The following is a 52,259-nucleotide window of genomic DNA, read 5'->3' as shown; positions in this document are numbered from 1 at the left end:
AACGCGTGCACGGAGTCCGGGGTTCCGTGCGAAGCCCGTCAGGAACGCGGGGCCCCCTCCGCCCGGACCGGGCCCCGGTCGGCGTCGCGGCCGTCGCCGACCCGCTCCACGGCCTTGCGGCCGAGGCGTTCGAGCGGGTCGACGGCGGAGGCGCAGCCGGTCAGGACGAGGAGGAGGGCGGCGACCACGAGCGGGCGGAGCCGGCTCATACGTAGTCCTCCAGCCGGGCGACCGCGTACCCCTTGGACGTGATCACGTTCATCGCCCGGCGGATCATGTCGGGCATGCTGCCCTTCCAGTCCTCCTCGCCGCGGAAGTGGGTGAGGACGATGTCGCCGGGGTGCAGGTCGCGGTCCCACTCGCGCCACTCCATGTGGTCGGGGAACGCCTCGGAGGCCCAGAGCGGGACGGCCTTGACGCCGCAGGACTTGGCGGCGCGCAGGGTGTCCTCGTTGTAGTTGCCGTAGGGCGGGCGGAAGAGCTCGGGGCGCTTGCCGTACTTCTTCTCGATGACGTCCTGCATGCCGCAGATCTCGCGCTTCTGGCGGGCGTAGGAGAGCCCGGGCAGGTACTTGTGGTTGAGCGTGTGGTTGTGGAGGGAGACCCCGCGCGGCTGGGACTTCTGCATCTTCGCGAAGTAGGCGTAGTCGTCGCTGACGACGTAGTCGCTGAGGAAGGCGCTGTAGGGGATGTCCAGCTCGGCCATCATCCGGATGAGCTCGGGGTCCTTCTCGGCGCCGTCGTCGATCGTCAGGAAGACGATCTTCTCCTTGGTGGGGACAGTGGTGAAGACGGGCGGCAGGCCCTCGCCGTCGGTCTCGAAGCCCTTCCGGGTGGTGATCCGCGGCTTGGTCCTCGGCGGGGCGGGCGCTTCGAGCGGGGTCAGCCTGAGGCCCCACTTCTTCGCGGCGGCGGCCCGGGCGGCCCGCCGCTTCGCCAGCGCGGCCTTCTTCTCCCGGGCCAGCTGGGCGGCGGTCTTCGCCGGGGCCTGCTGGCCTGCGGCGGGCGCGGGGGCGCCGCCGGTGCCCGCGCCGGGGGCGTCGGAGCCGCCGGAGCAGGCGGCGGTGGAGGTGAGCGCGGCGACGAGGAGCGCGGCACCCAGGGCACGACGGGAGTGACCCTTTGCCATCATTTCTTCCTTTTGTCGTACGACCGGTATGGCGCCGCATCCTGTCAGCGCCACCCGCCCCTCCGGCCGCGACACCGCCGTACCGGCCCCACCGTCCCCCGCCCGGCCCACAGGGAGAATGGGACGGTGACCGACCTCGCCGCCTTCACCGCCCTGCTCGCCCCCGAGGGCCAGACCCTCCTCGCCGCCCTGCGCGACTACGACCCCGCCCAGGAGCTGGCGGTCGCCTCCCGGCTGCGCCGCGACCACCCCGCCGAGCTGGTCTCGGCGGCCCTCGGGCAGGCCCGGCTGCGGCAGCGCGCGGTGGCGAAGTTCGGCGCCGAGGACGCGTACCGCATGTACTTCACGCCGAACGGCGTCGAGCAGTCCACCCGCGCCACCGTCGGCACCTACCGCGCGAACCGGCTCAAGGCCCTCGGCGTCGGCAGCGTCGCCGACCTCTGCTCCGGCGTCGGCGGCGACGCGCTCGCGCTCGCCCGCGCCGGCATCTCCGTCCTCGCCGTCGACCGCGACCCGCTCACCGCCGAGGTAGCCCGCGCCAACGCCGCCGCGCTCGGCCTCGACGGGCTGATCGAGGTCCGCTGCGCCGACGTCACCGAGATCGACACCAGCCCGTACGACGCCGTCTTCGTCGACCCGGCCCGGCGCGGCGGGCGGGGCCGCATCTTCGACCCCGAGGCGTACTCCCCGCCGCTCTCCTGGGCCATGGACGCCGCCCGCAAGGCCCCGCGCGCGGCCCTGAAGATCGCCCCCGGCATCCCGCACGAGACCGTCCCGGACGAGGCCGAGGCCGAGTGGATCTCGGACGGCGGCGACGTGAAGGAGGCCGTGCTCTGGTTCGGCACCGAACCGGGCGCGCGCCGCGCCACCCTGCTGCCCTCCGGCGCGAGCCTCACCGGCCGCGGCCTCCCCGACCCGGCGGTCCGCCCGGTCGGCCGCTACCTCTACGAGCCCGACGGCGCCGTCATCCGCGCCCATCTGGTCGCCGAGGTCGCCGAGGAGCTGGGCGGCGGCCTGATCGACGCGACGATCGCCTACGTCACCGCCGACACGCTGACCCCCACCCCGTACGCCTCCGCCTACGAGATCACCGACGAGCTCCCCTTCAACCTCAAGAAGCTGAAGGCCCTCCTCCGCGAGCGCGAGGTGGGCAACCTGACGGTGAAGAAGCGCGGCTCGGCCGTCGAGCCCGAGGAGATCCGCCGGAAGGTGCGGCCCAAGGGCCCGAACGCGGCGACGGTGCTGCTCACACGTGTCGCGGGCGCCCCGACGATGCTGATCGGCCGGCCGGCACGACCCTGAGCGCCATCCGGAAGTGGCCGACGGCCTTGAAGAGCCCGATCAGGCCGTTGATCCAGAGGATCAGAGCGACGCCCATGCCGTACGCGACGAGGCCGTAGCCGTTCGCCGGGTCCGTCCCGGCGGGCACGGCGAAGCCCAGCCACAGCCCGAGGCCGCACAGGACGGCGGAGACCGCCATCCAGCAGGCGCTCGCGACGGGCGCCCGCAGCCGCGCGTCCGTCGGCCCGTGCCGGTCCAGGACCGCCCACAGCAGCAGCCGTTCGCGCACCACGCGGTCCCGGCGCACCCCGCGCACCGCGAGCCAGACGCCGGGCACCATCACCCCGAGGCCGAGGAGGGCGATGAACAGGCCGATGAGGAACGTGATCGGGTCGAGGATCGCGCCGTGGCCGAGGTCGACGAGCAGCACGCCGACCATGCCCCAGCCCAGCTGGAGCACCAGCACCGCGCCGGCGAACAGCGCGAACCGCCCGCCGCCGAGCGAACGCCTCGTCAACTCCCCCAGCGCCAGCGCCCGGTCCGCGAGCAGGGCGTCCCGGTCGGGCCAGCGCGGCCCCGCGGCGTCAGGTGCGTGCTCTCGGCGTGCCGGGTGGAAGTCCTCGTACTGGACGTACTCGGGCTTTCACCCGGTGCGGCGAGAGCGCGTGCGCGTCGCGGGGCAGGCGGGAGTTTGACGACAGGGCCTAGGCGGTGCCGGCCTCCGGCTCCCCCGCGCGGGCCCGCAGCAGCGCCCGCTCCCGCTCGTTCCTGGTCAGCTCCGCCGCCCGCGCGAACTCCGCCCGGGCCTCCGCGTCCCGGCCGAGCCGGGCCAGCAGGTCGCCGCGGACGCTGGGCAGCAGGTGGTAGCGCTCCAGGGCCGGTTCGGCGGCGAGCGCGTCGACGATCGGGAGCGCGGCGGCCGGGCCGTCGGCCATCGAGACGGCCACCGCCCGGTTCAGCTCGACCACCGGCGACGGTGCCAGCTCCATGAGCCGCCCGTAGAGCCCGGCGATCACCGCCCAGTCGGTCTCCTCGTACGAGGCCGCCCGCGCGTGGCAGGCGGCGATCGCGGCCTGGAGGGCGTACGGGCCGTAGGAGCGCCCGCCCCCGGACTCCGTCCGGGGGGACCCCCAGGCGCGGGCGAGGGCGGCGTAGCCGCGCCGGACGAGCAGCCGGTTCCAGCGCCGCCGGTCCTGCTCCGCGAGGAGCACCGGCCGCCCGTCGGGGCCGGTGCGGGCGGGGGTGCGGGACGCCTGGAGTTCGAGCAGGGCGGCGAGTCCGTGCACCTCGCCCTCGCCGGGCATCAGGGCGGCGAGCCCGCGGGCCAGCCGGAGCGCGTCCTCGCAGAGCCCGGGGCGCAGCAGGTCGTCGCCGGCGGTGGCCGCGTACCCCTCGTTGAAGATCAGGTAGACGACTTCGAGGACGGAGCCGAGCCGGGCCGCCCGGTCCTCCCCGTACGGCACCTCGAACTCCACGCCCGCCTTCGCGAGCGTCCGCTTGGCCCGGGTGATCCGGGCCGCGACGGTCGCCTCCGGGGCGAGGAAGGCGCGGGCGATCTCCTCCGTCCGCAGCCCGCCGACGAGCCGCAGGGTGAGCGCCGCGCGGGCCTCGGCGGAGAGCACCGGGTGGCAGGTGGTGAAGACCAGCCGGAGCACGTCGTCGTCGATGTCGCCGGGGCCGGCGGGCTCGGGGTCGTACGACTCCTCGGGCAGGCTCCGGCCGACCTCGGCGAGCTTGCGCGCGTACGTCTCGCGGCGCCGCACGAGGTCGACGGCGCGGTGCTTGGCGGTGGCCGTCAGCCAGGCGCCCGGCCGGTCCGGGACGCCCGCTTCGGGCCACTGCTCGAGGGCGGCGACGAAGGCGTCCTGGGCGACCTCCTCGGCGATGCCGACGTCCCGGACGATCCGCGCCACCGTGGCGATGATCCGCGCCGACTCCATCCGGAAGACCGTCTCCAGCGTGCTCTCCACCGTCACGCCTCACATGACAGCACAGCGGGGATCAGCCCTCCGGCATCTCCTCGACCTCGCGGACCTCCAGGCCGACCTTCCAGTGCGGCGGGTGGACGGCGAGGAACCGCTTCCCCCACTCGACGGCCTCGGCCATGTCCTTGCACTGGAGCATCGCGTAGCCGCCCACGACCTCCTTGGTCTCGGTGAAGGGCCCGTCGGTGAAGGACAGCTTCCCGCCCTCCCAGGTGATCCGGGTGGCCTCGGCGGTCGGCTTGAGCCCGGCGGTGTCCACCATGGCGCCGGCCTTGGTGATCTCCTCGAAGAGGGCGCCCATCCGCTCCTCGAAGCCGGGGTCGGCGCTCTCCATGTCGATGGTGTTCTCCTCGATGCGGACGAGGGAGAGGAAGCGGGGCATGGTGACTCCTGGGGGTGCGGTGGCGGGGCCGTTCCCCGCCTTCCACACATACGTCGAACGAGCCGCACCCGCATCGACACCACGCCCGGACTTCTCTCAGACGTAGTCCTCCAGGCGGGCCACCGTGAAGCCCTGTTCCTGGATCTTGCGGAGCATGGTGGCCGTCATCTCGGTCATCGTGCGGCCCTTGAGTTCGGCGGGGCCGCGGAAGTGGGCGAGGACGATGTCGCCGGGGTGGAGCTTCCGGTCGCCGCGCTGGTACTGCATGTTCTTGATCTGCATGGACTCGCGCCACAGGACGATGGCGTCCACCCCGCAGCTGCCGGCGGCGGTGCGGGTGGCCTCGTTCCAGTTGCCGTAGGGCGGGCGGAAGAGGCGCGGGGTGGTGCCGTACCGCTTCCGCAGCTTCTCCTGCTGGCCGCAGATCTCGCGGCGCTGGGCCTCCGGGGAGAGGGTGCGCAGGTTCGGGTGGGTGAGGGTGTGGTTGGCGACGCCGTGGCCCTGCGCGACGAGCGGAGCGAAGTACCCGTAGTCCCCGCTGATCACGGAGTCGGTGAGGAACATCGTGAAGGGGACGCCGAGCTCGTCCATCATCCGGGTGAACTCGGGGTCCTTCTCGGCGCCGTCGTCGATGGTGAGGAAGACGACCTTGTCGGTGGTCGGGATGTCGCTGATCACCGGGACGGGTCCGCCCGGCGCCCGCTTCACCGGCTTGACGGCGGGCGGGGCGGGCGGCGTCGGGAGCGGCTCGATCCCCCACTTGCGGTACGCGGCCGCCCGGGCCGCCTCCGGGGCGGCGGCCGGTTCCGGGGCGGCGGCCGCCGCGGAGGGCGTCGCCGGGGCCGGGGGGACCGCCGGGGGCGGGGTCTCGGCCGTGCAGCCCGTCATCAGGAGGGTCACCGCGGTCAGCGCCGCCCACACCGCGATCTGCTTCTTCACGGGCTGTGGGATGCCCGATCCGATCGAAAGGTTGCCCGATCGTCGAATTATTCGCCTATTCGACCGCTTCGAAGCGCCAGCGGTGGACCGGACGGGTGATCAGCTCGGCGTCCGGCTCCGGCAGTTCGGGCAGCTCCGCGTCGAGGGTCTCGGCCTCCCACCAGGTGAGGACGAGGACCCGGTCCTGGGGGGCGCGGAAGACCTCCCGGCGGAGCGGCTCGCGGGCCAGGACCCGGGCCCGGGCCCACTCCAGGAGTTCGGCGCCGCGGCCCTGGACGGCCCGGGCCTCCCACATCAGCGTGACCCTCACGAGTACAGGTTCTCCTTGCTGATCTCGTGCACGTGGTCGTGGTCGTGGGTGTGGCCGTGGGCGTGCCCGGGGACGTGCGGGTCGGTCACCGGAAGCGACGAGTCCGCCGACAGCTCCAGGTCGGAGGCGGCCCGGTTGCGGGCGACCATCTCGGCGCCGAGCGCGGCGACCATGGCGCCGTTGTCGGTGCACAGGCCGGGCCGGGGCACCCGGAGCCGGATCCCGGCCCGCTCGCAGCGCTCCTCGGCGAGGGCCCGGAGCCGCGAGTTGGCGGCGACGCCGCCGCCGATCATCAGGTGGTCGACGCCCTCGTCCTTGCAGGCCCGGACGGCCTTGCGGGTGAGGACGTCGACGACGGCCTCCTGGAAGGAGGCGGCCACGTCGCGGACCGGCACCTCCTCGCCCGCCGCCCGCTTGGCCTCGATCCAGCGGGCCACCGCGGTCTTGAGCCCGGAGAAGGAGAAGTCGTACGCGGGGTCCTTGGCGCCGCTCAGACCGCGCGGGAACGCGATGGCGGCCGGGTCGCCCTCCCGGGCGAGCCGGTCGATCACCGGGCCGCCGGGGAAGCCGAGGTCGAGGACCCGGGCGATCTTGTCGAACGCCTCGCCGGCGGCGTCGTCGATGGTGGCGCCCAGCGGCCGCACGTCGGCGGTGATGTCGGCGGAGAGCAGCAGGGAGGAGTGGCCGCCGGAGACCAGCAGGGCCATCGTCGGCTCGGGCAGCCTGCCGTGCTCCAGCTGGTCGACGCAGATGTGCGAGGCCAGGTGGTTGACGCCGTACAGCGGCTTGCCGAGGGCGTAGGCGTACGCCTTGGCGGCGGAGACTCCGACGAGCAGGGCGCCCGCGAGGCCGGGGCCCGCGGTGACGGCGATGCCGTCGAGGTCCTTCGGCGAGACGCCGGCGGTCTTCAGGGCCCGCTCGATCGTCGGGACCATCGCCTCCAGGTGGGCCCGGGAGGCGATCTCGGGCACGACGCCGCCGAAGCGGGCGTGGGTGTCGACGCTGGAGGCGACGGCGTCGGCGAGCAGGGTGGTGCCGTGCACGATGCCGACGCCGGTCTCGTCGCAGGAGGTCTCGATGCCGAGCACGAGGGGTTCGTCAGCAGCCATCAGATATCGGTCCCAGTTCCTTGAACAGTCAGTCGCATCACGAGCGCGTCGACGTTGCCCGGCTGGTAGTAGCCGCGCCGGAAGCCGATGGGCTCGAAGCCGAAGCGCTCGTACAGCCTCTGCGCCCGGGTGTTGTCCACGCGCACTTCGAGCAGGACCTCGTCGCACTCGAAGGCGGTGGCGTGCTGGAGGAGGTCGGTGAGGAGCCGGGCGCCGAGCCCGGTGCCCCACTGCTCGCGGGCGACGGCGATGGTCTGGACGTCCCCGAGGCCGCCGGCCGCCGCCAGGCCCGCGTAGCCGGCCAGCTTCCCGGCGGGCGTCTCGGCGACGACGTACCGCCGGGTGGCCGCGGGCCCGCGCGCGTGCGCGAGCTCGGACCAGAACATCCCCTCCGACCAGGCGTCCTCGGGGAAGAGGTCGGCCTCGAGGGCGAGCACCTCCGGCAGGTCCCACCAGCGCATCTCGCGCAGGACGGCGCCGGTCACGAGTGCCTCGCTCACTGCGGGGTGACCACCTTGTAGTTCTTCGGCACCTGCGCGTCGGGCCGCCGCAGGTACATCGGGACGGGGTCGAGGAAGCCGTCCCCGCCGGCCGCGATCCGCTCGGCCGCGAGGGCGGCGAGCGCGGCGGCGGACTGGTGTTCCGGGCCGCGGGCGTCCGGGAAGGCGTCCGGGTAGAGCAGGGCGCCGGCGCCGACGACGGGGAGTCCGGCGAGCCGCTCGGCGATGTCGGCGGGCCGGTCGACGGAGGCGTCGGTGACCCGGGTGCGGGCGTCGTCGTACCGCGCCCAGTAGACCTCCTTGCGGCGGGCGTCCGTCGCCACCGCGAAGGGCCCCTCGATGCCGGAGGCGTACGCGAGGCCGTCCAGGGTGCACAGGCCGTGCACGGGGACGCCGCCGAGCGCGGACGCGAAGGTGGCGGCGGTGACGAGCCCGACCCGGAGGCCGGTGTAGGGGCCGGGGCCGACCCCGACGACGATCCCGGTCACCGCGTCGAGCGCGGTCCCGGCCTCCTTGAGGACCCGGTCGACGGCGGGGAGCAGGAGCTCCCCGTGGCGGCGGGCGTCGACGCCGGTCGACTCGGCGACGACGGCGGTGCCGTCGTGGAGGGCGACGGTGACGGCGGGGGTGGCGGTATCCATGGCGAGCAACAGCACGCGAACAGCCTACGGCGCCACGAGCGGGCGATGCGGCGCGCGGCCGTCCGGGGGCCCGGCTGCTACCGTCAGGCGCGACAGCGGGTCAGGCTCGGCACGTACGTACGAAGAGGTGGAGACGGTGGCAAGGAGCAGCTCGGGATTCGTGGCCGGGCTCACCGCGGCGGCCGTCGCCGTGGTCGCCTTCCTCGCCTACCAGGCGTCGGCGAGCGTGCCGGCGGACCTCGCGGAGCAGCCGCGGACGCCGGGCACGGTGGCGCCGTCGGCCTCGGCGTCGGCCGGGGCGAAGAAGCCGGCGAAGAACCCGCTGGCGGTGCCGGCGGCCTCGGGCACGGGCCAGCGCGTGGTGTACGCGCTGAAGGACCGCCGGGTGTGGCTGGTCGACGAGAAGAACAAGGCGGTCCGCACCTTCGTCGTGGCGCCGAGCTCGGTCTCCCCGGAGCCGGGGGCGTACGCGGTGACCTCCCGGTCGGGTTCGGTGACCGGCTCCGACGGGGTGCAGATCGAGCACGTGGTGCGCTTCGCGAGCGTGGACGGCGTGACGGTCGGCTTCAGCGCGGCGGTGGACGGCTCGATGCCGTCGCCGGACCCGTCGAAGAAGACCGGCGGCATCCGGATGAAGCGGGCGGACGGCGACGCGATGTGGACCTTCGCGTCGATCGGCGCGAAGGTCGTCGTCGTCTCCTGACGCCGTTACCCGTACGGGGTTACGCGGCCTCGTCCCGCAGCTCCGGCCCGTCGTCCTCCGCGGCGGGCGCGAGGGCGGGCCGCGGCGGGGTCGAGACGGCGCTGGCCGCGGCGCAGGAGGCCAGCAGCTCGCTCATCGAGACGCGCTCCTCGGCGGTGCGGTCCTCGCGCTCCGGCATCTGCGTCGCCATGCATGCCTCCCGTAGGTTAGGTTCACCTAACCAGCTCGTGCATCCATAGCACCACGGCGCGGAGCGCGGGCGCAACATTTTCCCGACATGCTGTCGGAACCTACGTACGTTCAGAGCAGCCGAACGGTCGGACCAGCCGTACGGTCAGAGCAGCGCGAGGTCCTCGTCGGCCCAGCGTCCGCCGATGCCGCGCAGCACCACCGTGCGCCGGTCGTCGTCGGTGTCGCCGGTGACGCGGTGGATGAGCACGTGCAGCCGGTCGTCGGTCAGCTCCTCGACCTTGCCGTCGCCCCACTCCACGACCACCACGGACTCGGGCAGCGAGACGTCGAGGTCCAGGTCCTCCATCTCGTCGAGCCCGCCGCCGAGCCGGTAGGCGTCCACGTGCACCAGGGCCGGGCCGCCGGTCAGCGACGGGTGGACGCGGGCGATGACGAAGGTCGGCGAGGTGACCGCGCCGCGCACGCCCAGGCCCTCGCCGAGGCCGCGGGTCAGCGTGGTCTTCCCGGCGCCCAGCTCGCCGGTGAGCATGACGAGGTCGCCGGCCCGCAGGATTTTCGCGAGCCGTCGGCCGACCTCCTGCATCTGCTCGGGGGAGTCGACGGAGAGGGTGGCGCCGGAGACGGGCGGGTGCGCTGCTTCCATACCCGCCAACCTATCCGTTCCCGGGCCCCTCCCCGGCCCTGGCCAGCAGGGCGGCGAGCGCCGCGGTGACGGCGTCGGGGCGCTCCAGCATCACCAGGTGCCCGGCCTCGGGGACGACGACCAGCTCGCTGCCGGGCAGCTCGGCGGCGATGGCCTCGGTGTGCGAGGCGGGGGTGACGAGGTCCTGGTCGCCGGCGAGGGCCAGCGCGGGCAGGCCGCGGAAGGCGGCGAGGGCGGCGAGCTCGTCGTGCGCGCCGAAGGCGGGGTAGAACTCCGCGACCACGTCGACCGGGACGGACTCGATCATCCGCTCGGCGAAGCGGACGACGGCCGGGTCCACGTCCTGCGAGGCGAAGGAGTACTTCCTCACCAGCCCGGCGAAGAGGTCGGCGGTGGCCCGGCGTCCCTTCTCGACCAGCTCGGCCTGGGAGCCGAGGGCCCGCAGCATCCCGGGCAGGACCCGGCGGACCGCGTTGACGCCGGCGAGCGGCAGCCCGTACGAGACCTCCTCCAGCCGGCCCGGGGAGGTGCCGACGAAGGCGACGCCGGCGACCCGGTCCCGGATCAGCTCCGGGTGGCGGTCGGCCAGCGCCATCACGGTCATGCCGCCCATCGAGTGCCCGACGAGGACGAGCGGCCCCTCGGGCGCGGCGGCGTCGATGACGGCCTTCAGATCGCGGCCGAGCCGGTCGATGGTGACCGGCTTCTCCGCACCGCGGGCCGAGCGGCCGTGCCCCCGCTGGTCCCAGTAGACGGCGCGGACCCGGCCGCGCAGGGCGGCGCGCTGGTAGTGCCAGGAGTCCTGGCTCAGGCAGAAGCCGTGCGAGAAGACGACGGTGACGGGGCCCGCGGCGGCCGCGCCGCTCCCGTCGCCCTCACGTGCCTCGTCGGTCTCGTCGACCTCGTCGACCTCGTACGCGAGGACGGCGCCGTCGTCGGCGAGCGCCCGGCCGGGGGTGCCGCGGAGGGTTCCGTACGGGCCGGTGGAGTCCAGGGCGAGCCGGGCCTTCTGGCGTACCGAGCGGCCCACCGTGAGCCGTTCGATCGCGACTCCGGCCGCCGCGCCGGCGGCGAGCACGCCTATCGCGGCGCCGGCGATCCCCGCCCGCCGCCAGCCCCCGCCGCCGCTCGTCTCCCCCACGCCGGGCTACTCCCCCACGTACACGCGCGGCACCCGCGCGCCGATCCGGGTGACGATCTCGTACGCGATGGTGTCGGCGGCCTCCGCCCAGTCCTGGGCCGTCGGCTCGCCGTGCTCGCCGGAGCCGAAGAGGACGGCCTCGGTGCCGGGGGCGGGCCGGTCGCCGCCGAGGTCCACCACGAACTGGTCCATGGCGACCCGCCCGGCGACCGTGCGGACCCTGCCGTCGACCAGGACCGGGCCGCGCCCGGAGGCGTGCCGGGGGACGCCGTCGGCGTAGCCCACCGGGATCAGGCCGAGGGTGGTCTCGCCGCCGGTGACGTAGTGGTGTCCGTAGGAGACGCCGTGGCCGGGCGGGACCTCCTTGACCAGGGCGACGCTCGCCTTCAGCGACATCACCGGGCGCAGGCCGAGCTCGGCGGAGGTGCCGAGTTCGGGCGCGGGCGAGACGCCGTACATCGCGATCCCGGGGCGGACCAGGTCGAAGTGGGCCTCGGGCAGGGTGAGCGTGGCGGGCGAGTTGGCGATGTGCCGGACCTCGGGCTCGACGCCGGCCTTCTCGGCGTAGTCGAGCATGGAGCGGAAGACCTCCAGCTGCGCGGCGATCGACGGGTGGCCGGGCTCGTCCGCGCAGGCGAAGTGGGACCAGAGGCCGGTGACCTTGACGAGTCCCGCCTTCTCCGCCTTCAGGGCCTCGGCGACCAGCTCGGGCCAGTCGGCCGGCTGGCAGCCGTTGCGGCCGAGGCCGGTGTCGGCCTTGAGCTGGATGCGGGCGGTGCCGCCGGTGCGGCGGGCGGCGGCGGTGACCTCGTCGAGGGCCCACCGGCCGCTGACCGCCATGTCGAGCCCGGCCTCGATGCCCTCGTCCCAGGGGTCGCCGGGCGTCCACAGCCAGCAGAGGACCGGGACGCCGGTGATCCCGGCGGCGCGCAGGGCCAGCGCCTCCTGCGGGGTGGCGGTGCCGAGCCACTCCGCGCCCGCGTCGAGGGCGGCGCGGGCGCAGCGCTCGGCGCCGTGTCCGTACGCGTCGGCCTTGACCACGGCCATGACCCGGACGTGGGGGGCGACGCGGGCGCGCAGCGCGCGGACGTTGGCGCGCAGCGCCCCGAGGTCGATCTCGGCGCGGGCTCGGCGGGGCGGGAGTGCTGTCTCAGTCATCGCGCCCAGTCTCTCAGGTGGTCACAGTCCCGGCCGCTTGCCCCAGATGTAGACCCGGTCACCCTTGCGGAGGACGGACCAGAGCTTCTCCGCGTTCCGGTAGCTCAGGTTCACGCAGCCGCGGCTTCCGGTGGGGGTGGCGATCGGCCCGTAGACGCCGTGGAACGCCTGGCCGCCGTCGAAGAACTGGGAGAACGGCATCGGCGTGTCGTAGATGGTCGACCAGTGGTCCTTGTGGCGCCAGTAGACGGAGTGCCAGCCGGTGCGGGTGCGGTAGCCGGCCCGGCCGCTGCGGATGTTGACCACGGGGTACGTGATCTTCTTGCCCTTCTGCACCCACATCAGCTCGCGGTTCAGGTCGACGCAGGCGACCGGGTAGCTGCGGACGGGGCACTTCTTGGCGGCGTTCGGGTTCTTGCGGGCGGCGAGGAGTTCGGCGCGGCCCCAGGTGACGGGGCCCGCGTAGCCGTTGGCGGGCTTGATCTTCTGCTTGGTCTGGAAGGCGCGGATGGCCCGGCAGTCGGCGGCGGACTGCTTCCCGTCGGCCTTGAGCTTCAGCAGGCGTTCGACCTGCCGCTGGTAGAGCCCGGTCCGGGCGGTGCAGGCGGCCTTGACGGCCCCGCGCGGCAGGTACTCGACGAGTTCGTCGACCTCCTCCTCCGGCTCGGGGACGGGGATCTCGCCGTCGGGGGTGGTCGGCGGCAGCACCTGGTCGGGGGTGTCCATGGGGTACTCGGGGCGCCCGGCGCCGGCGATCCCGGGCACGAGCACGTCGGACGCGGGATCGGCGGCGGCTTCGGACGCGGGGTCGGCGGTGGCTTCGGGCGCGGTCTCGGAGGCGGGACCGGGCGGTGTGGGGTCGGGCTCCTCCCCGTGGGCGGGGGCGGTGCCGGCCAGGAGGGCGGCGGCGAGCAACGGCGGCAGGATGCGGCTTCTCCATCTGGTCACCGGTCCATCCGAACCCGCCCCGCACCGCCCCGGCACGCGCTGACCCCCGGGCGGAGCAGCGGAGTTGGTCCGACCGTGGGCGTGGCGGGGGTCAGGGCTCCCGGACGTCGCGCCAGGCGGTGCGGAGGGAGTCGGCGACCTCGGTGGCGGTGATCGGGCCGGGGCCGGCGGCGGCCCGGCGGGCGGCGAGGCCGTGCAGGTAGGCGGCGCAGGAGGCGGCGTCGACGGGGCCGAGGCCGCCGGCGAGGAGGGAGCCGGCCAGGCCGGAGAGGACGTCGCCGGAGCCGGCGGTGGCGAGCCAGGGGGTGCCGGTGGGGTTGACCCGGACCGGGCCGGTGCCGCCGGGCCCGCAGACCAGGGTGGTGGAGCCCTTGAGGAGGACGGTGGCGCCGTAGCGGGCGGCGAGTTCGCGGACGGCGGCGAGCCGGCCGGCCTCCACGGCCGCCCGGTCGGTGCCGAGCAGCGCGGCCGCCTCGCCGGCGTGCGGGGTGAGCAGGGTGGGCGCGGTCCGCTCGCGTACGGCGTCGGGGTCGAGGACGCGCAGGCCGTCCGCGTCGACCAGGACGGGCACGTCGGAGGCGAGCACCTCGGCGACCGCGACCTCGGTGCCGGGCCCGTCGCCGAGCCCCGGTCCGACGGCCCACGCCTGAACGCGGCCGGCCTTCTCCGGCGGGCCCGAGTGCACCAGGGTCTCCGGATGGGCGGCGATCACCGCCTCGCGCGCCGGGCCGACGTACCGGACGGCTCCGGCGCCGCCGCGCAGCGCCCCGGCGACGGCGAGGACGGCGGCGCCGGGGTAGCGGGCGGAGCCGGCGACGATCCCGAGGACGCCGCGCCGGTACTTGTCGCTCTCGGCGCCGGGCGCGGGCAGCATCCGGGCGACGTCCTGGTGCTGGAGCGCCTCGACGGCGGGGACGGACGGGAGGGTGGCGGCGAGCCCGATGTCGACGAGCCGCAGGGCGCCGGCGTACTCCCGGGCGGGGTCGACGAGCAGCCCGGGCTTGTAGGTGCCGAAGGTGATGGTCGCGTCGGCGCGCAGGGCCTCCCCGGTGACCTCGCCGGTGTCGGCGTCGACGCCGCTGGGCAGGTCGACGGCGACGACGACCGCTCCGGAGCCGCGCGCGGCCCGGGCGACGGGGACGGCCTCGGGGCGCAGTCCGCCGCTCCCGCCGATGCCGGTGATGCCGTCGAGGACGAGGTCGGCGGCGGCCAGCGCCTCGTACGGGTCCTCTGTGACGCGCCCGCCTGCCGCCCGGAGCGCGGCGAGTCCGGCGCCGTGGGCGCGGGGGCCGAGCAGCACGGCGGTGACGCCGGCGCCGCGCCGGGCGAGCCGGGCGCCGGCGTAGAGGGCGTCGCCGCCGTTGTCGCCGGTGCCGACGAGGAGGACGACCCGGGAGCCGTACACCCGGCCCTTGCCGAGCAGCGAGCAGCAGGCGGCGGCGAGTCCGGCGGCGGCCCGCTGCATCAGCGCGCCCTCCGGCAGCCCCGCCATGAGTGCGGCCTCGGCGGCCCGGACGGTCTCCACGTGGTGAGCGGTACGCATGGTGAGCAGTCTGCCCCAGGCGCGGGGGCGGCGCCCGGAGGCTGCCGAACGGCGGCCGGAGAGGACGGGTCGACACCCGGCGTGCCGAGGAGGAACCCCCCGAGGGGTGCGCAGGACGCGCGCGGCCCTCGCGTCCCCCGCCGGCCCGGGCGGCCGCGCGTGGCACGGAACGGGGCCCGGCACCGCGCCTCCCCGCGGCCGGGCCTCGCTCCCGTCCCCGTACGCCTCAGCCCTCGGCGATCACCACCGCCGAGGCCACGCCCGCGTCATGGCTCAGCGAGACGTGCCAGTGCTTCACGCCCAGCTCGGCCGCGCGGGCCGCCACCGTGCCGCGCACCCGGATCCGGGGCTGGCCGGTGGACTCGGCGTACACCTCGGCGTCCGTCCAGTGCAGGTTGCCCGGCGAGCCGAGCGCCTTCGCCAGCGCCTCCTTGGCGGCGAAGCGCACCGCGAGGGAGGCCGGGCCCCGGCGCTCGCCGCTCGGCAGCAGCAGCTCGTCCTCGACGAAGAGGCGCTCGATCAGCGCCGGCGTCCGCTCCAGCGACGCGGCGAAGCGGTCGATCTCCGCCACGTCGATCCCCACCCCGATGATCATGCTTCTTCCCTCACTCCACCGTCACGGACTTGGCCAGGTTGCGCGGCTGGTCCACCTCGTTGCCCCGGGCGGTGGCCAGCTCGCAGGCGAAGACCTGGAGCGGCACCGTCGAGACGAGCGGCTGGAGCAGCGTCGGCGTGGCCGGGACGCGGACCAGGTGGTCGGCGAAGGGGACGACGGCCTCGTCGCCCTCCTCGGCGATCACGATGGTCCGGGCGCCCCGGGCCCGGATCTCCTGGATGTTGGAGACGATCTTGTCGTGGAGGACCGAGCGCCCCTTCGGCGAGGGCACCACGACGACGACCGGCAGGTCCTCCTCGACGAGGGCGATCGGCCCGTGCTTCAGCTCACCGGCCGCGAAGCCCTCGGCGTGCATGTACGCCAGCTCCTTCAGCTTCAGCGCGCCCTCCAGGGCGACCGGGTAGCCGACGTGCCGGCCGAGGAAGAGGATCGTGTCCTTGTGGGCGAGCGAGCGGGCGAGGGCCCGCACGGGCTCCATCGTCTCCAGGACCCGCTCGACCTCCTCGCCGATCCGGGCGAGCTCGCGGACGACGGCGCGGATCTCGTCGCCCCACTTGGTGCCGCGGACCTGGCCCAGGTAGAGGGCGAGGAGGTAGCAGGCGACGAGCTGCGTCAGGAACGCCTTCGTCGAGGCGACGGCGACCTCGGGCCCCGCGTGGGTGTACAGCACGGCGTCCGACTCGCGCGGGATCGTCGAGCCGTTGGTGTTGCAGACGGCGAGGACCTTGGCGCCCTGCTCGCGGGCGTGCCGGAGCGCCATCAGGGTGTCCATGGTCTCGCCGGACTGCGAGATGGCGATGACGAGCGTCCGCTGCCCGAGGATCGGGTCGCGGTAGCGGAACTCGCTGGCCAGCTCCACCTCGCACGGGATCCGGGTCCAGTGCTCGATGGCGTACTTGGCGATGAGACCGGCGTGGAAGGCGGTGCCGCAGGCGACGATGACGACCTTGTCGGCCTCGCGGAGCACCGCGTCGGGGATGCGGACCTCGTCGAGGGTGAGCCGCCCGGAGGCGTCGATCCGGCCGAGGAGGGTGTCGGCGACCGCCTTGGGCTGCTCGGCGATCTCCTTGAGCATGAAGTGGTCGTAGCCGCCCTTCTCGGCGGCGGAGGCGTCCCAGTCGACGTGGAAGGCGCGGACGTCGGCGGGCACGCCGTCGAAGTCGGTGACGGTGACGCCGTCCCGGCTGAGCTCGACGACCTGGTCCTGGCCGAGCTCGATCGCGGACCGGGTGTGGGCGATGAAGGCGGAGACGTCGGAGGCGAGGAAGTTCTCGCCCTCGCCGACGCCGACGACGAGCGGCGAGTTGCGGCGGGCGCCGACGACGACGTCGGGCTGGTCGGCGTGGACGGCGACCAGGGTGAAGGCCCCGTCGAGCCGCCGGCAGACCAGCCGCATGGCCTCGGCGAGGTCGCCGACGGACGAGAACTCCTCCGCCAGCAGATGGGCGACGACCTCGGTGTCGGTCTCGGAGAGGAGGGTGTGGCCGCGCTCGGCGAGCTCCTCGCGCAGGGCGGCGAAGTTCTCGATGATGCCGTTGTGCACGACGGCGACCCGGCCCGCGTTGTCGAGGTGCGGGTGCGCGTTGGCGTCGGTGGGGCCGCCGTGGGTGGCCCACCGGGTGTGCCCGATGCCGACGGAGCCGCCGGCCAGCGGCCGGTCGACGAGTTCCTTCTCCAGGTTGACGAGCTTGCCCGCCTTCTTCGCGGCGGCGAGCCCGCCGTCCGCCAGCACGGCGACGCCGGCCGAGTCGTACCCCCGGTACTCCAGCCGCTTCAGCCCCGCGACGACCACATCAAGCGCCGACTGCCCGCCGACGTATCCCACGATTCCGCACATGGCGGCAGCCTACGGCCGAACCCCGCGCCGGGCCCGTACCCCGACCGGAACGGGGGCCGCCGCCGTCAACCGTGCGGCACGTGACCCACCCCACGACCCACGCGGTCCGGGAAGCCGGGACAATGGCGGGGTGATCACCTCGCCGCCACGAAGCGCCAACGGCAACGGAGCCGGAAGCGGAGGCCCCCGCCGGGCCCCCGAGCCGACCCCGTACGTCGACCTCACCCGCGCCGAGTGGAGCGCCCTGCGCGACAAGACCCCGCTCCCCCTCACCGCCGACGAGGTCGAGCGGCTGAAGGGACTCGGGGACGTCATCGACCTCGACGAGGTGCGGGACGTCTACCTGCCCCTCTCCCGGCTGCTCAACCTGTACGTGCAGGCCACCAGCGGCCTGCGCGGGGCGCTGAACACCTTCCTCGGGGAGAGCGGCGAGCAGCGCGGCACGCCGTTCGTCATAGGGGTGGCCGGGTCGGTCGCGGTCGGCAAGTCGACGGTGGCGCGTCTCCTCCAGGCGCTGCTCGCCCGCTGGCCCGAGCACCCGCGGGTGGAGCGGATCACCACCGACGGCTTCCTCTACCCGATGGCGGAGCTGAAGGCGCGCGGGCTGATGTCCCGGAAGGGCTTCCCCGAGTCGTACGACCGGCGGGCGCTGACCCGGTTCGTCGCCGACGTGAAGGCGGGCAAGGAGGAGGTCACCGCCCCGGTCTACTCGCACCTCATCTACGACCGGGTGCCGGGCGAGGAGCTGGTGGTGCGCCGGCCCGACATCCTGATCGTCGAGGGGCTGAACGTGCTCCAGCCGGCGCTGCCCGGCAAGGACGGCCGGACCCGGGTGGGCCTGGCGGACTACTTCGACTTCTCGGTGTACGTGGACGCGCGGCCGGAGGACATCGAGGGCTGGTACCTCAACCGCTTCCGCAAGCTGCGGGAGACCGCCTTCCAGGACCCGTCCTCGTACTTCCGGCGGTGGACGCAGGTGTCCGAGGAGGAGGCCCTGGACTACGCCCGCACGATGTGGCGGACCGTCAACAAGGTGAACCTGCTGGAGAACGTGGCGCCGACGCGCGGCCGGGCGACCCTCGTCGTCCGCAAGGGCCCGGACCACAAGGTGCAGCGCCTGAGCCTGCGCAAGCTCTGACCTCCGTAAGCTCGGGGGATGTTGCATCTGCGGATGATCGTGCCCCAGGACCGCACGGAGGCGGTGACCGAGCTGATCGGGTCGACGGTCGGCACCACCCATGTGGTGGTGCTGCCGGGAGCGGCCCGGGACCCGGCCGGGGACCTCGTCATGTGCGACGTCGCCCGCGAGGCGGGGGACGAACTGCTGCACGGGCTGCGGGAGCTGAAGCTCGATCAGGACGGTTCGATCGCCGTCGAGAACATCGACCTGTCGATGTCGGAGCGGGCCGACGCGGCCGAGGAGGACGCCCCCGGCGAGGGCGCGGACGCGGTGCTCTGGGAGCAGTTGGCGGACGCGACCCACGAGGAGTCGACGCTCTCCTTCACGTATCTCGCCTTCATGCTGCTGGCGACGATGATCGCGGCCTGCGGCGTGGTCCTCGACAACGCCATCCTGATCGTGGGCGCGATGGCGGTCGGCCCGGAGTTCGGGCCGCTCGCCGGGGTGTGCACGGCGATCGTGAAGCGGGCCCCGCGGCTCGCGGCCCGCTCGCTGGTGGCGCTGCTCGTCGGCTTCCTGGCGGCGATCGCGGTCACGACGCTGTTCAGCCTGCTGATGGACTGGCTCGGGCTCTTCAGCAAGGCGCAGCTGGACGCGGAGCGGCCGCAGACCGCGTTCATCTGGCAGCCGGACCCGTTCTCCTTCGTGGTGGCGCTGCTCGCGGGCGCGGCCGGCACCCTGTCGCTGACCTCGTCGAAGGCGGGCGCCCTGGTGGGTGTGGCGATCTCGGTGACGACCGTGCCGGCGGCGGCGAACGCGGCGGTGGCGCTGAGCTACGGCGAGGTCGGCCAGACCTGGGGCTCGCTCCAGCAGCTGCTGCTCAACCTGCTGGGCATCATGCTGTCGGGCACCCTGACCCTGCTGCTCCAGAAGTGGCTGTGGGAGACCCAGCGGGGCAAGCTGAAGCGCCGGCTGCGGAAGGGCTGACCCCCACGGCGTCAGGGGAAGGGTCACGGGAAGGGCCCCGCCGCACCGGAGTGCGCGGGGCCCTTCGCCGTACCGCCCGGAAGCCCTAGCCGAGCGCGGACTTCACGACGTCGGCGAGGCGCTGCGCGACCGAGCGGGCCTGCTCGATGTCGGCGGCCTCGACCATGACGCGGACCAGCGGCTCGGTGCCGGAGGAGCGGAGCAGCACCCGGCCGGTGGTGCCCAGCTCGCGCTCGGCGTCGGCGACGGCGGCGGCCAGCTCGCCGGAGGTGGAGACGCGGGACTTGTCGACGTCCTTCACGTTGATGAGGATCTGCGGCAGCCGCTCCATGACGGCGGCCAGCTCCGCGAGGGACTTGCCGGTGGCGGCGACCCGGGCGGCCAGCATGAGGCCGGTGAGGGTGCCGTCGCCGGTGGTGGCGTGGTCGAGCACGATGACGTGCCCGGACTGCTCGCCGCCGAGGGCGAAGCCGTGCTCCTTCATGGACTCCAGGACGTAGCGGTCGCCGACCGCGGTCTGGACGAGGGTGAGGCCCTCGCGCTCCATGGCGAGCTTGAAGCCCAGGTTGGACATGACGGTGGCGACGACGGTGTCGCCGCGCAGCGTGCCGGCCTCGCGCATGGCGAGGGAGAGCACGGCGAGGATCTGGTCGCCGTCCACCTCCTCGCCGGTGTGGTCGACGGCGAGGCAGCGGTCGGCGTCGCCGTCGTGGGCGATGCCGAAGTCGGCGCCGTGCTCGACGACGGCGGCCTTGAGCAGCTCCAGGTGGGTGGAGCCGCAGCCGTCGTTGATGTTGAGGCCGTCGGGGGCGGCGCCGATGGTGACGACCTGGGCGCCGGCGCGGGTGAACGCCTCGGGCGAGACGCGGGCGGCGGCGCCGTGGGCCTCGTCGAGGACGATCTTCAGGCCGTCGAGGCGGTTGGGCAGCACGGAGAGGAGGTGGGAGACGTAGGTCTCGAAGCCCTCGTCGTAGTCGCGGACGCGGCCGACGCCGGCGCCGGTCGGGCGGTCCCAGGGGGCGCCGGTGCGGTGCTCCTCGTAGACGGCCTCGATCTTGTCCTCCAGGTCGTCGGCGAGCTTGTGGCCGCCGCGGGCGAAGAACTTGATGCCGTTGTCGGGCATGGCGTTGTGGCTGGCGGAGAGCATCACGCCGAGGTCGGCGCCGAGGACGCCGGTGAGGTGGGCGACGGCCGGGGTGGGCAGGACGCCGACGCGCAGGACGTCGACACCGGCGCTGGCGAGACCGGCGACGACGGCCGCCTCCAGGAACTCTCCGGACGCGCGCGGGTCACGCCCGACCACGGCGGTCGGCCGATGGCCCTCGAAGGTCCCCGCCTCGGCGAGCACGTGCGCCGCCGCGACCGACAGGCCGAGCGCGAGCTCCGCCGTCAGGTCCGCGTTGGCAACGCCGCGTACGCCGTCGGTGCCGAAGAGTCGTCCCACAGCTGTCCTCCGAAAATGCGTGCCCAAGGGTGAAAAAGATCCCGGTGAAAGGTCCGGGGTGAAAGAGGTGAAGAAAAAACGTACGCCCCGACGGCACGCGCAGTGCGCCGGGGCGTACGTACAAGCAGTGCGGGCAGGCGATTAACGCTTGCTGTACTGCGGAGCCTTGCGGGCCTTCTTGAGACCGGCCTTCTTCCGCTCGACCGCACGGTCGTCACGGGAGAGGAAGCCGGCCTTCTTCAGCGCCGGGCGGTTGTTCTCGACGTCGGCCTCGTTCAGGGCGCGGGCGACACCGAGGCGCAGGGCACCGGCCTGGCCGGAGACACCGCCACCCGCGATGCGGGCGATGACGTCGTAGCGGTTGTCGAGCTCGAGCACCTTGAAGGGCTCGTTGACTTCCTGCTGGTGAACCTTGTTCGGGAAGTAGTCCTCGAGCGTACGCCCGTTGATCTTCCACTTGCCGGTGCCCGGGACGATCCGGACGCGGGCGATGGCGTTCTTGCGACGGCCCAGGCCGGCGGCCGGCTGCGGGTCGCCGAAGCGGGACGCGAGGGACTCGGAGGTGTAGTCACCCTCGACGATCTCGGTCTCGGTGGTGTACTCCTCGACGCCCTCGAACTCGTCGATGGGGGTCTCGGGGGTGGTCTCGGCCACGATGCTCCTCAGATTTCTTTCGTTCTTAGGGGGTGGCCGGAACTACTGCGCGACCTGGGTGATCTCGAACGGGACCGGCTGCTGGGCAGCGTGCGGGTGGTTCTCGCCCGCGTAGACCTTCAGCTTCGAGAGCATCTGACGGCCCAGGGAGTTCTTGGGGATCATGCCCTTGATGGCCTTCTCGACGGCCTTCTCGGGGTTCTTCTCCAGAAGCTCGTCGTAACGGACGGAGCGCAGACCACCCGGGTAGCCGGAGTGGCGGTACGCCATCTTCTGGGTCTTCTTGTTGCCGGACAGGTGGACCTTGTCGGCGTTGATGATGATGACGAAGTCGCCCATGTCCATGTGGGGGGCGTAGACCGGCTTGTGCTTGCCTCGCAGGAGGTTCGCAGCCGTCGTCGCCAGACGGCCCAGGACGATGTCCTGCGCGTCGATGATGTGCCACTGGCGAGTGACATCGCCGGGCTTGGGGCTGTACGTACGCACTTCGTAGCCTTCGCTTCTTCAGTGGATGGAGTCCAGACACACCTGAAGCGATCATGCAGCTGGGGCCCACACTGCCGGGACACCGCCCGTATGCGAGCCACTGGTAACTGCTCCAGGGAACCGCGTAAGGCCCCTCCGCGTGAGAACGACGAAGCCAATACGCATAACAAACCAGAAGCGTACCCGCGCTCCCCCGGCCGGGTCAAAACGCGCCCCGCCCCCCTCACCCGGCGTCGTACGCCGACGGGGCGCGCGGGCCCGCCGCCCGCCCCGCCGACCACCCGACGTCAGCGCACCCGCTCCACCCGGCGCTCGTCCCACACCGGTTCCGTGGACTCGCGGACGACGCCGTCCGAGCCGAAGACCAGGTAGCGGTCGAAGCTCTTGGCGAACCAGCGGTCGTGGGTGACGGCCAGGACCGTGCCCTCGTAGGACTCCAGGCCGTCCTGGAGCGCCTCGGCGGACTCCAGGTCCAGGTTGTCCGTGGGCTCGTCCAGGAGCAGCGCGGTGGTGCCGGCCAGTTCCAGGAGGAGGATCTGGAAGCGGGCCTGCTGGCCGCCGGAGAGCTTGTCGAAGGGCTGGTCGCCCTGCCGCTCCAGCTCGTACCGGCGCAGCATGGACATCGCCGCGCCCCGGTCCTTGGCGTGCTCGGTCCACAGGATGTCGACGAGCGGGCGGCCGGCCAGCTCGGGGTGGGCGTGGGTCTGGGCGAAGTGCCCGGGGACGACCCGCGCGCCCAGCTTCCACGTGCCGGTGTGCGCCACCGACTCGTCCCCGGCGAGCAGCCGCAGGAAGTGGGACTTGCCGGAGCCGTTCGAGCCCAGGACGCCGACCCGCTCCCCGTAGAAGATCTCCAGGGAGAAGGGCTTCATCAGACCGGTGAGCTCCAGGTTCTCGCAGGTCACGGCCCGGACCCCGGTCCGGCCGCCGCGCAGCCGCATCCGGATGTCCTGTTCGCGCGGCGGCTCCGGCGGCGGGCCCGCCTCCTCGAACTTCCGCAGCCGGGTCTGGGCCGCGGCGTACCGGGACGCCATCTCGTGGCTGACCGCGGCCGCCTGTCGCAGATTGACGACCAGCTTCTTCAGCTGCGCGTGCTTCTCCTCCCAGCGCCGCTTCAGCTCCTCGAAGCGGGCGAACCGCTCCCGCCGCGCCTCGTGGAAGGTGTCGAAGCCGCCGCCGTGCACCCACACGTCGGAGCCGGCCGCGCCGGGCTCCACCGCGATGATCTTCTGCGCGGCCCGGGAGAGCAGCTCCCGGTCGTGGGAGATGAAGAGCACGGTCTTACGGGTCTCCCGCAGCCGCTCCTCCAGCCACCGCTTGCCGGGCACGTCCAGGTAGTTGTCCGGCTCGTCGAGGAGCAGCACCTCGTCGGTGCCGCGCAGCAGCGACTCCAGGACGAGCCGCTTCTGCTCACCGCCGGACAGCGTCCGCACCTGACGGAACTGCGCCTTCTCGTAGGGCACGCCCAGCGCGGCCGTGGTGCAGATGTCCCACAGCGTCTCGGCCTCGTACCCCTGCACCTCCGCCCAGTCGGCGAGGGCCTGCGCGTACGTCATCTGCGCGGCCTCGTCGTCGACCGTCATGATCAGGTGCTCGGCCGCGTCGACGGCCTTCGCGGCCTCCCGGATGCGGGGGTGCGCCACGGAGACGAGCAGGTCGCGGACGGTCGACTCGTCCCGTACGGAGCCGATGAACTGCGGCATCACGCCGAGCCCGCCGCTGACGGTGACGGAGCCGCCGTGCGGCTGGAGGTCTCCGGCGATCATCCGCAGGAGGGTGGTCTTGCCGGCGCCGTTGGCCCCGACGAGCGCGACGACGGCGCCCTCTCCCACCCGGAAGGAGGCGTCCCCGAGCAGGACCCTCCCGTCGGGAAGGTAGTACTCCAGATGCGCGGCCTCGACATGTCCCATGAGGTGCATTGTCACCGCCCGCGTCCGCTTCCCCCAAGCGGTTTAGGATGCGCGGCATGAGCTTTGGGGGACCGCAGTGGCCGCAGGAGCCGCAGCAGCAGGGGCAGCAGGGGTACGGCCAGCAGCACGGGTACGGGTACCCGCAGCAGCCGGGACCGTACGGACAGCAGCAGCAGCCGCAGCACGGGTACGGCTACCCGCCGCCGCAGGACCCCTTCGCGGGCGCCCAGGGCGGACCGGGCGGGCCCGGCGACGGCACCCCTGACTGGGGCGCCCTCGCGGCCGCCTCCGAGGCGGGCAGCCGCCGCAAGCGCCGCCTGCTGATCGCGGGCGGCGTCCTCGCCACGGTGGCGGTGGGCGCGCTCGTCGCGGCCGCCGTGGTGGCGACGAACAAGAAGAACGACGAGGCGAAGAACGGCGGCCCGACCCCGACGGGCCCGGTCACCACGACGGCCTCCCCCACCCCCGCGCCGACCTTCTCCTCCGTGGCCCCGCCGCCCCCGCCGGACCCGAAGGACTACATCACCGATCCGAAGAAGGACAAGGCGCCGCTGACCACCGACGGGCTCTACCCCGGCACGAAGCTCACCATGTTCGGCCGCCCCTACAAGAAGGGCGCGACCTCCGCGACGAAGAACTGCGCCTCGGTCACCACGGGCGGCCTCGGCTCGGTCCTGAGCAAGAACGGCTGCGAGCACGTGCTGCGCGCCACCTACGTCAAGGACGGGGTGGCGATCACCGTCGGCGTCGCCGTCTTCCCCTCCGAGAAGGCGGCCCTGGCCGCGAAGAAGCAGGCGACCGGCGGCATCGCGCCGCTCGCCGGCAAGGGCGTCGGCACCTTCTGCCACGCCACCGTCTGCCTGCGCCGCGCCAACTCGGTCGGCCGGTACGCCTACTTCACGCAGGCCGGCTTCGCGAACGGCAAGAAGGTCACCACGAAGGACAAGCCGGTCTTCCAGGCCAGCGACGACCTGGGCACCTTCGTCTTCAACCAGATCTACGCCCGCGGCAAGAGCCAGGCGAACGCGGCGGCGGCCGCCTCGGCCCCGCCGCGCTAGCCGCGGTCCGGCGGGCTCAGCAGCAGCCGGCCGCGCCCGGCAGGGTGCGCTTGTTGCGGGCCTCGCGGCTGCGGGCGGCGAGCTGGTCGTCGGCCGGGTAGCCGACCTCCTCCAGCGTCAGGCCGTGCGGGCGGACGACGTGCACCGCGGAGTCGCGGACGCCGGCGGCCAGCACCTTCCCCGGCCAGTCCACCGGCCGGTGCCCGTCGCCGACGAAGAGCAGCGCGCCGACGAGCGAGCGGACCATGTTGTGGCAGAAGGCGTCGGCCTTGACCGTGGCCTCCAGGATGCCGTCGGGCCGACGCTCCCAGCGCAGCGCCTGGAGCGTGCGGATGGTGGTCGCGCCCTCGCGCTTCTTGCAGTACGCGGCGAAGTCGTGCTCGCCGACCAGCGCGGCGGCGGCCTCGTTCATGGCGTCCATGTCGAGGGTCCAGTCGTGCCACAGGACGTGCCCGCGCAGCAGCGGGTCGACGCCGCCGGGGTGGTCGGTGACCCGGTACGCGTACCGCCGCCAGATCGCCGAGAAGCGGGCGTTGAACCCCGCGGGGGCCTCGGTGAGGCTCCACACCCGCACGTCGTGCGGGAGCCGCCCCGCGAGCCGCCGCAGCAGCTTCTCGCGGTGCTCCTGCCACAGCTCCTCCGGCAGGTCCACGTGCGCGACCTGCCCGCGCGCGTGCACCCCGGCGTCGGTCCGGCCGGCGACGGTCAGCTCGTACGTCTCCGAGGACCGCGTCACGGTCTTCAGCGCGTCCTCGATCTCGCCCTGCACGGTCCGCTGCCCCCGGGCCTGCTTGGCCCACCCGGAGAAGTCCCGGCCGTCGTACGAAAGGTCGAGCCGGACCCGTACGAACCCGGGCTGCACGTCATCACTCACCAGAAGATCCTCTCAGACACACGGGAACGGGCCCGCACCCCAGGGGGTACGGGCCCGTCCGCGAGAAACGTCGGAAGAACGCTTACGCGTCCTTCGCCTCGTCCTCGGTCGCCTCGACCGCGGCGGCCTCGTCGGCCTCCTTGACGGCGCGCTTGGTGGCGGCCTCGGCCTCGGCGACGGTCGCCTTCTTGGCGATCTCGCCCTCGACGAGCTCGATCACGGCCATCGGGGCGTTGTCGCCACGACGGTTGCCGATCTTCGTGATGCGGGTGTAACCACCCGGACGCTCCGAGTAGCGCGGGGCGATCTCGGTGAAGAGGGTGTGGACGATGCCCTTGTCGGTGATCGTCTGCAGCACCAGGCGACGGTTGTGGATGTCGCCCTTCTTCGCCTTGGTGATCAGGCGCTCGGCGACGGGACGCAGACGGCGGGCCTTGGCCTCGGTCGTCGTGATGCGGCCGTGCTCGAACAGCGACTTCGCCAGGTTGGCGAGGAGCAGCTTCTCGTGAGCGGCGGAACCGCCGAGGCGGGCACCCTTCGCGGGACGCGGCATGGTGTTTCTCCTTGTGATCTGCACCGGCCGTATGAGGTACCGGTGTCAGTATCCGAGCAGGCGGTTACCTGTCGGAGACCCCGTGCCCCGTAAGGGGCGCGGGGAACTGCGCGATCAGCCGAAGCGGACCCGCAGCAGAACTACGACCGTCAGTACTGCTCGGTCTCGACGAAGCCCGCGTCCGCGTCGTCGTCGGCGCCGAAGGCGTCGGCGGCGGCGGTCGGGTCGAATCCGGGCGGGCTGTCCTTGAGGGCCAGGCCCATGCCGGCCAGCTTCGCCTTGACCTCGTCGATCGACTTCGCACCGAAGTTGCGGATGTCGAGCAGGTCGGCCTCGGAGCGCGCCACGAGCTCACCCACGGAGTGGATGCCCTCACGCTTGAGGCAGTTGTAGGAGCGGACCGTGAGCTCCAGCTCCTCGATCGGCAGCGCGAGGTCGGCGGCGAGGGCGGCGTCCGTCGGGGACGGGCCCATGTCGATGCCCTCGGCGTCGATGTTCAGCTCGCGGGCGAGACCGAACAGCTCGACCAGGGTCTTGCCGGCGGACGCCATGGCGTCACGCGGGCGCATGGCCTGCTTGGTCTCGACGTCGACGATGAGCTTGTCGAAGTCGGTGCGCTGCTCGACTCGGGTCGCCTCGACCTTGTAGGTGACCTTGAGAACCGGCGAGTAGATGGAGTCGACCGGGATACGGCCGATCTCCTGGCCCACCTGCTTGTTCTGGACGGCGGAGACGTAGCCGCGACCGCGCTCGACGGTCAGCTCCATCTCCAGCTTGCCCTTGGCGTTCAGGGTCGCCAGGACGAGGTCGGGGTTGTGCACCTCGACACCGGCCGGGGGCGCGATGTCGGCGGCGGTGACCAGACCCGGGCCCTGCTTGCGCAGGTACATCACGACCGGCTCGTCGTGCTCCGAGGAGACGACCAGCTGCTTGATGTTGAGGATGAGGTCGGTGACGTCCTCCTTGACGCCCGGCACGGTGGTGAACTCGTGCAGGACACCGTCGATGCGGATGCTGGTGACGGCGGCACCCGGGATCGAGGAGAGGAGGGTACGGCGGAGGCTGTTGCCGAGGGTGTAGCCGAAGCCCGGCTCCAGCGGCTCGATCACGAACCGGGAGCGGAACTCGTCGACGACCTCTTCGGTCAGCGAAGGACGCTGAGCGATAAGCATGTGTGTTCCTTCAGTCGTGGACGCCCACTATTTGACGTCCTCGGTGTACTGCAAGGGTACGGGCGGCGCGCCTCGAAAGAGGCACGCCGCCCGAAAAGCCCAGGTCAAGCAGGCGACGCGTCAGACGCGGCGGCGCTTGGGGGGACGGCAGCCGTTGTGCGGCGTGGGGGTGACGTCCTGGATCGAGCCGACCTCGAGGCCGGTGGCCTGGAGGGAGCGGATCGCGGTCTCACGGCCGGAGCCGGGACCCTTGACGAAGACGTCGACCTTGCGCATGCCGTGCTCCTGCGCGCGGCGGGCGGCCGACTCGGCGGCCATCTGCGCGGCGAAGGGGGTGGACTTGCGCGAGCCCTTGAAGCCGACGTGGCCGGCGGAGGCCCAGGAGATCACGTTGCCGGACGGGTCCGTGATCGAGACGATCGTGTTGTTGAACGTGCTCTTGATGTGCGCGTGGCCGTGAGCGACGTTCTTCTTTTCCTTGCGGCGCACCTTCTTGGCAGCGCCCTGACGACCCTTGGGGGGCATCTCTTACTCCTACGGGAGGTGGTCGGTCCTACAGCGAAGACCGCTTGGTCAAGCGTCCGCTGAGGACTACTTCTTGCCCGGCTTCTTCTTGCCGGCGATGGCGCGACGCGGGCCCTTGCGGGTACGAGCGTTCGTGCTGGTGCGCTGACCGCGGACGGGCAGGCCACGACGGTGGCGCAGGCCCTGGTAGCAGCCGATCTCGACCTTGCGGCGGATGTCGGCGGCGATCTCGCGGCGGAGGTCACCCTCGGTCTGGAGGTTGGCGTCCACGTACTCGCGGATCTTGACGAGGTCTTCCTCGGCAAGGTCGCGGACACGGGTGGACGGGTTCACGCCGGTCGCGGCGAGAATCTCCTCGGACCGGGTACGCCCGATACCGAAGACGTAGGTGAGTGCGACCACCACGCGCTTCTCGCGCGGGATGTCAACACCGGAAACGCGTGCCATTCAATGGCTCCTGTGTTCTCGGGGGTCTGCTGCAGAACCGTTCCCGGCTGCCGTATGAGGTACAGATCGGGTCCCCGGCCCCCGCCGGAGGTGCCGTCAGCCGTGGATCACGGCCGGACGGGCTCTGCTATGTACGTGTTGCTATGCGTCGCGCGAAGAACTGCGAGATGCAGGTTCGGTCGGCGTGCGTCAGCCCTGGCGCTGCTTGTGGCGCAGGTTGTCGCAGATGACCATGACCCGACCGTGACGGCGGATCACCTTGCACTTGTCGCAGATCTTCTTGACGCTCGGCTTGACCTTCATGGGTGTGAGGTTCTCCGGGTCAGTGCCACCACCCGCGCGCGGAGGCGGGGTGCGGGCAAGATCTACTTGTAGCGGTAGACGATCCGGCCACGCGTCAGGTCGTACGGAGACAGCTCCACGACGACCCGGTCGTCCGGGAGGATACGGATGTAGTGCATCCGCATCTTGCCGGAGATGTGCGCGAGGACCTTGTGACCGTTCTGGAGCTCCACCTTGAACATGGCGTTCGGCAGGGACTCGATCACGGTGCCCTCGATCTCGATGGCACCTTGCTTCTTGGCCACGCTTCGCCCTTCGAATCGGCTACCTTGATCGACTCTCACTCTCCGGTGCGGACACACGGGTACACGAGAGCCGACGCATCAGTCTACGCCAGGCCCCTCGAAAAGACGAATCCGAGGAATCTGCCCAGCGCGGAAGATCATTACTCCGCCACGCGCCCACCGGGACGGAGGCGCGCCCACCGGACGCGTGGCGGTCATGCCGGCGGGGCAGCCCCGCCTCACGCACCGCTCGCGGGCTCGGCGCCGGAGCGCCTCACAAGCTTCGCGGCGCTGCGGCGGACTCCGCCCGCCGAGGCGCGGCGCGTCCGGCGCGTGGCGCGTCCGGCGCGTGGCGCTTACGCCAGCGGGTCCGGGGCGGCGGTCACGCCCAGTTCCGCCAGCTTCGCCTTGCCGCCGTCCACCGCCGTGAGGACCAGGGGGCCCTCCTCGGTGAGGGCGACGCTGTGCTCCCAGTGGGAGGACCAGGTGCCGTCGGTGGAGACGACCGTCCAGTCGTCGGCGAGGACCTCGGTGTGCGGCGTGCCGAGGGAGACCATCGGCTCGATCGCCAGGCAGAAGCCGGGGACCAGCTTCGGGCCCTTGCCGCGCTTGCGGGAGACGTAGTTCAGCAGGTGCGGGTCCATGTGCATCTCGGTGCCGATGCCGTGGCCGCCGTAGTCCTCGACGATGCCGTACTTTCCCAGGCTGTGGTCGCCCACGGCCGGCCGCGGCTGCCGCTTGATGTACGACTCGATCGCCTTCGAGATGTCGACCAGGCGCGCGCCCACCCGCATCGCCGCGATGCCGGCCCACATCGACTCCTCGGTCACCCGGGAGAGCTCGATCAGCTCCGGCGCGTGACCGGTGCCGACGAAGGCGGTGTACGCGGCGTCGCCGTGCCAGCCGTCCACGATCGCGCCGGCGTCGATCGAGATGATGTCGCCGTCCTTGAGGACCGTCTTCTCGTCGGGGATGCCGTGGACCACGACCTCGTTGACCGAGGTGCAGATGGTCGCGGGGAACCCGCCGTACCCGAGGAAGTTCGACTTCGCCCCGTGGTCGGCGATCACCTTGCGCGCGACCTCGTCCAGGTCCTTCGTCGTGGCGCCCGGCACGGCCGCCTCGCGGGTCGCCGCGTGGATGGCGGCGACGACCAGCCCCGCCTCGCGCATCTTCGCGATCTGCTCGGGGGTCTTGATCTGCACCATCGTGGGCGGGGCCTTTCCATCGAGTACGGGGAACAGAACAACGATACGGCCGCGGCGCCCGTCAGGGGCACCGCGGCCGTACCGCGTGAGCGTGGGGTTACTTCTTCAGCGCGTCCATGGCACGCGCCGTGACCTCGTCCACCTTGCCGAGCGCGGAGATCGTCACGACCAGGTTCTGCGCCCGGTAGTAGTCGATGATCGGCTCGGTCTGCGTGTGGTAGACCTCCAGGCGGGTGCGGACGGTCTCCTCGGAGTCGTCCGCGCGCTGGTAGAGCTCGCCACCGCAGACGTCGCAGACGCCCTCGGTCTTCGGGGCGTTGTACGTCACGTGGAAGACGTGCGAGGAGTCGTTGCGGCAGATGCGGCGACCCGCGATCCGCTTCACGACCTCGTCCTCGGGGACCTCGAGGTCCAGGACCGCGTCCAGCTGCATGTCGTCCGCCTTGAGGGCGACATCCAGGGCCTCGGCCTGGGCCACGTTGCGCGGGAACCCGTCGAGCAGGAAGCCGTTCGCGGCGTCCGCCTGCTCCATACGGTCCTTGGCCATTCCGATGGTCACCTCGTCCGGGACGAGCTCGCCCCGGTCCATGTAACCCTTCGCCTTCAGGCCCAGCTCCGTGCCCTGCGAGATGTTGGCACGGAAGAGGTCACCCGTGGAGATGTGGGGAATGGCCAGGTTCTTGGCAAGGAACGCGGCCTGCGTTCCCTTGCCGGCCCCGGGCGGTCCGACGAGGACGATTCGCATCAGCGGAGGAACCCTTCGTAATTGCGCTGCTGGAGCTGGCTCTCGATCTGCTTCACGGTCTCCAGCCCCACACCCACGATGATCAGGATGCTCGTCCCACCGAACGGGAAGTTGGCATTGGCACCGCCGAAGCCTGCCAACGCCATCGTCGGCACAAGAGCGATCAGACCCAAGTACAGCGAGCCCGGCCAAGTGATCCGGTTGAGCACGTAGCTCAGGTACTCGGCAGTAGGTCGACCAGCCCGGATACCCGGGATGAAGCCACCATACTTCTTCATGTTGTCGGCGACTTCCTCGGGGTTGAACGAGATCGCCACGTAGAAGAAGGCGAAGAACACGATCAGGAGGAAGTACGTGGCGATGTAATACGGGTGGTCACCCTTGACGAAGTGGGCTTCGATCCAGGTCTTCCACCCCGCCGTGGAGTTCGAGAACTGCGCGATCAGCGCCGGGATGTAGAGCAGCGACGAGGCGAAGATGACAGGAATCACACCTGCCTGGTTCACCTTCAACGGGATGTAAGTGGACGTACCGCCGTACGACCTGCGGCCGATCATCCGCTTCGCGTACTGCACCGGGATACGGCGCTGGGCCTGCTCGACGAAGACGACGAGGGCCACCATGACGAAGCCGATGAGGATGACGGTGCCGAACTCGATCCAGCCCTGGGCGAGCTTGCCGCTCTCCTTGATGGCCCACAGGGCGCCCGGGAAGCCGGCGGCGATCGAGATGAACATCAGGATCGACATGCCGTTGCCGATGCCGCGGTCGGTGATGAGCTCACCGAGCCACATGACGATGGCGGTGCCCGCGGTCATGGTGATGACCATGGTGGCGATGGTGAAGATCGAGGGGTCCGGCACGACCTGGTCGGCGACGCTGCAGCCGCTGAAGAGGGCACCGCTCTTGGCGGTGGCCACGAGACCCGTGCCCTGCAGGATCGCCAGCGCGATCGTCAGGTAGCGGGTGTACTGCGTGATCTTCGCCGTACCGCTCTGGCCCTCCTTCTTGAGGGCTTCCAGACGGGGGATCACGACGGTGAGCAGCTGCAGGATGATGCTCGCCGTGATGTACGGCATGATGCCGAGCGCGAAGATGGTGATCTGCAGCAGTGCGCCGCCACTGAACATGTTCACCAGGCCGAACAGGCTGTTGTTGCCCTCGCTCGCCTGGTCCACGCACATCTGGACGGCCTCGTACTTGACGCCCGGAACGGGGATGTGGGCCCCGAGGCGGTACAGCACGATGATCGCCAGCGTGAAGAGCAGCTTCTTGCGCAGGTCGGGCGTCTTGAACGCCCGGGCGAAGCCGGTGAGCACGGTGCCTCCTGCGACCCCCGCGCTAAGCGTCAGAGGTGACGGTCTTGAGATTCGATAAGGACTGATAGAGATCGGTCCCGGCTCGGCGGTGTCTATACCGCATGAGCATGGACGGTGCACGCCACCTTACCGGCGACCATGCCCCCCTAGGAACGACCAACCGGGGATGCCCCTTTTGGGAGGCATCCCCGGTCGGATGTTCAGGCCATCGAGTCGTCTCAGACGAGCTCGGTGACGGTGCCGCCGGCGGCGGCGATCTTCTCCTTGGCGGAGCCGGAGACGGCGTCGACCGTCACCTGCAGCGCCACGGAGACCTCGCCGGTGCCGAGCACCTTGACGAGCTGGTTCTTACGAACCGCACCCTTGGCGACCAGGTCGGCCACCGTGACCTCGCCACCCTGCGGGTAGAGCGCGGCCAGCTTGTCCAGGTTCACGACCTGGTACTCGGTGCGGAACGGGTTCTTGAAGCCCTTGAGCTTCGGGAGACGCATGTGGAGGGGCATCTGCCCACCCTCGAAGCGCTCCGGAACCTGGTAGCGGGCCTTGGTGCCCTTGGTACCACGACCGGCCGTCTTACCCTTCGACGCCTCACCACGACCCACACGGGTCTTGGCGGTCTTGGCGCCCGGGGCGGGACGGAGGTTGTGGATCTTGAGCGGGTTGTTCTCCGCCATGATCAGTCGACCTCCTCAACCGTCACGAGGTGGCGGACGGTGTGCACCATTCCGCGGAACTCGGGGCGGTCCTCCTTGACGACCACGTCGTTCAGGCGCTTGAGCCCGAGCGAACGCAGCGTGTCGCGGTGGTTCTGCTTGCTGCCGATGTACGACTTCGTCTGCGTGATCTTGAGGCGAGCCATTACGCACCCGCTCCCGCACGCGCACGAAGCAGAGCCGCGGGGGCGACGTCCTCGAGCGGCAGACCACGGCGAGCCGCGATCTCCTCGGGACGCTGCAGGCCCTTCAGGGCCTCCACGGTCGCGTGCACGATGTTGATCGCGTTGTCGGAGCCGAGCGACTTCGACAGGATGTCGTGAACGCCGGCGCACTCGAGCACGGCGCGCACCGGGCCACCGGCGATAACACCGGTACCGGGGGACGCCGGCTTGAGCAGGACGACGCCCGCGGCCTTCTCACCCTGGATGGGGTGGGGGATGGTGCCCTGGATACGGGGAACCTTGAAGAAGTGCTTCTTGGCCTCCTCCACACCCTTGGCGATGGCGGCCGGCACCTCCTTGGCCTTGCCGTAACCGACACCCACGGTGCCGTCACCGTCGCCCACCACGACCAGCGCGGTGAAGCTGAAACGACGACCACCCTTGACAACCTTGGCGACGCGGTTGATCGCGACTACGCGCTCAACGTACGCGGTCTTCTCGGCGGCGGCAGCGCCACCGTCGCGGCCCTTCCGGTCCCGCCGCTCGCCGCCACCGGCACCGCTGCCGCGGCGCTGGGGTCCAGCCATTGGAATACCTCTCTCTGTTACGTCCGTTAGTCCCGGAACCGGGGCTTAGAACTTCAGCCCGGCTTCGCGGGCGGCGTCAGCCAGAGCGGCAATGCGCCCGGCGTACCTGTTGCCACCACGGTCGAACACGACGGCCTCGACACCGGCGGCCTTGGCGCGCTCGGCGACCAGGGCGCCGACCTGCTGGGCCTGCGAGGACTTGGAGCCCTCGCCACCGCGGATCGAAGCGTCCAGGTGGGACGCCGACGCGACGGTGTGACCCTTGAGGTCGTCGATGACCTGCGCGGTGATACCGCGGTTCGTGCGCGTCACGACGAGGCGCGGACGCTCCGCCGTACCCGACACGTTCTTGCGGATGCGCAGGTGACGGCGCGCCTTCGCGGCGCGCTTGTAAGCGTCGCCCTTGGCGATCTTGACACCGTATGCCATGGCTTACTTACCAGCCTTTCCGACCTTGCGGCGGATGACCTCGCCCGCGTACTTGACGCCCTTGGCCTTGTACGGGTCGGGCTTCCGCAGCTTGCGGATGTTCGCGGCGACCTCGCCGACCTTCTGCTTGTCGATGCCCTCGACCGAGAACTTGGTCGGCGACTCGACCTTGAAGGAGATGCCCTCGGGGGCCTCCACCAGGATCGGGTGGCTGTAGCCGAGCTGGAACTCCAGGTCGGAGCCCTTCGCGGCCACGCGGTAACCGACACCGCTGATCTCGAGCGCCTTGACGTACCCCTGGGTCACACCGGTGATCATGTTGGCCACCAGCGTGCGGGACAGGCCGTGGAGGGCCTTGTTCTGACGCTCGTCGTTCGGACGGGTGACGTTCAGAACGCCGTCCTCGCCCTTAACGATCTCGATCGGCGCGGCGACGGTGTGGGTCAGGGTGCCCTTGGAACCCTTCACCGTGACCGTGCGGCCCTCGATGGTGACGTCCACGCCGGCGGGAACCGTGATGGGGAGCTTGCCGATTCGCGACATTGCTATTCCTCCGTTCCCGACTACCAGACGTAGGCGAGGACTTCCCCACCCACGCCCTTCTTCTGCGCCTGCTGGCCGGTCAGGAGACCGTGGGACGTGGAGATGATCGCCACGCCCAGGCCGCCGAGGACCTTCGGCAGGTTGGTGGACTTCGCGTAAACCCGGAGGCCCGGCTTCGAGATCCGCTTGATGCCCGCGATGGAGCGCTCACGGTTCGGACCGAACTTGAGGTCGATGACGAGGTTCTTGCCGACCTCGGCGTCCTCGACCTTCCAGCCGGTGATGAAGCCCTCCTGCTGGAGGATTTCCGCGATGTGCGACTTGATCTTGCTGTGCGGCATCGTCACGGTGTCGTGGTACGCCGAGTTCGCGTTACGCAGACGCGTGAGCATGTCTGCGATCGGATCAGTCATGGTCATGAATTGGCCTTCGGCCTCTCTCGCCGGGGTTTCCTGGTGCACCATCCCTCTCCCCGATCCGAGACGGGGCGGGTGCGGTGCGGTGGACCTACGGCGTAGTAAGTCGTACGGGCGGCGGACGCCCAACCCCACTAGCCTAAGCCATGTGGGACCGGGAGTCCGCCAACCCAATGCCTACCGAGAGACTCCGGTCATTCACCAACGCCCAATGGGCGAGGGGGAATTACCAGGAGCTCTTGGTCACGCCCGGCAGCTCGCCACGGTGAGCCATCTCACGGAGGCACACGCGGCACAGGCCGAACTTGCGGTACACGGAGTGGGGGCGACCGCAGCGCTGGCAGCGGGTGTACGCACGCACACCGAACTTGGGCTTGCGGGCAGCCTTAGCGATGAGAGCCTTCTTCGCCATCTCGCTTACGCCTCCTTGAACGGGAAGCCGAGGTGACGCAGAAGGGCACGGCCCTCGTCGTCGTTGGTCGCCGTGGTCACCACGGTGATGTCCATACCCCGGGTACGGTCGATCTTGTCCTGGTCGATCTCGTGGAACATGACCTGCTCCGTGAGACCGAAGGTGTAGTTGCCGCGGCCGTCGAACTGCTTCGGCGACAGGCCACGGAAGTCGCGGATGCGCGGCAGCGCGAGCGACAGGGTGCGGTCCAGGAACTCCCACATGCGGTCACCGCGGAGGGTGACGTGGGCACCGATCGGCTGGCCCTCGCGCAGCTTGAACTGCGCGATGGACTTGCGGGCCTTGGTGACGGCCGGCTTCTGACCGGTGATCGTGGTGAGGTCGCGGATCGCGCCCTCGATCAGCTTCGAGTCACGGGCGGCGTCGCCGACACCCATGTTGACCACGATCTTCACGAGGCCGGGGATCTGCATGACGTTCTCGTACTTGAACTCGTCACGCAGCTTGCCCGCGATCTCCTCGCGGTACTTCGTCTTGAGACGCGGAGTGGTGGTAGCCATCAGATGTCCTCACCCGTCCGCTTGGCAACGCGGATCTTGTTGCCCTCGTCGTCGAAGCGGTAACCCACACGCGTGACGACCTTCTTGCCGTCCTTCTCCACGACCAGCTGGACGTTGGAGACGTGGACCGGAGCCTCGGTGGTCACGATGCCGCCGGCCTGGTTCGGGCCGGCCTTCGTGTGCTTCTTGACCCGGTTGACACCCTCGACGAGGACACGGTTCTCGCTGGGCATGGCCGCGATGACCTTGCCCTGCTTGCCCTTGTCCTTGCCGGTGATGACCTGGACCAGGTCGCCCTTCTTGATCTTCATGCTTACAGCACCTCCGGCGCGAGCGAGATGATCTTCATGAACTTCTTCTCGCGCAGCTCACGGCCGACCGGGCCGAAGATACGGGTGCCACGAGGGTCGCCGTCGTTCTTCAGAATGACGGCGGCGTTCTCGTCGAAGCGGATGTACGAGCCGTCCTGGCGGCGGCGCTCCTTGACGGTGCGAACGATGACCGCCTTGACGACGTCACCCTTCTTCACGTTGCCACCGGGGATCGCGTCCTTGACGGTGGCGACGATGACGTCACCGATGCCCGCGTAGCGGCGACCCGAACCACCGAGAACACGGATGCAAAGGATCTCCTTGGCACCAGTGTTGTCGGCGACGCGAAGTCGCGACTCCTGCTGGATCACGTCTATCTCCTGATTGTCTGCCGGTTCCCGGCAGGGGCACCGGAGTGCCCCTGCCGAGCCTGGCGGAACTGTTCCTAGGGGGTCCCCCTAGGAGGGATTACTTGGCCTTCTCGAGGATCTCGACGACGCGCCAGTGCTTCGTCGACGACAGCTTCCGGGTCTCCATCAGGAGGACGCGGTCGCCGATGCCGGCAGCGTTCTGCTCGTCGTGAGCCTTGAGCTTGTTCGTACGGCGGATGACCTTGCCGTACAGCGCGTGCTTGACGCGGTCCTCGACGGCGACGACGACGGTCTTGTCCATCTTGTCGCTGACGACCAGGCCCTCGCGGACCTTGCGAGCGTTGCGCTCGGTCTTCTCAGTCACGTTGCTCTCGCTCATCAGGCGTTCTCCACCGTCTCAATGCCGAGCTCACGCTCACGCATGAGGGTGTAGATCCGGGCGATGTCCTTACGGACCGCCCGCAGACGGCCGTGGTTCTCGAGCTGACCCGTCGCCGCCTGGAAGCGGAGGTTGAACAGCTCTTCCTTGGCCTCGCGGAGCTTGGCCACAAGCTCCTCGTTGCCCAGCTCGCGCAGCTCGGACGCCTTGGTACCGGCCGACATCACAGCTCACCTGCCTCGCGCTTAACGATCTTGCACTTCATCGGCAGCTTGTGAGCCGCACGAGTCAGAGCCTCACGCGCGATCTTCTCGTTCGGGTAGGACAGCTCGAACATCACCCGACCGGGCTTGACGTTCGCGATCCACCACTCCGGCGAACCCTTACCGGAACCCATGCGGGTCTCGGCAGGCTTCTTCGTCAGCGGGCGGTCCGGGTAGATGTTGATCCAGACCTTGCCGCCACGCTTGATGTGGCGGGTCATCGCGATACGCGCGGCCTCGATCTGGCGGTTGGTCACGTAGGCCGGGGTGAGGGCCTGAATGCCGTACTCGCCGAACGCAACCTGCGTGCCACCCTTGGACATGCCGTTGCGCTTCGGGTGGTGCTGCTTGCGGTGCTTGACCCTACGGGGGATCAGCATTTCGGTCAGGCCTCCGTTCCGGTGCTCTCGGCAGCCGGAGCGGCGGCGGCCTCGGCCTTGGGGGCCTCGGCAGCGGGAGCCTGCTGCGGCTTGCGACCGCGACCGCCACGCTCGCCACCGCGGCCACCACGGCCGGCCGGGCGGTCAGCACCGCCACGGGCCGGGCGGTTGCCGGCGCGGGCGGCGGCGTTCTCGGCGCGGACCTCGGCGATGTTCTTGACGTCGCCCTTGTAGATCCAGACCTTCACGCCGATGCGGCCGAAGGTCGTCTTGGCCTCGAAGAAGCCGTACTCGACGTTCGCGCGGAGCGTGTGCAGCGGCACACGGCCCTCGCGGTAGAACTCCGAGCGGGACATCTCGGCGCCGCCGAGACGGCCACCACACTGGATCTTGATGCCCTTGGCGCCGGCCTTCATGGCGGACTGCATGCTCTTGCGCATGGCCCGACGGAAGGAGACGCGGGAGGAGAGCTGCTCGGCGACGGCCTGGGCCACGAGCTGAGCGTCGACCTCGGGGTTCTTGACCTCGAGGATGTTCAGCTGGACCTGCTTGCCGGTCAGCTTCTCCAGCTGGCCGCGGATCTTGTCGGCCTCGGCGCCACGGCGACCGATGACAATGCCCGGACGAGCGGTGTGGATGTCCACGCGGACACGGTCACGGGTGCGCTCGATCTCAACCTTCGAGATGCCGGCGCGCTCCATGCCGGACGTCAGCATCCGACGGATGGCGACGTCTTCCTTGACGTAGTCCTTGTACAGCTTGTCGGCGTACCAGCGGGACTTGAAGTCCGTGGTGATGCCGAGCCGGAACCCATGCGGGTTAACCTTCTGGCCCATTACCGGGTTCCTTCCTTGCTGCTGACGACCACGGTGATGTGGCTGGTCCGCTTGCGGATCCGGTAGGCACGGCCCTGGGCACGCGGACGGAACCGCTTCAGGGTCGGACCCTCGTCGACGAACGCCTCGCTGATGTACAGCGAAGAGGCGTCCGTGTGGTCGTAGTTGTGCGCGGCGTTGGCAATGGCGCTGTCGAGCACCTTGCCGACCGGCACGGAGGCTGCCTGCGGAGCGAATCGCAGAACAGCCTGAGCCTCCGTGGCATCCATGCCACGGATCAGGTCCACCACGCGGCGGGCCTTCATGGGCGTGACGCGGATGTACCGCGCCTGGGCCCTGGCTTCCATGGTTGTCCCTTCAGTTACTTACGTGTCTGAATGCGATCCGCTACTAGCGGCGCTTCGACTTCCGGTCTTCCTTGACGTGACCCCGGAAGGTACGCGTCGGCGAGAACTCGCCGAGCTTGTGCCCGACCATCGACTCGGTGACGAACACCGGGACGTGGGTCTTGCCGTTGTGCACCGCGATCGTGTGCCCGAGCATCGCCGGGATGATCATGGAGCGACGGGACCAGGTCTTGATGACGTTCTTGGTACCGGCCTCGTTCTGAGCGTCCACCTTCTTGATGAGGTGGCCGTCGACGAAGGGTCCCTTCTTGAGACTGCGCGGCATCTAAACCCGCTCCTAGCGCTTCTTGTTCGTCTTGCGGCGGCGGACGATGTACTTGTTCGAAGCCTTCTTCGGCGAACGCGTACGACCCTCCTTCTGACCCCACGGGGAGACCGGGTGGCGACCACCGGAGGTCTTGCCCTCACCACCACCGTGCGGGTGGTCAACCGGGTTCATCGCCACACCGCGAACGGTCGGGCGGACGCCCAGCCAGCGCTTGCGGCCGGCCTTACCCCAGTTGATGTTCGACTGCTCGGCGTTGCCGACCTCGCCGATGGTGGCGCGGCAGCGGGCGTCGACCAGACGGATCTCGCCGGACGGCATGCGGAGGTGGGCCATCGTGCCCTCCTTCGCAAGCAGCTGCACGGAGGCACCCGCGGAGCGGGCGAACTTGGCGCCACCGCCGGGACGGAGCTCGATCGCGTGGATCGTGGTACCGACCGGGATGTTGCGGAGGGCCAGGTTGTTGCCGGGCTTGATGTCCGCGCCCGGGCCGTTCTCGACGCGGTCACCCTGCGTCAGACCCTTGGGAGCGATGATGTAGCGCTTCTCGCCGTCCGCGTAGTGGAGCAGCGCGATGCGCGCGGTGCGGTTGGGGTCGTACTCGATGTGAGCGACCTTGGCCGGCACGCCGTCCTTGTCGTGACGACGGAAGTCGATCACGCGGTAGGCGCGCTTGTGGCCACCGCCCTGGTGACGGACGGTCACACGACCGGTGTTGTTACGGCCGCCCTTGCTGTGCAGGGGGCGGACCAGCGACTTCTCCGGCGTGGACCGCGTGATCTCGACGAAGTCGGCTACGGAGGAGCCACGACGGCCCGGCGTAGTCGGCTTGTACTTGCGGATACCCATTTCTCAGTCCTCGTCCGATATCGGACGACTCGACCGCCGTCAGGCGGTCGGGCCGCCGAAGATGTCGATTCGGTTGCCCTCGGCCAGGGTCACGATGGCGCGCTTGGTGTTGGCGCGCTTGCCGAAACCGGTGCGGGTGCGCTTGCGCTTGCCCTGACGGTTGATCGTGTTGACCCCGGTGACCTTGACCGAGAAGACCGCCTCGACGGCCTGCTTGATCTGGGTCTTGTTGGAGCCGGGCGCGACGATGAACGTGTACTTGTTCTCGTCGAGCAGGGCGTAGCTCTTCTCGGAGACAACCGGCTTGACGAGGACGTCGCGCGGGTCCGTGAAGGTCTTGCTGGTGATCTCGGCCATCAGGCTTCGTTCCCCTCGTTGTCGTCGGCCTTGGGGCCAGACACGAAGGACTCGAAGGCGGCCTGGGTGAAGACCACGTCGTCGGATCGCATCACGTCGTACGTGTTCAGCTGGCCCGGCTCCAGGATGTGCACCTGGGGCAGGTTGCGGGCGGACAGCCACGCGGCCTCGTCGGCACGCTCGGCGACCAGGAGCAGGTTCTTGCGCTCCGAGATCTTGCCGAACAGCGTCTTGGCGGCCTTGGTGGAGACGTCACCCTCGACCACGCCGGAGACGACGTGGATGCGGGAGTGGTTCGCCCGGTCGGAGAGGGCACCGCGGAGGGCGGCGGCCTTCATCTTCTTGGGGGTCCGCTGCGAGTAGTCACGCGGCACGGGACCGTGCACGACGCCACCACCGGCGAACTGCGGGGCGCGGGTCGAACCCTGACGGGCGCGGCCGGTGCCCTTCTGGCGGTAAGGCTTCTTGCCACCACCGCGGACCTCGCCACGCGTCTTGGTCTTGTGGGTGCCCTGGCGGGCAGCCGCAAGCTGCGCGACGACGACCTGGTGGATCAGCGGGACGCTGATCTTGGCGTCGAAGATCTCGGCCGGGAGCTCGATGGTCCCCGCCTTGTCGCCGGCAGGCGACAGAATGTCAATGGTGCTCATATCCTCAGGCCCCCTTGGCCGCGGTGCGGACCAGGACGAGGCCGCCGTTCGGACCAGGAACCGCGCCCTTGATGAGCAGCAGGCCCTTCTCCGCGTCAACGGCGTGAACGGTCAGGTTCTGGGTGGTCACGCGCTCGTTGCCCATGCGGCCGGCCATGCGCATGCCCTTGAAGACGCGGCCCGGGGTGGCGCAGCCACCGATCGAACCGGGCTTGCGGTGCACGCGGTGGGCACCGTGGGAAGCCTTGCCACCACGGAAGTTGTGGCGCTTCATGGCACCGGCGAAGCCCTTGCCCTTGCTCTTGCCGGTCACGTCGACCTTGATGCCCGCCTCGAAGACCTCGGCGGTGATCTCCTGGCCGAGGGTGTACTCGCTGGCGTCAGCGGTACGGATCTCGACAAGGTGACGGCGCGGGGTGACGTCGGCCTTGGCGAAGTGGCCCTTGAGGGGCTTGTTCACCTTGCGCGGGTCGATCTCGCCGAAGGCGATCTGGACCGACTCGTAACCGTCGACGTCGTTCGTACGCACCTGGGTCACGACATTCGGGCCGGCCTTGACGACGGTCACCGGGACGACCCGGTTGTTCTCGTCCCAGACCTGCGTCATGCCGAGCTTCTCGCCCAGGATGCCCTTGATGTTCTTAGCCATCTCGCGCGTCACCTCAGAGCTTGATCTCGATGTCGACGCCAGCCGGCAGGTCGAGACGCATCAGCGAGTCAACCGTCTTCGGCGTGGGGTCGAGGATGTCGATGAGGCGCTTGTGCGTGCGCATCTCGAAGTGCTCGCGCGAGTCCTTGTACTTGTGCGGCGACTTGATGACGCAGTACACGTTCTTCTCAGTGGGCAGCGGCACCGGGCCCGCGACCGACGCACCAGTGCGGGTCACCGTCTCGACGATCTTCTTCGCCGAGGAGTCGATGACCTCGTGGTCGTAGGCCTTGAGCCGGATGCGGATCTTCTGTCCCGCCATGGCTACTTCGTAGTCCTGTCTCTTTGTTAACGCCCTGGAACCCGGTCGGTTTGCGTCCCTCCTCCGACCCACGCGGTCGGGCGTGTCGCACTCCCTCTACGAAGAAGTCCCGAAGGATTTCCCAACCAAGGGGGTGCGGGCCGAAGACCGCGGAACGGGGGTGAACACCCACCGGGCGCCTGGCTGGTACCCCGCTGACGCTTCCCGGAAGATTCCCGTACGTCCGCCCCTGAGAAGGGGCGACGAGTACTGTGGGACTCGCTTCCGGTCCTCCCGGCGGGAGGCGCGCAGCATCGGCACTCAACCGAGCAACCCCGCTAGTCTGCCATACGGGCCCGGCGGGCCGCCAATCGGGGGCGAAGACTGTACCCCACGTCACGTACGGGTACACGCACGGGGCGCGCACGCCGCGTATACGCGCCGCCGACGCCGCCCCGTCGCCGCATCGTCGCGATCCCCGCCCTCCTGCCGCCGTGAGGGCAACCCCGACCGTCCATGGGCCGTCTAGCCAGGGACCGATCTCGGGGGAAGGGCCACCGCCGTGCACATACCGTCCCGCCGTACGCTCCTGGCCACCGCCGTGGGCGCGGCGCTGACCGCGGGCTGTTCCGTGCCCGCCGCGCGCCGCGCCTCGCCGGCCGCGGACCCGGCGCCGGGGAAGCCGTTCGCGGGCGGGGAACCGGGCCGGGCGCTGCTGCTCCAGATCGTGGCGCACCCGGACGACGACCTGTACTTCATGAACCCGGACGGGCAGCGGCTGCTCGACGCCGGGGTGCCGCTGGTCTCCGTGTACGTGACGGCCGGCGAGCACACCGGCGTCAACCGGATCAAGGGCATGCCGAGGACGCCGCCGGACCGGGCCGCGTACTCCTCTGCCCGCCGCCAGGGCCTGCGGCAGAGCTACGCGGCGGCGCTGGGCCTGCCGCTGTTCGCGCCGTGGCGGCGCGAGGCGCTGGCGCTGGAGGGCGGCCGCACGGCCGAGCGGGCGGTCCTGGCACACGGCGGGCGCCGGGTGGAGCTGGTCTTCCTGGACCTGCCGATGCACACCCCGCGCCGGTACATGGCGCTGCCCGCGCTGTGGGAGGACCGGGCCCTGGAGCTGTCCGCGCACCGTTCGGCCGGCTCGCCGGTGACGCGCCCGGGACCGTACGACCACGACGGTCTGGTGGCGGCCCTGACCGGGCTGCTGCGCCGCTACCGGCCCACGGTGGTGCACACCCTCGACCCGGATCCGGACGTCCAGCCGGGCGACGAGGCGACCCGCCGCCGGAACTCCGAGCAGCGGGGCTTCTCCGACCACGGGGACCACACGGCTGCGGCCTGCTTCGGCTGGGCGGCGCTGGTCCGCTGGGTGGCGGAGGAGACCCGGGCGGGGGCGCCGGTCCCGGTCTTCACGGCGACCGCCTTCCGCGGCTACTACAACCGGCACTGGCCGAAGAACCTGCCGCCCGCCGTGCTGGCGGGCAAGGCCGCCCGGCTGGTGCCGTACGGCGGGGACCCGTCCTGGGAGTGCGGCAACCCGTCGGGCTGCGGCGACTACGGCGTCGGCGGCGACCGGCCGCTGACCAACCGCAAGGGCTGGGTCCGCTCCACCCATCACCGCTGGCCCGGCCCGGGGCTCGCGCTCGCCGAGGAGCCGGACGGGCGGCTCGCCGCGTACGGGGTGCTGGGGCTGCGGGCGGTGCGCCGCCGGGAGACCTCCGCCGGGGTGTGGGGCGAGCCGGAGGACCTGGGCGGCGGGCCGCTGGCGCCCGCGCTGGGCGCGGCGGTGCTGCCGGACGGGCGGGTGCTGCTCTTCGGGGTGCGGTTCGCGGCCCTGGAGGGGCGGGGCGGGCCGAACCGCCGGGAGGTGGTCCTGCTCGAACAGCGCTCCCCCGGTGGTCCGTTCCTGCCCTGGCGCGGGCTCGGCACCCCGGACCGGGGCGCGGACCGCAGCCGCCGGCTGGGCGCACCGATGGCGGTGGCGGCCCCGGACGGCCGGGTGCGGCTGTACGTGCGGAACGCGGCGCGGGGCGTCGCCGAGCGGGTCCGCGAGCCGGACGGCACCTGGGGGCCGTGGCGGGCGCTGCCGGGCGACGCGGTGGTGCAGGACGGTCTGGCCGTCTCGCTGGACGGGTCCGGCCGGACGCATGTGTACGCGGCGGGCGCCGGGGCCGTACGCCACTGGGTGGACGGGCGGGAGGCGCCGGGGGCGCTGCCGCTGTCGGGTTCGACGGTGGCGAGCGCGGACGGCGGGCTCTACCACCGGGCGCCGGCCTCGGCCCGGCTGACCGGCCCGGACGGCGCGGACGCGGGTCTGGACGGCTTCGGGGAGATACGGGCGGTGGCTTCGGCCGGACGGGGCACGGTGCTGCTGGGGACGGACACCGCGGGGCGGCTGTGCGTGCGGGCCGGCGGCCGGCTCCGTACCCGCGTGCAGGGCCCGCCGGCGGTGTCGGCCGCGCTCCACGTGGGCGCCCGCGGGGTGACGGTGGTGGGGCAGGGCCCGGACGGGCGGCTCTGGTCCTGGCGGCCGTAGCAGGCGACCGGGAACGCGAGAAGGCCCCGCACCTCTCGGTGCGGGGCCTTCCCCCTGCTAGCAGCTCGTACGAGCTACCAGGTCAGTTCAAGATCAGGCGTTGATCTTGACGACCTGGCCGGCGCCGACGGTCCGGCCACCCTCACGGATGGCGAACTTGAGGCCCTCCTCCATGGCGACGGGCTGGATCAGCTCGACGGACATGGAGGTGTTGTCGCCCGGCATGACCATCTCGGTGCCCTCGGGGAGGGTCACGACGCCGGTCACGTCCGTGGTACGGAAGTAGAACTGCGGGCGGTAGTTGTTGAAGAACGGGGTGTGACGGCCACCCTCGTCCTTCGACAGGATGTACGCCTGGGCCTCGAAGGAGGTGTGCGGCGTGACCGAGCCCGGCTTGATGATGACCTGGCCGCGCTCGACGTCCTCGCGCTTGATGCCACGGAGGAGCAGACCGACGTTCTCACCGGCCTGGCCCTCGTCGAGGAGCTTGCGGAACATCTCGATGCCGGTGACCGTGGTGGTGGTCTTCTCGGTCTTGATGCCGATGATGTCGACGGTCTCGTTGACCTTGAGGACACCACGCTCGATACGACCGGTGACGACGGTGCCACGACCGGTGATCGTGAAGACGTCCTCGATCGGCATCAGGAACGGCTTGTCGACGTCACGCTCGGGCTGCGGGATGGACTCGTCCACGGCCTTCATGAGGCCGAGGAGCTTCTCGCCCCACTCCTTGTCGCCCTCGAGCGCCTTGAGCGCCGAGACGCGGACGACCGGCAGGTCGTCGCCCGGGAACTCGTACTCGGAGAGGAGCTCACGGACCTCGAGCTCGACGAGCTCCAGGATCTCCTCGTCGTCCACCATGTCGGCCTTGTTCAGGGCGACGACGATGTACGGAACGCCGACCTGGCGGGCCAGGAGCACGTGCTCCTTGGTCTGCGGCATCGGGCCGTCGGTGGCGGCGACCACGAGGATGGCGCCGTCCATCTGCGCGGCACCCGTGATCATGTTCTTGATGTAGTCCGCGTGACCGGGGCAGTCGACGTGGGCGTAGTGACGCGACTCGGTCTGGTACTCGACGTGCGCGATCGAGATCGTGATACCGCGCTGGCGCTCCTCGGGAGCCTTGTCGATCTGGTCGAAGGCCGAGGCCTCGTTCAGGTCCGGGTACGCGTCGTGCAGCACCTTGGTAATGGCGGCCGTGAGGGTCGTCTTACCGTGGTCGATGTGACCGATGGTGCCGATGTTGACGTGCGGCTTAGTCCGCTCGAACTTCGCCTTCGCCACTGGGGTCCTCCTGGAGTGGTTCTGAACGCCTTGCTTCATCGGCGCCAGGTGATCTTTGCTGGGGTGCCGTCCGACAGGGGGTGTCCCTCTCGGGACGGCCCCCCATCGGTCGGTGACAAGCCTAAAGCGTGTGGACGCGGTGCGTTAAACGCGGTGCGTTACTCGCCCTTGGCCTTCGCGATGATCTCCTCGGCGACGTTCCGCGGAACCTCGGCGTAGGAGTCGAACTGCATGGAGTAGCTGGCACGGCCGGACGTCTTGCTGCGCAGGTCGCCGACGTAGCCGAACATCTCCGAGAGGGGCACGAGGCCCTTCACGACGCGGGCACCGGCCCGCTCCTCCATGGCCTGGATCTGGCCACGGCGGGAGTTGATGTCGCCGATGACCTCACCCATGTAGTCCTCGGGCGTGGTGACCTCGACGGCCATCATCGGCTCAAGGAGCACGGGAGAAGCCTTGCGCGCGGCCTCCTTGAAGGCCTGCGAGCCGGCGATCTTGAAGGCGAGCTCGGAGGAGTCGACCTCGTGGTACGCACCGTCGTGCAGGATCACACGCACGCCGACCATCTCGTAGCCGGCGAGGATGCCGAACTGCATGGCCTCCTGCGCACCCGCGTCCACCGAGGGGATGTACTCCTTGGGGATGCGGCCACCGGTGACCTTGTTCACGAACTCGTACGACGCCTCGCCGCCCTCGATCGGCTCGATGCCGATCTGGACCTTGGCGAACTGACCCGTACCACCGGTCTGCTTCTTGTGCGTGTAGTCGACGCGCTCGACGGCCTTGCGGATCGTCTCGCGGTAGGCCACCTGCGGCTTGCCGACGTTGGCCTCGACCTTGAACTCGCGACGCATGCGGTCGACGAGGATGTCGAGGTGGAGCTCGCCCATGCCACCGATGATGGTCTGGCCGGTCTCCTCGTCCGAGTGGACCTGGAAGGAGGGGTCCTCCTCCGCGAGACGCTGGATGGCGACACCCAGCTTCTCCTGGTCACCCTTGGACTTGGGCTCGATCGCGACCTGGATGACCGGCGCCGGGAAGTCCATGGACTCCAGGATGACCGGGTTCTTCTCGTCGCACAGCGTCTCACCGGTGGTGGTCTGCTTCAGGCCCATGACGGCGACGATGTCGCCGGCGCCCACCGAGTCGATCTCCTCACGCTTGTTGGCGTGCATGCGGTAGATCTTGCCGATGCGCTCCTTCTTGCCCTTGACGGAGTTCAGCACCGCGGTGCCGGCCTCCAGGCGACCGGAGTAGATCCGGACGAAGGTGAGCTTGCCGAGGTGCGGGTCGCTCGCGATCTTGAACGCGAGGGCGGCCAGCGGCTCGTCGTCGGACGGCTTGCGGCGGACGACGACCTCGGCGTCCTTGACGTCCTGGCCCTCGATGGCCTCGACGTCGAGGGGCGACGGCAGGTAGCGGACGACGGCGTCGAGCAGGGGCTGGACGCCCTTGTTCTTGAACGCGGTGCCACAGAACACCGGGGTGACCGTGGTGTCGCCGCCCTTGCCGGAGGCGATGGTGATGCGACGGATCGCGGTGTAGAGCTGCTCCTCGGTGGGCTCCTCGCCCTCGAGGAAGAGCTCCATGAGCTCCTCGTCGTTCTCGGCGACGGCCTCGACGAGCTTGGCGCGCCACTCGTCGGCGAGCTCCTGCTTGTCGGCCGGGATGTCGACGACGTCGTACATCTCGCCCTTGGTCGCCTCGGCGGACCAGACGAGGGCCTTCATCTTCACGAGGTCGATGACGCCCTGGAAGTCGGCCTCGGCACCGATCGGGAGCTGCATGACGATCGGGGTCGCGCCGAGGCGGGACACGATCATGTCGACACAGCGGAAGAAGTCGGCACCCGTGCGGTCGAGCTTGTTGACGAAGCAGATGCGCGGAACGCCGTAGCGGTCCGCCTGACGCCAGACGGTCTCGGACTGGGGCTCGACGCCGGCGACGCCGTCGAACACGGTGACAGCACCGTCGAGCACGCGCAGCGAACGCTCCACCTCGACGGTGAAGTCGACGTGGCCCGGCGTGTCGATGATGTTGATCGTGTGGTCGACGTTCTCGAGCGGCCAGTGGCAGGTGGTGGCAGCGGACGTGATCGTGATGCCACGCTCCTGCTCCTGCTCCATCCAGTCCATCGTGGCAGCGCCGTCGTGGACCTCACCGATCTTGTACGAAACGCCGGTGTAGAACAGGATCCGCTCGGTGGTGGTCGTCTTGCCCGCGTCGATGTGGGCCATGATGCCGATGTTGCGCACCTTGGCCAGGTCAAGCGAAGTGGTAGCCATAAGGCTTCAGTCTTCTCTCGGTCTCGATGGGGGTTGCGACTACCAGCGGTAGTGCGCGAAGGCCTTGTTGGACTCGGCCATCTTGTGCGTGTCCTCGCGCTTCTTGACCGAAGCACCCAGGCCGTTCGAGGCGTCCAGGAGCTCGTTCATGAGGCGCTCGGTCATGGTCTTCTCGCGGCGGGCGCGGGAGTAACCGACGAGCCAGCGCAGCGCGAGGGTGGAGGCACGACCGGGCTTGACCTCGATCGGCACCTGGTAGGTGGCGCCACCGACACGACGGGACTTGACCTCGAGAGCCGGCTTGACGTTCTCGAGGGCGCGCTTCAGCGTGACGACCGGGTCAGCACCGGTCTTCTCGCGGAGGCCCTCCATGGCGCCGTAGACGATGCGCTCGGCGGTGGAGCGCTTGCCGTCGAGCAGGATCTTGTTGATCAGCGACGTGACAAGAGGAGAACCGTAGACCGGGTCGATGATGACCGGGCGCTTCGGGGCGGGGCCCTTACGAGGCATTCTTACTTCTCCTTCTTGGCGCCGTAGCGGCTGCGGGCCTGCTTGCGGTTCTTGACACCCTGGGTGTCGAGGGAGCCGCGGATGATCTTGTAACGAACACCAGGCAGGTCCTTCACACGGCCACCACGCACGAGCACGATGGAGTGCTCCTGCAGGTTGTGTCCCTCACCCGGGATGTAGGCCGTGACCTCGATGCCGCTGGTCAGACGCACACGCGCGACCTTACGGAGGGCCGAGTTCGGCTTCTTCGGGGTGGTCGTGAACACACGCGTGCAGACGCCACGGCGCTGGGGCGAACCCTCGAGAGCGGGCGTCTTGTTCTTCTCGACCTTGTCCTGCCGGCCCTTCCGGACCAGCTGCTGGATCGTAGGCACTACTTCTCCGGTTTCTGTGTGCCGTAAGTACTACTAACCTGAAACATTCACCGACCCACGCGGTCGGGCGTGTCGGATCCGGCGGACCTCCGCTGAGCACGGAAAGGGCGCGGATCACGGTGGCCGGTCTTGGACTCACCGTGCGGTTGTGGACACGCACAGGAGCCCAGGCACACCCCAGGCACAAGGCATGAGCGTACCTACCGTACGGACTGCGGTCAAAAGAAAAGGGGTCCGGCCGCCGGGGCGGCCCCCGGTGGATCTTGGAACCGCCCCCGCGAGGCGCCTCGGACCGCGCCGGCGAAGCACATCCGAGGCCCGCTGTCCACCGCGCGGGGGCCCGGCGCGGCGCGGGGGTCAGTCGCGGGCCGTGCGGCGGGACTCGGCGCGCGGCTCCTCGGCCTCGGCGGCGGTGTCGGGCTCCAGGAACTGGCTGACCACCTTGACGAAGACGCCCATGCGCTCGTCGGGGACGCCGAGCCAGCGGGCGAAGTCCTCCATGGTGGGCTGCCAGTCGGTCGGCGGGAGCAGGTCCGCCGCGAGGGGGAGTTCCTCGGGGGTGACCCGGCCGGAGCGGATCAGCATGTCCCGGACGGAGACCCCGAGGAGCGGGGCGATCCTGCGCATGGTCTCCAGGTCGGGCATGCTCTGCCGCTGCAGCAGACGGGTCACCGCGGCCCGGTGGACCCCGGCCTCGTCCGCGATCCGGGACTTGCCGCCGCCGCGCGGGCTGTCGATGTCGTATCCGCGCCGTCTCATCAGGCCTTCGACCCAGCCGGCGAACTCGTCGAGCCCTTGACTGTTCATGCTCTACCGCTCCCTCATCATCCCCACCCTTCGGGTCCCTCACTCTAGCGTGCTTGCGCGCACGGAATTACGTGCTTTCGGGCACGCAATCGTGTCGAATCGATGAAGACCCCTCCACACCGTTAGTTGCGAGCTCGCACGCAACATGCGAGGCTGCTGGCGCCGCACTCGCCGGCCCCTGGACGCCAGGCCCCCGTGGCCCCGCGCCCGGCGGCCCCGGACCGTGGAGAGAACCGTCTTGTCCCAGCCCGACCCGACCCCCTGGCAGGCCGCCGCCGCGTGCGCCGGCCTCTCCCCGTCCGTCGTCTTCGCCCGCCGCGAGCGGCAGGCCGCCCCCGCCCTGCGGGCCTGCGCCGCCTGCCCCGTCCCCCGCGAGTGCGAGGCGGCCGTCGCCCCCGCCGAGAGCTGGTTCGACGGCGTCTGCGCGGGGCGCCTGTGGCGCAACGGACGCCCGGTGAAGCCCCGTTCGTCCCGCTACGCGAAGCCGGGCGCCGCCGACCCGCTCGGCCGCCCGGACCCCGCCGCCCCGCTGGGCCCGCTCGATCCCCGTACCGTCGCCACGCAGCTCGACGCCGTGCTCGCCGCAGGCGCGGGCGGCCGCGCCGGGGGGACCGCATGACCGGCGACGCCGGCACCGAGGCCGTCCTGCGGGACGCGCTGCTCTGGGCCGCCGCCCTCGTCCGCCAGTTCCCCGAGCTCGCCGAGGAGCTGGCGCCCGGCCGCCGCTCCCCCGCCGGCACAGCGCCCGCCGCCCCGCGCGCCGGCGACGCCGAACTCCTCCGCCAGGAGCGGCGCGAGGCGCTGCTCCTGGAACAGCGGCACGGGCTCGCCGTCCCCGGCCACGGCGCCGCCCCGATCCGGCTGCACGTCTCGGACTGCATCCGGGACGTGACCGACGGCGTGGTGGAGCTGGAGGAGGCCGTGTGCGCGCGGCTCGGGCTGCCGCGGCCGCCGCGGGCCGGGGTGACCGACCGGCTGCGCCGGGTCGTCGGGCTCCTCGACGCCGTCACCGCCCACCCGGACCTGCTCCGCCACGTGCGGGACGAGATCCGGCGGATGGCCCGCCGGTGCGCGCGCACGCTCGGCGAGGCGGAGTCGGTGGTGCGGGTGGCCGGACGCTGCCCGTGGTGCGACTCGGTCTCGCTGCGCGCCTTTCCGGACCGGCGGGCGGTGCTGTGCGTGAACCCCGCCTGCGTGTGCGTCGATCCGGTGTGCGGCTGCCAGGACGACCCCGCCTACCGGCACCTGTGGCGGGAGGACGAGTGGCGGGAGCTCGCGGACGCGTCCGGGGCGCGCGCGGAGGAGATCGAGGCGGCGATGGACGACACCGAGGAGACCCCATGCTGAGCACGCCCCGTCTGCCGGTCCTGATCCCGGGGCCGCTGGCCGCCGAGGAGGCCGGGGTGGCACCGGCGACCATCCGCAAGTGGGTCCAGCTGGGCCATCTGCGGGCCGCGGGCCGGGCGGGCCGCGCGCAGCTCTTCCGCCTGGAGGACGTCTTCGCGGCGGAGCGGGCGGCCCGGCGCCGGCCGCGTACCGCCTGACCGCGGCCCAGAACCGACGGAGCGCCCCGTGTCCGAACGTGGACACGGGGCGCTCCGTCGTTCCGTCACGCCTTCAGGAAGGCGTGGAGGGAGTCGGTGAGGGCCTCGGTGAAGCGGGCGCGGACCGGCTCGGCGACGCGGTCGAGGGAGAGGTACGGGTTGAGGTCCTCCAGCTCGACCAGGAGCAGTCCGCCGTCCCGGGTGCGGCAGGCGTCGACGCGCTGGACGCCGTGGCGGAGGGTGTTCCAGTCGACGAACCGGCGGGCGAAGGCCAGGTCGGCCGGGGTGGGCTCGTACGGCTCCAGGACCCAGCGGCGCTCGGGGTCGGGGGCGTACAGGGCGTACTGGAAGAGGTCGTCGACGAAGACGAAGGAGACCTCGTACGCGAAGTCGATCCGCGGCTGGACGAGGAGCTCCCCGTCGAGGTCGAGCCCGGCCAGCTCCTCGTACGGCAGGAACCGCAGCCCTATGGAGTCGGCGCCGGCCTTGGGCTTGACGGCGTAGAGCCCGGCCTCGGGGAGGCGGCCGAGGTCCTCGCGGCGGTCGACGGTGGGGATGACGGGCAGCCCGGCGGTGGTGAGGTCGAGGAGGTACTGCTTGCCGGCCATGTCGCCGCGCCCGTGGAGCGGGTTGTAGACCCGGGTCCCGAGGGCGGCGGCCCGCTCGCGGAAGCGGTCGTACGCCTCCTGGTGGTGGAGGACCGGGCCGCTGTTGCGCACGACGACGGCGTCGAAGGCGTCCATGAGCGCGGCGGCGTCGCGCGGGTGGCACAGCGCGAGGTCGAAGGAGGCGCGGAGCCGGGCGGTGAGGTCGATGTCCTCGTCGCAGTAACGACGTCCACGGGCCGGGTAGGCGAGGTCGGTGACGTAGAGCAGACGGGGACGGGCGGCGGACACGGGCGACTCCTCGGGGAGGGGGCGGAGTGGGGTGGGCGCTGTCTCTTATA

General features: G+C 71.0%; 68 protein-coding genes. 9 read left to right on the top strand and 59 right to left on the bottom strand.

The features are described from left to right. Window positions 1-38 precede the first annotated feature (38 nt). Window positions 39-209 carry a hypothetical protein gene (locus IF73_RS41190; RefSeq protein ID WP_158822147.1) on the bottom strand — a complete coding sequence of 57 codons (171 nt, stop codon included), beginning with the start codon at window positions 207-209 and terminating at the stop codon, window positions 39-41. Then, complete coding sequence (locus IF73_RS0125930; RefSeq protein ID WP_031012167.1) at window positions 206-1,129, bottom strand: polysaccharide deacetylase family protein; 924 nt, start codon at window positions 1,127-1,129, stop codon at window positions 206-208. The genes IF73_RS41190 and IF73_RS0125930 overlap by 4 nt, the downstream gene beginning before the upstream one ends. Before the next feature lie 126 nt (window positions 1,130-1,255). Here IF73_RS0125930 and IF73_RS0125925 point away from each other — a divergent pair, with 126 nt between their 5' ends. Further along, complete coding sequence (locus IF73_RS0125925; RefSeq protein ID WP_031012165.1) at window positions 1,256-2,431, top strand: THUMP-like domain-containing protein; 1,176 nt, start codon at window positions 1,256-1,258, stop codon at window positions 2,429-2,431. Here IF73_RS0125925 and IF73_RS0125920 read toward each other — a convergent pair. The 8 genes from IF73_RS0125920 to tsaB form a co-directional block, all read right to left on the bottom strand. Continuing rightward, window positions 2,376-2,927: a hypothetical protein gene (locus IF73_RS0125920; protein WP_199806716.1), complete on the bottom strand. Its 552-nt coding sequence runs from the start codon at window positions 2,925-2,927 to the stop codon at window positions 2,376-2,378. The two genes, IF73_RS0125925 and IF73_RS0125920, sit on opposite strands and share 56 nt — an antisense overlap. A 187-nt stretch (window positions 2,928-3,114) precedes the next feature. Further along, window positions 3,115-4,350 (bottom strand): RNA polymerase sigma factor, encoded by a 1,236-nt coding sequence (locus IF73_RS0125915; RefSeq protein WP_078868260.1) that lies wholly within the window; start codon window positions 4,348-4,350, stop codon window positions 3,115-3,117. A 61-nt stretch (window positions 4,351-4,411) separates the two neighbouring features. Continuing rightward, window positions 4,412-4,777, bottom strand: coding sequence for a YciI family protein (locus IF73_RS0125910; RefSeq protein WP_031012158.1), 366 nt, complete (start codon window positions 4,775-4,777; stop codon window positions 4,412-4,414). A 96-nt stretch (window positions 4,778-4,873) separates the two neighbouring features. Further along, window positions 4,874-5,716 (bottom strand): polysaccharide deacetylase family protein, encoded by an 843-nt coding sequence (locus IF73_RS0125905; RefSeq protein ID WP_031012157.1) that lies wholly within the window; start codon window positions 5,714-5,716, stop codon window positions 4,874-4,876. 55 nt (window positions 5,717-5,771) lie between these two features. Continuing rightward, the gene (locus tag IF73_RS0125900) at window positions 5,772-6,011 is read right to left on the bottom strand and encodes a hypothetical protein (RefSeq protein ID WP_199806718.1); all 240 of its coding nucleotides are present in this window, start codon (window positions 6,009-6,011) and stop codon (window positions 5,772-5,774) included. A gap of 11 nt (window positions 6,012-6,022) precedes the next feature. Beyond that, complete coding sequence (gene tsaD, locus IF73_RS0125895; RefSeq protein WP_031012153.1) at window positions 6,023-7,135, bottom strand: tRNA (adenosine(37)-N6)-threonylcarbamoyltransferase complex transferase subunit TsaD; 1,113 nt, start codon at window positions 7,133-7,135, stop codon at window positions 6,023-6,025. After that, window positions 7,135-7,596, bottom strand: coding sequence for a ribosomal protein S18-alanine N-acetyltransferase (gene rimI / locus IF73_RS0125890; RefSeq protein WP_031012151.1), 462 nt, complete (start codon window positions 7,594-7,596; stop codon window positions 7,135-7,137). The genes tsaD and rimI overlap by 1 nt, the downstream gene beginning before the upstream one ends. 35 nt (window positions 7,597-7,631) lie before the next feature. Then, a complete protein-coding gene (tsaB, locus tag IF73_RS0125885) occupies window positions 7,632-8,291 on the bottom strand; it encodes a tRNA (adenosine(37)-N6)-threonylcarbamoyltransferase complex dimerization subunit type 1 TsaB (protein WP_078868254.1) in 660 nt (219 codons plus the stop codon). Window positions 8,292-8,412: 121 nt separating this feature from the next. On the opposite strand from tsaB, the gene IF73_RS0125880 reads away from it, so the two are divergent. After that, on the top strand, window positions 8,413-8,979 hold the full coding sequence (locus IF73_RS0125880; protein ID WP_402310580.1) for a hypothetical protein: 567 nt from the start codon (window positions 8,413-8,415) through the stop codon (window positions 8,977-8,979). Window positions 8,980-8,998: 19 nt separating this feature from the next. On the opposite strand, the gene IF73_RS41185 is transcribed toward IF73_RS0125880, so the two are convergent. The 8 genes from IF73_RS41185 to glmS all read right to left on the bottom strand — a co-directional run bounded on the left by IF73_RS41185 (window position 8,999) and on the right by glmS (window position 17,057). Next, window positions 8,999-9,169, bottom strand: coding sequence for a hypothetical protein (locus IF73_RS41185; RefSeq protein WP_158822144.1), 171 nt, complete (start codon window positions 9,167-9,169; stop codon window positions 8,999-9,001). Window positions 9,170-9,313: 144 nt separating this feature from the next. Then, window positions 9,314-9,814: a tRNA (adenosine(37)-N6)-threonylcarbamoyltransferase complex ATPase subunit type 1 TsaE gene (gene tsaE / locus IF73_RS0125870; RefSeq protein ID WP_031012144.1), complete on the bottom strand. Its 501-nt coding sequence runs from the start codon at window positions 9,812-9,814 to the stop codon at window positions 9,314-9,316. A gap of 10 nt (window positions 9,815-9,824) precedes the next feature. Beyond that, the gene (locus tag IF73_RS0125865) at window positions 9,825-10,955 is read right to left on the bottom strand and encodes an alpha/beta fold hydrolase (protein WP_031012143.1); all 1,131 of its coding nucleotides are present in this window, start codon (window positions 10,953-10,955) and stop codon (window positions 9,825-9,827) included. Between the two features lie 6 nt (window positions 10,956-10,961). Then, the gene (gene alr / locus IF73_RS0125860) at window positions 10,962-12,113 is read right to left on the bottom strand and encodes an alanine racemase (protein ID WP_031012141.1); all 1,152 of its coding nucleotides are present in this window, start codon (window positions 12,111-12,113) and stop codon (window positions 10,962-10,964) included. 21 nt (window positions 12,114-12,134) lie between these two features. Then, on the bottom strand, window positions 12,135-13,061 hold the full coding sequence (locus IF73_RS0125855) for a L,D-transpeptidase family protein (protein ID WP_234338338.1): 927 nt from the start codon (window positions 13,059-13,061) through the stop codon (window positions 12,135-12,137). A gap of 91 nt (window positions 13,062-13,152) precedes the next feature. Continuing rightward, a complete protein-coding gene (locus tag IF73_RS0125850) occupies window positions 13,153-14,604 on the bottom strand; it encodes a bifunctional ADP-dependent NAD(P)H-hydrate dehydratase/NAD(P)H-hydrate epimerase (RefSeq protein WP_031012139.1) in 1,452 nt (483 codons plus the stop codon). A 226-nt stretch (window positions 14,605-14,830) separates the two neighbouring features. Beyond that, on the bottom strand, window positions 14,831-15,199 hold the full coding sequence (locus tag IF73_RS0125845) for a holo-ACP synthase (RefSeq protein WP_031012138.1): 369 nt from the start codon (window positions 15,197-15,199) through the stop codon (window positions 14,831-14,833). A 10-nt stretch (window positions 15,200-15,209) separates the two neighbouring features. Beyond that, a complete protein-coding gene (gene glmS, locus IF73_RS0125840; protein WP_031012136.1) occupies window positions 15,210-17,057 on the bottom strand; it encodes a glutamine--fructose-6-phosphate transaminase (isomerizing) in 1,848 nt (615 codons plus the stop codon). Window positions 17,058-17,187: 130 nt separating this feature from the next. Between glmS and coaA the strand changes: the two genes are divergently transcribed. Beyond that, entirely contained in the window at window positions 17,188-18,195 is a 1,008-nt protein-coding gene (gene coaA / locus IF73_RS0125835) for a type I pantothenate kinase (RefSeq protein ID WP_031012134.1), read from the top strand. An 18-nt stretch (window positions 18,196-18,213) separates the two neighbouring features. Then, window positions 18,214-19,164, top strand: a complete 951-nt coding sequence (locus IF73_RS0125830; protein ID WP_031012132.1) for a DUF389 domain-containing protein — start codon at window positions 18,214-18,216, stop codon at window positions 19,162-19,164. Window positions 19,165-19,249: 85 nt separating this feature from the next. Here the strand turns inward: IF73_RS0125830 and glmM are convergent, their stop codons facing one another. The 4 genes from glmM to IF73_RS0125810 all read right to left on the bottom strand — a co-directional run bounded on the left by glmM (window position 19,250) and on the right by IF73_RS0125810 (window position 23,658). Further along, complete coding sequence (glmM, locus tag IF73_RS0125825; RefSeq protein WP_031012130.1) at window positions 19,250-20,608, bottom strand: phosphoglucosamine mutase; 1,359 nt, start codon at window positions 20,606-20,608, stop codon at window positions 19,250-19,252. A gap of 141 nt (window positions 20,609-20,749) precedes the next feature. Further along, window positions 20,750-21,262 carry a 30S ribosomal protein S9 gene (rpsI, locus tag IF73_RS0125820; RefSeq protein ID WP_031012128.1) on the bottom strand — a complete coding sequence of 171 codons (513 nt, stop codon included), beginning with the start codon at window positions 21,260-21,262 and terminating at the stop codon, window positions 20,750-20,752. Between the two features lie 42 nt (window positions 21,263-21,304). Next, window positions 21,305-21,748, bottom strand: coding sequence for a 50S ribosomal protein L13 (gene rplM / locus IF73_RS0125815; RefSeq protein ID WP_030494272.1), 444 nt, complete (start codon window positions 21,746-21,748; stop codon window positions 21,305-21,307). A gap of 287 nt (window positions 21,749-22,035) precedes the next feature. Continuing rightward, on the bottom strand, window positions 22,036-23,658 hold the full coding sequence (locus IF73_RS0125810; protein ID WP_031012126.1) for an ABC-F family ATP-binding cassette domain-containing protein: 1,623 nt from the start codon (window positions 23,656-23,658) through the stop codon (window positions 22,036-22,038). Between the two features lie 56 nt (window positions 23,659-23,714). Here IF73_RS0125810 and IF73_RS0125805 point away from each other — a divergent pair, with 56 nt between their 5' ends. Continuing rightward, entirely contained in the window at window positions 23,715-24,716 is a 1,002-nt protein-coding gene (locus IF73_RS0125805) for a hypothetical protein (RefSeq protein WP_031012124.1), read from the top strand. Between the two features lie 16 nt (window positions 24,717-24,732). Here the strand turns inward: IF73_RS0125805 and truA are convergent, their stop codons facing one another. The 31 genes from truA to rpsJ form a co-directional block, all read right to left on the bottom strand. Continuing rightward, window positions 24,733-25,590: a tRNA pseudouridine(38-40) synthase TruA gene (gene truA / locus IF73_RS0125800; RefSeq protein WP_031012122.1), complete on the bottom strand. Its 858-nt coding sequence runs from the start codon at window positions 25,588-25,590 to the stop codon at window positions 24,733-24,735. Window positions 25,591-25,672: 82 nt separating this feature from the next. Continuing rightward, a complete protein-coding gene (gene rplQ, locus IF73_RS0125795; protein WP_031012120.1) occupies window positions 25,673-26,143 on the bottom strand; it encodes a 50S ribosomal protein L17 in 471 nt (156 codons plus the stop codon). A 149-nt stretch (window positions 26,144-26,292) separates the two neighbouring features. After that, window positions 26,293-27,315, bottom strand: coding sequence for a DNA-directed RNA polymerase subunit alpha (locus IF73_RS0125790; protein WP_004946635.1), 1,023 nt, complete (start codon window positions 27,313-27,315; stop codon window positions 26,293-26,295). Window positions 27,316-27,435: 120 nt separating this feature from the next. Continuing rightward, entirely contained in the window at window positions 27,436-27,840 is a 405-nt protein-coding gene (gene rpsK / locus IF73_RS0125785) for a 30S ribosomal protein S11 (RefSeq protein ID WP_003956432.1), read from the bottom strand. 66 nt (window positions 27,841-27,906) lie between these two features. Continuing rightward, entirely contained in the window at window positions 27,907-28,287 is a 381-nt protein-coding gene (gene rpsM / locus IF73_RS0125780) for a 30S ribosomal protein S13 (RefSeq protein WP_015035595.1), read from the bottom strand. Window positions 28,288-28,476: 189 nt separating this feature from the next. After that, on the bottom strand, window positions 28,477-28,590 hold the full coding sequence (rpmJ, locus tag IF73_RS0125775) for a 50S ribosomal protein L36 (RefSeq protein WP_003956441.1): 114 nt from the start codon (window positions 28,588-28,590) through the stop codon (window positions 28,477-28,479). A gap of 62 nt (window positions 28,591-28,652) precedes the next feature. Continuing rightward, window positions 28,653-28,874, bottom strand: coding sequence for a translation initiation factor IF-1 (gene infA, locus IF73_RS0125770; RefSeq protein ID WP_003956442.1), 222 nt, complete (start codon window positions 28,872-28,874; stop codon window positions 28,653-28,655). 335 nt (window positions 28,875-29,209) lie between these two features. Further along, window positions 29,210-30,061, bottom strand: coding sequence for a type I methionyl aminopeptidase (gene map, locus IF73_RS0125765; RefSeq protein ID WP_031012115.1), 852 nt, complete (start codon window positions 30,059-30,061; stop codon window positions 29,210-29,212). A 97-nt stretch (window positions 30,062-30,158) separates the two neighbouring features. Next, window positions 30,159-30,806 carry an adenylate kinase gene (locus IF73_RS0125760; protein ID WP_031012113.1) on the bottom strand — a complete coding sequence of 216 codons (648 nt, stop codon included), beginning with the start codon at window positions 30,804-30,806 and terminating at the stop codon, window positions 30,159-30,161. Further along, a complete protein-coding gene (gene secY / locus IF73_RS0125755) occupies window positions 30,806-32,125 on the bottom strand; it encodes a preprotein translocase subunit SecY (protein ID WP_031012111.1) in 1,320 nt (439 codons plus the stop codon). Before secY ends, IF73_RS0125760 begins: the two co-directional genes overlap by 1 nt. Before the next feature lie 218 nt (window positions 32,126-32,343). After that, window positions 32,344-32,799 carry a 50S ribosomal protein L15 gene (rplO, locus tag IF73_RS0125750; protein ID WP_030494264.1) on the bottom strand — a complete coding sequence of 152 codons (456 nt, stop codon included), beginning with the start codon at window positions 32,797-32,799 and terminating at the stop codon, window positions 32,344-32,346. Between the two features lie 2 nt (window positions 32,800-32,801). After that, on the bottom strand, window positions 32,802-32,984 hold the full coding sequence (rpmD, locus tag IF73_RS0125745) for a 50S ribosomal protein L30 (RefSeq protein ID WP_005313525.1): 183 nt from the start codon (window positions 32,982-32,984) through the stop codon (window positions 32,802-32,804). After that, window positions 32,984-33,589 (bottom strand): 30S ribosomal protein S5, encoded by a 606-nt coding sequence (gene rpsE / locus IF73_RS0125740; protein WP_030201551.1) that lies wholly within the window; start codon window positions 33,587-33,589, stop codon window positions 32,984-32,986. The genes rpmD and rpsE overlap by 1 nt, the downstream gene beginning before the upstream one ends. A 45-nt stretch (window positions 33,590-33,634) precedes the next feature. Beyond that, window positions 33,635-34,018 (bottom strand): 50S ribosomal protein L18, encoded by a 384-nt coding sequence (gene rplR / locus IF73_RS0125735; RefSeq protein WP_031012107.1) that lies wholly within the window; start codon window positions 34,016-34,018, stop codon window positions 33,635-33,637. A 3-nt stretch (window positions 34,019-34,021) separates the two neighbouring features. Continuing rightward, the gene (gene rplF, locus IF73_RS0125730) at window positions 34,022-34,561 is read right to left on the bottom strand and encodes a 50S ribosomal protein L6 (protein WP_031012105.1); all 540 of its coding nucleotides are present in this window, start codon (window positions 34,559-34,561) and stop codon (window positions 34,022-34,024) included. 20 nt (window positions 34,562-34,581) lie between these two features. Then, window positions 34,582-34,980 (bottom strand): 30S ribosomal protein S8, encoded by a 399-nt coding sequence (rpsH, locus tag IF73_RS0125725; protein WP_031012103.1) that lies wholly within the window; start codon window positions 34,978-34,980, stop codon window positions 34,582-34,584. A 223-nt stretch (window positions 34,981-35,203) separates the two neighbouring features. Next, window positions 35,204-35,389 (bottom strand): type Z 30S ribosomal protein S14, encoded by a 186-nt coding sequence (locus IF73_RS0125720; protein ID WP_003956452.1) that lies wholly within the window; start codon window positions 35,387-35,389, stop codon window positions 35,204-35,206. 5 nt (window positions 35,390-35,394) lie between these two features. After that, window positions 35,395-35,952 (bottom strand): 50S ribosomal protein L5, encoded by a 558-nt coding sequence (rplE, locus tag IF73_RS0125715; protein ID WP_106979021.1) that lies wholly within the window; start codon window positions 35,950-35,952, stop codon window positions 35,395-35,397. Continuing rightward, entirely contained in the window at window positions 35,949-36,260 is a 312-nt protein-coding gene (rplX, locus tag IF73_RS0125710; protein WP_031012100.1) for a 50S ribosomal protein L24, read from the bottom strand. Before rplX ends, rplE begins: the two co-directional genes overlap by 4 nt. Before the next feature lie 2 nt (window positions 36,261-36,262). Beyond that, a complete protein-coding gene (gene rplN, locus IF73_RS0125705) occupies window positions 36,263-36,631 on the bottom strand; it encodes a 50S ribosomal protein L14 (protein WP_003956455.1) in 369 nt (122 codons plus the stop codon). Window positions 36,632-36,728: 97 nt separating this feature from the next. Further along, the gene (gene rpsQ, locus IF73_RS0125700) at window positions 36,729-37,010 is read right to left on the bottom strand and encodes a 30S ribosomal protein S17 (protein ID WP_024755411.1); all 282 of its coding nucleotides are present in this window, start codon (window positions 37,008-37,010) and stop codon (window positions 36,729-36,731) included. Next, a complete protein-coding gene (gene rpmC / locus IF73_RS0125695; protein WP_030494258.1) occupies window positions 37,010-37,234 on the bottom strand; it encodes a 50S ribosomal protein L29 in 225 nt (74 codons plus the stop codon). The genes rpsQ and rpmC overlap by 1 nt, the downstream gene beginning before the upstream one ends. Then, window positions 37,234-37,653: a 50S ribosomal protein L16 gene (gene rplP, locus IF73_RS0125690; RefSeq protein ID WP_030494257.1), complete on the bottom strand. Its 420-nt coding sequence runs from the start codon at window positions 37,651-37,653 to the stop codon at window positions 37,234-37,236. Before rplP ends, rpmC begins: the two co-directional genes overlap by 1 nt. Window positions 37,654-37,658: 5 nt before the next feature. After that, window positions 37,659-38,489 carry a 30S ribosomal protein S3 gene (gene rpsC, locus IF73_RS0125685; protein ID WP_030759375.1) on the bottom strand — a complete coding sequence of 277 codons (831 nt, stop codon included), beginning with the start codon at window positions 38,487-38,489 and terminating at the stop codon, window positions 37,659-37,661. After that, window positions 38,489-38,836 (bottom strand): 50S ribosomal protein L22, encoded by a 348-nt coding sequence (gene rplV / locus IF73_RS0125680; protein ID WP_031012097.1) that lies wholly within the window; start codon window positions 38,834-38,836, stop codon window positions 38,489-38,491. Before rplV ends, rpsC begins: the two co-directional genes overlap by 1 nt. Before the next feature lie 43 nt (window positions 38,837-38,879). Further along, window positions 38,880-39,161, bottom strand: coding sequence for a 30S ribosomal protein S19 (rpsS, locus tag IF73_RS0125675; RefSeq protein ID WP_030759378.1), 282 nt, complete (start codon window positions 39,159-39,161; stop codon window positions 38,880-38,882). Window positions 39,162-39,173: 12 nt separating this feature from the next. Continuing rightward, complete coding sequence (rplB, locus tag IF73_RS0125670) at window positions 39,174-40,010, bottom strand: 50S ribosomal protein L2 (RefSeq protein ID WP_030494254.1); 837 nt, start codon at window positions 40,008-40,010, stop codon at window positions 39,174-39,176. 39 nt (window positions 40,011-40,049) lie between these two features. Beyond that, window positions 40,050-40,367 (bottom strand): 50S ribosomal protein L23, encoded by a 318-nt coding sequence (gene rplW, locus IF73_RS0125665; RefSeq protein ID WP_030759382.1) that lies wholly within the window; start codon window positions 40,365-40,367, stop codon window positions 40,050-40,052. Continuing rightward, the gene (rplD, locus tag IF73_RS0125660) at window positions 40,367-41,017 is read right to left on the bottom strand and encodes a 50S ribosomal protein L4 (protein ID WP_031012094.1); all 651 of its coding nucleotides are present in this window, start codon (window positions 41,015-41,017) and stop codon (window positions 40,367-40,369) included. Before rplD ends, rplW begins: the two co-directional genes overlap by 1 nt. 4 nt (window positions 41,018-41,021) lie before the next feature. Beyond that, on the bottom strand, window positions 41,022-41,666 hold the full coding sequence (rplC, locus tag IF73_RS0125655) for a 50S ribosomal protein L3 (RefSeq protein WP_031012092.1): 645 nt from the start codon (window positions 41,664-41,666) through the stop codon (window positions 41,022-41,024). 13 nt (window positions 41,667-41,679) lie between these two features. Further along, window positions 41,680-41,988 carry a 30S ribosomal protein S10 gene (gene rpsJ, locus IF73_RS0125650; protein WP_003948644.1) on the bottom strand — a complete coding sequence of 103 codons (309 nt, stop codon included), beginning with the start codon at window positions 41,986-41,988 and terminating at the stop codon, window positions 41,680-41,682. Window positions 41,989-42,529: 541 nt separating this feature from the next. On the opposite strand from rpsJ, the gene IF73_RS0125645 reads away from it, so the two are divergent. Continuing rightward, window positions 42,530-44,506 carry a PIG-L family deacetylase gene (locus IF73_RS0125645; RefSeq protein WP_078868253.1) on the top strand — a complete coding sequence of 659 codons (1,977 nt, stop codon included), beginning with the start codon at window positions 42,530-42,532 and terminating at the stop codon, window positions 44,504-44,506. Between the two features lie 93 nt (window positions 44,507-44,599). Here the strand turns inward: IF73_RS0125645 and tuf are convergent, their stop codons facing one another. From tuf to IF73_RS0125620, 5 genes are all read right to left on the bottom strand, one after another. Beyond that, window positions 44,600-45,793 carry an elongation factor Tu gene (gene tuf / locus IF73_RS0125640; RefSeq protein ID WP_031012088.1) on the bottom strand — a complete coding sequence of 398 codons (1,194 nt, stop codon included), beginning with the start codon at window positions 45,791-45,793 and terminating at the stop codon, window positions 44,600-44,602. Window positions 45,794-45,951: 158 nt separating this feature from the next. Then, window positions 45,952-48,078, bottom strand: a complete 2,127-nt coding sequence (fusA, locus tag IF73_RS0125635) for an elongation factor G (protein WP_031012087.1) — start codon at window positions 48,076-48,078, stop codon at window positions 45,952-45,954. 39 nt (window positions 48,079-48,117) lie between these two features. Continuing rightward, window positions 48,118-48,588 (bottom strand): 30S ribosomal protein S7, encoded by a 471-nt coding sequence (gene rpsG, locus IF73_RS0125630; RefSeq protein ID WP_030494244.1) that lies wholly within the window; start codon window positions 48,586-48,588, stop codon window positions 48,118-48,120. A gap of 2 nt (window positions 48,589-48,590) precedes the next feature. Next, on the bottom strand, window positions 48,591-48,962 hold the full coding sequence (gene rpsL, locus IF73_RS0125625; protein ID WP_003948652.1) for a 30S ribosomal protein S12: 372 nt from the start codon (window positions 48,960-48,962) through the stop codon (window positions 48,591-48,593). 357 nt (window positions 48,963-49,319) lie between these two features. After that, window positions 49,320-49,769: a helix-turn-helix domain-containing protein gene (locus IF73_RS0125620; protein WP_031012084.1), complete on the bottom strand. Its 450-nt coding sequence runs from the start codon at window positions 49,767-49,769 to the stop codon at window positions 49,320-49,322. A gap of 238 nt (window positions 49,770-50,007) precedes the next feature. On the opposite strand from IF73_RS0125620, the gene IF73_RS39785 reads away from it, so the two are divergent. From IF73_RS39785 to IF73_RS0125605, 3 genes are read left to right on the top strand one after another with little or no spacing between them, the layout of a single operon-like run. Beyond that, window positions 50,008-50,388, top strand: a complete 381-nt coding sequence (locus IF73_RS39785) for a WhiB family transcriptional regulator (RefSeq protein WP_199806715.1) — start codon at window positions 50,008-50,010, stop codon at window positions 50,386-50,388. Next, window positions 50,385-51,116 carry a hypothetical protein gene (locus IF73_RS0125610; RefSeq protein WP_037880463.1) on the top strand — a complete coding sequence of 244 codons (732 nt, stop codon included), beginning with the start codon at window positions 50,385-50,387 and terminating at the stop codon, window positions 51,114-51,116. The genes IF73_RS39785 and IF73_RS0125610 overlap by 4 nt, the downstream gene beginning before the upstream one ends. Then, on the top strand, window positions 51,110-51,313 hold the full coding sequence (locus IF73_RS0125605; RefSeq protein ID WP_031012078.1) for a hypothetical protein: 204 nt from the start codon (window positions 51,110-51,112) through the stop codon (window positions 51,311-51,313). The genes IF73_RS0125610 and IF73_RS0125605 overlap by 7 nt, the downstream gene beginning before the upstream one ends. A gap of 65 nt (window positions 51,314-51,378) precedes the next feature. Here IF73_RS0125605 and IF73_RS0125600 read toward each other — a convergent pair whose 3' ends face one another. Beyond that, complete coding sequence (locus IF73_RS0125600) at window positions 51,379-52,209, bottom strand: hypothetical protein (RefSeq protein ID WP_031012076.1); 831 nt, start codon at window positions 52,207-52,209, stop codon at window positions 51,379-51,381. Window positions 52,210-52,259 lie beyond the last annotated feature (50 nt).

The organism is Streptomyces sp. NRRL F-5727 (assembly GCF_000719555.1).
Classification (GTDB): domain Bacteria; phylum Actinomycetota; class Actinomycetes; order Streptomycetales; family Streptomycetaceae; genus Streptomyces.
Note: the sequence above shows the minus strand (reverse complement) of the source record. Positions and strands in the feature narration are given on the sequence as shown.

What these genes read in the sequence shown, in the direction of transcription:
- rpsC (WP_030759375.1), bottom strand. Translation starts at nt 38,489, where the DNA reads ATGGGCCAGAAGGTTAACCCGCATGGGTTCCGGCTCGGCATCACCACG.
- rimI (WP_031012151.1), bottom strand. Translation starts at nt 7,596, where the DNA reads ATGCGCTGGTGGGACCTGCCGGAGGTGCTCGCCCTCGAGGCCGACCTC.
- rpmD (WP_005313525.1), bottom strand. Translation starts at nt 32,984, where the DNA reads ATGGCTCGCCTCAAGATCACGCAGACGAAGTCGTACATCGGCAGCAAG.
- rplR (WP_031012107.1), bottom strand. Translation starts at nt 34,018, where the DNA reads ATGGCATACGGTGTCAAGATCGCCAAGGGCGACGCTTACAAGCGCGCC.
- rpsK (WP_003956432.1), bottom strand. Translation starts at nt 27,840, where the DNA reads ATGCCCCCCAAGGGTCGTCAGGGCGCTGCCAAGAAGGTGCGCCGCAAG.
- IF73_RS0125845 (WP_031012138.1), bottom strand. Translation starts at nt 15,199, where the DNA reads ATGATCATCGGGGTGGGGATCGACGTGGCGGAGATCGACCGCTTCGCC.
- rpmC (WP_030494258.1), bottom strand. Translation starts at nt 37,234, where the DNA reads ATGTCGGCCGGTACCAAGGCGTCCGAGCTGCGCGAGCTGGGCAACGAG.
- rplW (WP_030759382.1), bottom strand. Translation starts at nt 40,367, where the DNA reads ATGGCCGAGATCACCAGCAAGACCTTCACGGACCCGCGCGACGTCCTC.
- glmS (WP_031012136.1), bottom strand. Translation starts at nt 17,057, where the DNA reads ATGTGCGGAATCGTGGGATACGTCGGCGGGCAGTCGGCGCTTGATGTG.
- rpsH (WP_031012103.1), bottom strand. Translation starts at nt 34,980, where the DNA reads ATGACCATGACTGATCCGATCGCAGACATGCTCACGCGTCTGCGTAAC.
- IF73_RS0125900 (WP_199806718.1), bottom strand. Translation starts at nt 6,011, where the DNA reads ATGTGGGAGGCCCGGGCCGTCCAGGGCCGCGGCGCCGAACTCCTGGAG.
- IF73_RS0125805 (WP_031012124.1), top strand. Translation starts at nt 23,715, where the DNA reads ATGAGCTTTGGGGGACCGCAGTGGCCGCAGGAGCCGCAGCAGCAGGGG.
- rplB (WP_030494254.1), bottom strand. Translation starts at nt 40,010, where the DNA reads ATGGGTATCCGCAAGTACAAGCCGACTACGCCGGGCCGTCGTGGCTCC.
- rpsG (WP_030494244.1), bottom strand. Translation starts at nt 48,588, where the DNA reads ATGCCTCGTAAGGGCCCCGCCCCGAAGCGCCCGGTCATCATCGACCCG.
- IF73_RS0125605 (WP_031012078.1), top strand. Translation starts at nt 51,110, where the DNA reads ATGCTGAGCACGCCCCGTCTGCCGGTCCTGATCCCGGGGCCGCTGGCC.
- rpsQ (WP_024755411.1), bottom strand. Translation starts at nt 37,010, where the DNA reads ATGAGCGAGAGCAACGTGACTGAGAAGACCGAGCGCAACGCTCGCAAG.
- alr (WP_031012141.1), bottom strand. Translation starts at nt 12,113, where the DNA reads ATGACTGAGACAGCACTCCCGCCCCGCCGAGCCCGCGCCGAGATCGAC.
- rplF (WP_031012105.1), bottom strand. Translation starts at nt 34,561, where the DNA reads ATGTCGCGAATCGGCAAGCTCCCCATCACGGTTCCCGCCGGCGTGGAC.
- IF73_RS0125850 (WP_031012139.1), bottom strand. Translation starts at nt 14,604, where the DNA reads ATGCGTACCGCTCACCACGTGGAGACCGTCCGGGCCGCCGAGGCCGCA.
- rplP (WP_030494257.1), bottom strand. Translation starts at nt 37,653, where the DNA reads ATGCTGATCCCCCGTAGGGTCAAGCACCGCAAGCAGCACCACCCGAAG.
- rpsS (WP_030759378.1), bottom strand. Translation starts at nt 39,161, where the DNA reads ATGCCGCGCAGTCTCAAGAAGGGACCCTTCGTCGACGGCCACCTCATC.
- rplO (WP_030494264.1), bottom strand. Translation starts at nt 32,799, where the DNA reads ATGGCGGAGAACAACCCGCTCAAGATCCACAACCTCCGTCCCGCCCCG.
- rpsE (WP_030201551.1), bottom strand. Translation starts at nt 33,589, where the DNA reads ATGGCTGGACCCCAGCGCCGCGGCAGCGGTGCCGGTGGCGGCGAGCGG.
- IF73_RS0125830 (WP_031012132.1), top strand. Translation starts at nt 18,214, where the DNA reads ATGTTGCATCTGCGGATGATCGTGCCCCAGGACCGCACGGAGGCGGTG.
- IF73_RS41190 (WP_158822147.1), bottom strand. Translation starts at nt 209, where the DNA reads ATGAGCCGGCTCCGCCCGCTCGTGGTCGCCGCCCTCCTCCTCGTCCTG.
- IF73_RS0125620 (WP_031012084.1), bottom strand. Translation starts at nt 49,769, where the DNA reads ATGAACAGTCAAGGGCTCGACGAGTTCGCCGGCTGGGTCGAAGGCCTG.
- rplV (WP_031012097.1), bottom strand. Translation starts at nt 38,836, where the DNA reads ATGGAAGCCAGGGCCCAGGCGCGGTACATCCGCGTCACGCCCATGAAG.
- rplC (WP_031012092.1), bottom strand. Translation starts at nt 41,666, where the DNA reads ATGGCTAAGAACATCAAGGGCATCCTGGGCGAGAAGCTCGGCATGACG.
- IF73_RS0125810 (WP_031012126.1), bottom strand. Translation starts at nt 23,658, where the DNA reads ATGGGACATGTCGAGGCCGCGCATCTGGAGTACTACCTTCCCGACGGG.
- IF73_RS0125930 (WP_031012167.1), bottom strand. Translation starts at nt 1,129, where the DNA reads ATGGCAAAGGGTCACTCCCGTCGTGCCCTGGGTGCCGCGCTCCTCGTC.
- rplX (WP_031012100.1), bottom strand. Translation starts at nt 36,260, where the DNA reads ATGAAGATCAAGAAGGGCGACCTGGTCCAGGTCATCACCGGCAAGGAC.
- IF73_RS0125790 (WP_004946635.1), bottom strand. Translation starts at nt 27,315, where the DNA reads ATGCTTATCGCTCAGCGTCCTTCGCTGACCGAAGAGGTCGTCGACGAG.
- tsaD (WP_031012153.1), bottom strand. Translation starts at nt 7,135, where the DNA reads ATGGCTGCTGACGAACCCCTCGTGCTCGGCATCGAGACCTCCTGCGAC.
- rplD (WP_031012094.1), bottom strand. Translation starts at nt 41,017, where the DNA reads ATGAGCACCATTGACATTCTGTCGCCTGCCGGCGACAAGGCGGGGACC.
- IF73_RS0125720 (WP_003956452.1), bottom strand. Translation starts at nt 35,389, where the DNA reads ATGGCGAAGAAGGCTCTCATCGCTAAGGCTGCCCGCAAGCCCAAGTTC.
- IF73_RS0125610 (WP_037880463.1), top strand. Translation starts at nt 50,385, where the DNA reads ATGACCGGCGACGCCGGCACCGAGGCCGTCCTGCGGGACGCGCTGCTC.
- tsaE (WP_031012144.1), bottom strand. Translation starts at nt 9,814, where the DNA reads ATGGAAGCAGCGCACCCGCCCGTCTCCGGCGCCACCCTCTCCGTCGAC.
- fusA (WP_031012087.1), bottom strand. Translation starts at nt 48,078, where the DNA reads ATGGCTACCACTTCGCTTGACCTGGCCAAGGTGCGCAACATCGGCATC.
- rpsJ (WP_003948644.1), bottom strand. Translation starts at nt 41,988, where the DNA reads ATGGCGGGACAGAAGATCCGCATCCGGCTCAAGGCCTACGACCACGAG.
- IF73_RS0125910 (WP_031012158.1), bottom strand. Translation starts at nt 4,777, where the DNA reads ATGCCCCGCTTCCTCTCCCTCGTCCGCATCGAGGAGAACACCATCGAC.
- rplQ (WP_031012120.1), bottom strand. Translation starts at nt 26,143, where the DNA reads ATGCCGCGTCCCGCGAAGGGTGCCCGCCTCGGCGGTTCCGCCGCTCAC.
- rpsM (WP_015035595.1), bottom strand. Translation starts at nt 28,287, where the DNA reads ATGGCACGCGTTTCCGGTGTTGACATCCCGCGCGAGAAGCGCGTGGTG.
- IF73_RS0125760 (WP_031012113.1), bottom strand. Translation starts at nt 30,806, where the DNA reads ATGCGAATCGTCCTCGTCGGACCGCCCGGGGCCGGCAAGGGAACGCAG.
- IF73_RS0125915 (WP_078868260.1), bottom strand. Translation starts at nt 4,350, where the DNA reads ATGGAGTCGGCGCGGATCATCGCCACGGTGGCGCGGATCGTCCGGGAC.
- IF73_RS41185 (WP_158822144.1), bottom strand. Translation starts at nt 9,169, where the DNA reads ATGGCGACGCAGATGCCGGAGCGCGAGGACCGCACCGCCGAGGAGCGC.
- map (WP_031012115.1), bottom strand. Translation starts at nt 30,061, where the DNA reads ATGGTGCAGATCAAGACCCCCGAGCAGATCGCGAAGATGCGCGAGGCG.
- rpmJ (WP_003956441.1), bottom strand. Translation starts at nt 28,590, where the DNA reads ATGAAGGTCAAGCCGAGCGTCAAGAAGATCTGCGACAAGTGCAAGGTG.